Origin of the sequence: Dysgonomonas sp. 37-18 (assembly GCF_001899125.1) — a bacterium.
In the GTDB taxonomy this organism is placed as follows: Bacteria; Bacteroidota; Bacteroidia; order Bacteroidales; family Dysgonomonadaceae; genus Dysgonomonas.
In genome coordinates, this window is the sequence record NZ_MKVC01000037.1 from 1 (window position 1) to 57671 (window position 57671).

Here is a 57671-nt window from a genome sequence, read left to right on the forward strand (position 1 = left end):
CCTTCGGGTAATAATAATTCATAGCCACTTTCCATTAAACAAAGTTAGGAAAAATTATATCTCCACAACTTTTAGGAAAGAGCCAAAGAAACTCAACCGCAAAAGTTGGGCTAAATCGTAAAACTAGATTGGTCTTACTATTTTAAACAAAAACGGTAGGCAATCTAGAGATAAAGAACGACATATGCCTGAGTCCTCTAAATTGAGATGTAAAACCATTAATGCTTCCTATTCTGCAACTCATTGATAAGTTTAATAGTTATATGGGATTACTAAGATAATAAAAAAAATAAAGATCAATTTAAGGGGGGTAGCCTAATCCAATATTAATTACAATTTCTCAAAACAATTACTAACAGTCAGACTTTTAGATAATTATTCGATATAAATAATATTCTATTTACTGATTTAAGGGTGTCTTCTCCTTTGAGAATATTCGCTAAAGAAATACACAGGAAAATTGAGAAAAGATGAATAATTTAGAAGTAGAGCGATGTGGTGAAAAATTAAAAATTAAAAACTTAAATTATATTAATATATTGAAATAAATACTACATTTATGCCCGAATAAAATAACTAACTATTCCTATGAAAAACAATAACACTATATTTTATTTATTGACCTTTCTTGTAGTTTTCTTATATTCTTGCGAATATGATAAAGATATAGTTTATATAAAAGAATTAATACCTCCTAAAGATTCAGTAGAGCTAGATATTGAATTATCACATGTTCTTCCCAATAATACAATCTATATATATGAGTATACCAAGCTGACATACACGATAGATTCCAAAGGTAAAGACATACTTGATTTTAAGATATCTTTTGATGGTTCTGCAGAGATTCATGAAAATAGTATTTACCTGTACCCTTTAGCAGATAACTCGGTAAGAAAATTAACATTTGACGTACAACTTAAAACACATACAGGAAGTATGGCTGATATTTTGGGATATGAGAAATATGTGGGAAGGTATGAATACAATATAAAATTTGTGAAACTTGAAGAGAATTTTAAGACTAATCTACGTGGCAGCAAATCAGAAGAGGGCTACTTACAGTTGAATTGGGATAAACCTGTATTTGACAATGCAGATCTTGTAAAATATGAACTAATTTATACGGACGACATTACAAAACAACAAGTAAAACATGAAATAACAGACCCTAAGCAGACTAGTTTTATTGACAAAAATTATATCTGGGGCTATAAGACCTATGAATTACTGACCTATTATAAAAACAAGGATGTGAATTACGAGTCTCTAAAGTCTGATTACTTTAGTCCGGAATATTATGGATTTAAAAGTAACCCTAAATTCACCTATGAATACCTAGACAGTGAATTCATGAATGTATCGTGGGCAGATACAGGGTACAAGTGCAAATATTTGATTATCGATGCAGATGGGACGAAAACAGAATGTGAACAGAAGCAACGGAAAGTTAAGATGCAGCGTTTTCGATTTCCTTCTGATGGAAATCGCTTCAAGCTTTACATACTACCCTTTGATATGCCATATAGTGAATATGATAAAGGTATATTTATTGATTGCGATTCTTATTGGTATAATATAGGAGAATATTCAGCGATTCCTCATGCTTGGAATATTGCAAAAAATGAATATTATAATCTCAACAATGGAGAGTTAAATGTGTTTTCAATTTCTAATTCCACAAAGAAGAATAATCTTTTCCTTCGTGAGGTGGACGGTGCTGATTTCTTTAATATTTCTGTGTCAGACAAAACCTCGCAAGTTGCAATTTATAAATGGACTCTCCCGATGCCAATAAGCACTTCAGATCTATTTATATATGAGAATAATAACTTCACGAATCCGTTGCGGATAGAAAATGTAACTCGAAACGCTACTCCACTATTTTTATGTGATAACTATACTCTTTTTTATAGTGATCTATTTTGGCTGGGGGATACTAACTACGAAAGATCTTGTATAGTATTGAACAGTAAAACAGGAAATGAAATCTTTAGACAAGTATTACAAAATAGAGAATCTCAGTTTACCGTATCTCCTGACGGAAAATTTTTATGCGATTATTATAAAGCACATCTCATTATCTATGAAATAGAGAACAACAAAGCTGTACAAATATACTCTTATACAAATACCGAATATAGATACTTAACTTGTCAGTTTAACTATTCTAACCCGAAAGAGTTGATCTTAGGAGGAGATATCGAAACTGCAATTTTTGATGTTGAGTCACTTACCAATAAAAATTCAATAAAAGGTAAATTTTTATATCAAGATCCTATTACCGGCAACATCGCTTGTATGGACGAGCATTATAATCAAAATTTTCTTTTAAATATATACGATAAAACATTATCTCAAAAATTAATTAGAGTTCCATTTAACTATTATACATCTGGTAATAATTCATTCTTCAATAACAGGTTATTTTTCAATGATGTGCTGGCATATCGTTTAGATTTACCCTTATAGAAATTCTTAAATTATGAATAAATATAGCACTTTCTTAACTCTATTTGTGATTGTACTCTTTTTTGGCTGTGAATATGACAAGGATGAGATTTATCAGAAGGATATTACTCCGCCAGAAGAGATATCAATAGATATAAATTTGGATGGTTTAGAAAATGGAGAAACTCTATATATTTACCGAAAGACGAAGATCTCATACAATGCTGATTTCAAAAGTAAGGCTTTTCTTAAGTATGAAGTCAAATTAGGAGATAAAAACTTATATTTACCAGAAGATGGAATCCTTTATTTCGATCCATTCGATTACAGAGGAGTAGATGAATTAAGTTTAACGATAGATGTAGAGTTAAAGACAGGGACAAATAGCATAGCAGAGAATCTAGGTTTAGAAAAATATCTAGGGTCATTTAAGTACAAAATCAGATTTATTCATAATGCTGATTTATCCTTAAAGTTTGAAAACAGTATTACTCAAGATGGAAATCTGAAAATCAGTTGGAAACCTCTCGATTTGAAACAACTGAGAGTAAACAAATACGAAGTCTATAGTTACAATGGATATGAACAAAAGTTGTTAACTACTATAACTGACACGGAGAATCCTTTTTTTGTTGACAAATCGCACGTATTAGGCAAACAGGATTATTTGATCTTTACATATTTTGAGGATGATAGAATAGAAAAACTATGGGACTATCATACAGTTCAGATCGAATATCCCTCAGAAAGCTTAGATTCTGAACCAATAGGGCTTGATAAAATGAAAGTGTGGTGGGATAAACATATTTATAATTGTTACTATGCATTGGAGCTAGAAGATGGAACCATAATTGATTGCAAAGGAAACACAGAAGTAGAAATAAGCCACACTTATAAATTTCCTATATACAAAGACATAAAATTACATATCTATCCGGTTGACCACACCGGAAATCTTTCTTCAACACCCTATTCTAGCCAAGTGTTACAATCTAACAGAGTTAAGGATGTTTATGTCTCAGGAGGAATAGCGTATGACATAAAACATAAAGAATTGTATATAAGAGATCAATATAAGCTTTTGGCACTTGATCTGTCAACAATGGATGCGATTCCAAATAGAGTTATTGATAGACCTTATGATTGGGATTGGTGGAGCCAATATATGTATTATTCCGAATTTCATGAAAAATTGTTTTATATTGCAAGTGACTACAAGATTAATATATATGACAGAAATCTTAAGATTCAATCTTATATAAACTGGGAGAAGACAGCATTGAGTAAATTTACAGTTTTGCATGCCAGAAAAGACGGAATATTAGTTTTTGGATATGTTGATCCTAATGGACATTGGACTAATGTATACAATCTTACAAACAACCGATTAATCTATCGTGAAGGTCCGGATGTCCTTCGTAACTATGCGAAAAGATCTATGTCAAAAGATGGCACTTATCTTTGTGTATCAGAAGATAACTACATTCAAATATTCGGTTTTAATAATATAGAAATGTTCAATATAAATTCAATATCTACTTATCCTATAAACTTTCAAGAATGTATTTTTAGTAAAATTGACGATGAGGAGCTTTATGTAATAGAAAAAGAACAATTTTATAGGATGAATGCTTTGACTAAAAACAGAACATCCTATATTGTCGGAAGATTTATAACTGAAGATCCCTTTACCGGGAATATAGCATATATAAAAGATGATAATACATTTGTTATTCTTAATCATGAAATGAATAAAGAAATATACTCGACCCTGGTAAGTAGGACATGGGATTTAGGGTTGTTTAACAATATACTTACGACAGATAAGAGTGGCAAATTCTATTACCTTGATCTAAATCCGTACATCAAATAATATGAAGAATATTAATATAATATCAATATTATTATTGATCTTTTCCGTTTTCACCGGGTGTGAATACGATAAAAATGATATATATATTGTTGATATCCAAAAACCGGTAGAGAAAAGAATAACATTCAATCTTGCAGATCTGCCTTCAGGAACAACGATTTATATTTATCAGAAAACAAATTTAATGTATGACCTGAATCTACCCGAAGGGGATATATTAAAACGAAAATTAACTTTAGGAGGTAGAGAACTTCTATCTACTGATGGTTATATTGTATTAGATCCGAAGGATTATAATAGTAGAACTGTGGAAAAGCTTACTCTTGATGTCGAAGTAAATTCCGGTTCAGAAAGTATTGCAGGAAAACTCGGTCTAGAAAATTATATTGGGATATTTGAATATGAAATTGTTTTTATTCCTGATGCCGTACTAGGTTTACAGAATATTGCTCATCACAAAAATAAAGATGATTATTTCGAACTAACATGGAGTAAGCCTCAATTGGAGCAGTATACGGTAGAGAAATACAGAATAACATATTATCATGACCGTACTGAATATATAGAAGAAATACTAAATCCGGATCAAACAGTTTTTGTTGATACACGGGCGGTATTTGGTTACTTACATTACAGGATAGAAACCTTTTTCAAAGAAAGTTATCGACAACCTTGGGTCGATAATTATACTACTTCTATTGAGTTTCCCAAATATTCCGTTAAGTTTGAATACACGGGCATAAATTCGGGGAGAATATCCTGGCCAAAGAATGAGTATAAGTCTAAATATGCATTTGCCAGAGGATACTATGGTGATATAATTTACGAAGGGACAAATAACTATTTTGAAATTGAAGATTTAGCTGATTTTTCAACAAAACATGGTGTTGGAATTTTTCCTATCAGTTACGCCGGAGAATGGGTGGAGATTTATGTTCTGCCTATGAGTGCTAATACTGTTAATCGAAATATGCCCATACATTATGATGAACTACATAGCCAGAGCTTAATTACAAGGAGCAGCGATTATGAAAATTATATTGCGTTCATAGATACAACCAAAGATATTTTATTTATAAAAAATCAAGATGAATTATGGTCTTATAATAGTAATACTCTTGAGGTGATTGACAATCGATATTTACCAAATACAATGACTACAAACTGGAATGTCCATGGTTTTTGTTCTGAAAAATCGTCTACAATATTTATTCCGAATTATGATTGTATTGACTTGATCAGTTACGACCTAAAAAATCATGAAAAGATACAGTTCGAGTCTACAGAAGCACTGAATTATCAGTATGCTTATCTTGGAACTAATGATATTGTATTTATATATTCGAAAGAATCTCCAAAGCTTTATGCATACGATTTAAATTCAAGAAAATTAATTTCTTCTTTATCTTTAGATAATATGTGGGGTAATGTTGTTGTCTCTCGAGACGGAAAATATGTGTGTTTATACAATGATATTAGAGCTCTAGTTTATAAGTTTTCGGACAATGTCTTTTCTCTACTCTATACAGAAGAGTTTCCTAGTTACGGATTGGGGAGTTACGATTCTAAAAGTATTTGTTTTAATGAAAAAATATCTAATCAGCTGATCGTAACATATTCTCCTGGGACATACAGTAATGAGATGTATACTGTAGATATAGAAAACAACTCGAAATCCGAGAAGAAAAGATATTCTTATAGATGCTCTGACCCTTATACTGGGAATATTGTAGCTACGTATGGTGCAACTTGTACTGTTTTTGACACAACATTAACCAAAGAGCGTTTATCTTTAAAGAATTCAGAAACAGACTACCTTATTAATAACTTATTCCTGAAATCAGGATGGGGAAATCAAAAAAATCTTTATTATCTAGACATAACTAATTATTTGAAAAAATGAAAAAATATATTTTCTTAATTATTACTATACTATGTAGTATATATGCTCAAGCACAGTTTACTGTAAGCTACTCTTTAGGTTACGCCACTCATGATTTGGATGGAATGAAAAGTTTACTGAAGGATATACAACAAACACCTCCCGCATCTACTATCGGAGCAAAAAATGTCGATAATTTTTCCACGAATCAACTTATCCATATTGTAGATATAGGTTACAGACTTGATATGCATGAATTCGGACTAAAAGGAGGTGGATATAGTTCAACTGGAGGAAAATTGTCATTGAAGGATTATTCAGGCGAGTATTCCAATCGTTTTATAGTAAATGGCGTTCGCTTTGGAATATATTATAAAAATTATTTCTATACTTATAGAAATAAGAATGACAAGGCTGTTTTTTCTTTTTTTGGAGAGATTTCTCCAGGACTTTATTTCTCTGAAATTAAAAATAATGGCTTTTTTGTCGTTCAAGATAAAGAGTTAGACTCATTCGATGATAAATATTCCAAGACAAGTTTTGCATTTCTCTTCCAAGCCGGAGCGAAATATTACATAACTAAAAATATTAATTTACATGTTGCCTTAGGTTATGATTTTGTAGGTAAAGCAAAAGTTGACAATTTTAAACCTAAGGAAGCAATGGTCAATTGGAGTGGAATAAGGTTTACAGGTGGTGTTGGCTTCTCTTTTTAATATAGGTTACCATCCGAGATGGTAATATGAAGAATTGGGAATATGCTTGTTGATGCCTGATTATAATCGACTAATTTATGGATTGCCTCGCTCTAAATAGCCCTACAGATTTATAGACAAAAATACATTCTCTATCCTTGTACAGTCATCACAACAAGTTGTGAAGGAATCAGAATAATAGAGAGATACAATCGTAGCCTTAGTCAAAGATTCCTTTTTAGACATCAAGTAAACTAGCTTGTACATCTGAGTTGAAGATATAAGACCCGCTCCAGAGGGATTATAGATAAAAATAAATCCGTCAACGCCGACCAAACAAAAAAGACTTACGAGAAATTGTAAGTCTTTTATGTTTTTATTCCTCGATAGTTTTTAAAGTCAGACTTAAACTTAAAAAAGAATCAACATAAAAACTTGAGGGATTGAAAGAACTATGCATACATTTTGGATAAGCAAATGGAGTATCAAAAGAAAACGTTTCCAAAATGCTTGGACATACAAACATTACCACAACTCGGATTTACACCAAGACATTGAATAAAAAAGATATATGTCGAAAAGAAAAATGATATTCAATAAACAAAGCTCCATTTTTATCCTATTTTACTTTTAAGTAGCGGCAAATAGCAACTTGGTATAAAAAATAGAAGCATATGTATAATAGTTAAAATATCAATTATCATATATACTACTTTAGCGTTCTACCGACAATCTTAACAGTATATTGTATTACATGAATAAGTTTTTATTTGCACTATGTTGAAAGAAGAGATAAGTATTGATGCAAAATATATACAAGAATTACTTTCCTCTAACGAAGGCTTGACAATTGAAGAATTAGAAGAAATAACTGAATACAGAAATGACTATGTATGCCTCGTTCTTGGCTGGCTGTCAAAAGAGAATATCATCAGCTATTGGGAAACAGATGAAGGGTTGGTTATTAAGCTAAACGACAACATATAATTACTGATCTTGAAGCAACACTATCTTTATTCAAGATTAAGGGTTCCCCCTGAATATATTGAAAAGAACGCTTTCTTATAAACCTCACCCAATGAGATTTCGTATCCTCCAATAAATATACTGTGATGGTCAAATGATTCTACATAGTTTATATTTACGATATATGATTTGCTTACACGCAAGAAAATATTCTGTGGCATTTTCTGATGAATATTCTTCAAATTCATTGCCGTAATAAGTTTTTGACTGGTCGTATACATAACAACATAATCTTTCAGACCTTCGATATACCTGATATCAGAAAAATTGATTCGATGAAACCTACGTTCTGACTTGATAATTAAAAAATCGTCTGTTCCTCCTTCTATTATACTTTTCTCAGTATCATCCGACAGTAGTTTCTTATAGGTTTCAGCCTTGTTTATGGCCTTTTCCAACCGCTCTTTAGCAATTGGTTTAAGAAGATAATCGATTGCATTCAGCTCATAGCTATCCAATGCATATTGTGAATATGCCGTTGTAAAAATGATCAAAGCTTTCTTTGGCAATTGAGCCGCAAATTCTAACCCTGTCACCATTGGCATCTCTATATCAAGGAAAATAAGGTCTACGTCATTTTCTTTTAAGAAAGCTAAAGCAATTGGAGCATTAGAGAACTTGCCTAATATTTCAACTTTGGATATTTCTTTTATCTGTGCTTGCAGCTCATCTCTTGCTAGAGGTTCGTCATCTACAATAATACAATTCATAGCGGAATTATCAATTTAACGTTATACTCTTTCTCTGAGACATTAATCTCCAGAGAATGACTGTGACTATATAAAAGCTCCAGACGTCTTTTTATATTTGCTAGCCCCAATCCATTACTTTTCCCTTTCGACGGAATATATTCAGGGTCTATCGAATTAATACAGGTAAAATACAGCTTATCCTTTTCTACTTCTATATTAATCTTAATATAAGATTCATCTCCTGCAATATTTACACTATGCTTTACTGCATTCTCTACAAATGTTGTAAAAAGGTTCGGGGGAATAAATATACTTCTGGAAATAAGAGGATCATCTTTGCTCGGACTAATATCTACTGATAGGTTATCTCTCCTGAGTTTTTCCAAGTCGAGGAAGTTAGTAAGAAAAATAATTTCAGATTTAAGTAGTATTTTTTCTTCATTATTTTCATATAGCTGGTAGCGAAGAAACTCCGACAATTTCATAATGACGATAACAGCTTTCTCCTGATCGGTACGGACTAAAGCTTTGATACCATTGAGCATATTAAAAAGGAAATGAGGATTAATTTGATTTCTTAATCCACTCAGTTCCATTGTCAATGTAATATTATTCAGCTCCGTTATTTTTTCATTATCATGCACCCATCTTTGAAAGAGTTTTATCATTGTGGTCACCAATATAACAGCTCCGATTGTAATCGTACTTTGATACATATTTCCGTTGCCTGAGGTTTTATCATAATACACATTCTGTATTGGTTCGAAAATATGGTTTAAGAAATATCTCATCGTAAAGAGATCAATGACTACAAGTAAAAGCAGTAGAAATATATAAACGACATATTGGTTTTTGAAGAAGAGTCGGGGAACCAGAATATTCATATTGACATAAAATGTTATTATCATAACAATATATACAAAGAACAATCGGATATATCGGAAAACACCCGAATACTCTGAAAACTGGCGGGAACAAAATATAAGAATGAAAACGCCCAATAGGAGTACTATGTGCCGCAGTAATCGATATCGGTCATTAACCATCAATTGAAGAATCTTTGTATTCTTTATTACAATCGGTTCGTATCCCATATATCCTGTCGAAATAAAATTTTAAACAAAGATAAAAGAATTACATCCCGTTTATTAAAATATTATACGAAACAACCTGACAGACATACAAAATACGAATTAGAAAGCAGATTAAAAAGACTTTAGTATAAAATGAAGCGGGTTTGGTATAAAATAAAAAAAAGGTTTCAGCATTATCTATTTCTTTGCCTCGTGATAATATTTAGTAAGCATTATACTCATCTTATTTAATAGTATATTTATGGAAGTGTCTAAAAGAATGGTCTTAGTCCTCGGCATTCTGATTTTCTCTATTCAATCTTTCTCTCAAAACAATGACAGTATACCTCCAATAGCAAAAGAAGGCTTAAATCCATCTCAGAGAGCTGCGGCTATTGCTGCTGCAAAATTCACAATAGCCCGTCCTTTAAACATCGAATTCACCCAATTGATGCCATATAACTTCACCTTGAAGGATGGGAACAATTCATACCCCGATAGCAAGGTCAAAGGGCTATCTCAAGCAAAGATTAATGCCAATATCAACATTATACAGAAAAAGAATTGGCTTTTCGGAACTACTCTCGGATACAATTATATCTCGGTAAAGGCTGATATGACAGAGCCTTTTTCGCAAACGACAAAGAATATAGATAATGATTTTCATTATTTCCATGCAGCAGCTAATATAGCTTACATCTCAACTTTGTTCAAAAAAAGGACAGTTTTTACCTCCAGTATAATTGTTGATGGTAGCGAAAAGCATTTTGAACGGCTAAGAGGGTTACTTACAGGAACAATGATAGTTAAAGCTAATGAACGGACAAAAATGAGTATTGGTTTTGCAATTCCTATCGATCCACTGTCTGAGGTACCTTTCATTCCTACTTTCTCATATGAACATAAACTCAGAAACGGGCTTATAGTGGATATTATCCTTCCCAAAAACGTCTATCTGAGAAAGCATGTCTTTAGTAATGGCAGACTTTCACTAGGTGCAGAAATGGACGGTGCAACCTTTTATCTTTATAATATAGATGGTACAGACCAAAAGTACCAATACAGGCAATTGGATATCAATTCGGGATTAGTTTATGAACACCTTATTGCAAACTCGTTTCTGGTCACAGGCAAAACAGGAGTACGATTCACTCCGTCAGGCAGACTGTTCAGAAAGCAGGATTCATATAGTGATCCCATTCTGAAAATGAGTGCTGATCCGGCATTCTATTTTAATATTGGTATATCATTTAGTCCGTCTTCGCTTATTGGTAAGAAAGAATAATATTCAATCAGTTTAATTTAAATTAGCTGATCAATCCCAATGCTGAAGCATACTTAACAGCTTCCATAGAATTATTTACATCTAACTTTTCCAATATCCTTTGCCTATGTGTATTAACGGTATGGACACTAATAAACAACTGTTCTGAAATTTCCTTGCTAAGCAAGCCTTCTTTTATTAACTGTAAAACAGCGATCTCTCTTGTGGTAAGATCCGATACTTTTGGAGACAATAGGTTTTCAATAGGGAAAAACGTATTTTCTTTTACATTTAAGATATGGCCTCTCACCGTTTTAAAAGAGCTCTGGTCTGGAGATAAATCCAAAACACTTAACGATAACCATGCATTTCCCGACTTATCTTTTTCCAATAAGGTGTATTGTTCCACCACTCTCACATACTGACCAATAGCGTTGCAAATACGAAACTCCGAAATCATTTTATAATCCTGTAAGTTTTCTTTATTCGCATGTAAAAACTTGAGCGCTGCAATACCGTTCCTAATTAAAGAACGTAAATCGTCAGGATGCACACGCTCATCTATACCTTCTTTACAATCGCCAAATATTCCTCCAAAATTGAACGATGTATATACATGCTTCCTCTTATACATATCAAAAACCGTTATCCCGCTATTCGACACTTTAGCCAAATGAGAGAGCATTTGCTTATGATATTCGAGTAGAGAATAGTCAAGATCAGCTTCATTAAAACTCTGCAATGATAAAAGCCGTGCATGTTCCTTCTGTAAATCTTCCATACGGGCAATATAATGATAAATCAGTATTGATCTCCTAAGGGACAGTTTCTTACTTTGTACAAAACAAAAGTAGGTAAAATCATGAACAAAACGTTACTATTTCTTTTATTAAACGTCCTTTCGTTAGGTATATTATATGCACAATCATCTCAGAATATACGAGGTGTGGTATATGACAAAGAATCGAATAACCCTATTGAATATGCAACTGTAGCTGTACTAAATAGCAAAACACCTTTAGGTGTAAGTACAGATAGCTTAGGACAATTTAAAATACAAAATGTTCCGATAGGACGCTATGATATTCAGGTGACATTAATCGGCTATAATCCTATTATAATAAAAGAGCAGCTACTGTCTTCGTCTAAAGAATTGCATCTGGAAATTGCAATGGTTGAAAACTCGAAACAACTTGATGAGATTGTTGTCACTCCTCAGATAAATAAGTCACAACCCTTAAATAATATGGCATTAGGCAGTGCCCGTATGTTGAGTGTAGAAGAAGCGAACCGGTACGCAGGAGGGTTCGATGATCCGGCTAGATTAGCAACATCTTTTGCCGGTGTAACAAGCAGTGTCGGGAATAATGGTATTATTGTCAGAGGAAATGCACCTAAATTTCTACAATGGAGAATGGAAGATGTTGAAATCCCCAATCCGAACCACTTTGCAGAAGTAACGACATTCGGAGGTGGAGGGCTATCGGCATTAAGCAGTTTTGTGCTAGGCAATTCTGATTTTATGACAGGAGCATTCCCGGCCGAATACTCAAATGCTTTATCAGGGGTATTGGATATGAATTTACGGACAGGAAACAACCAGAAACGGGAAAATACAGTGCAACTCGGTTTAGTGGGAATAGATGTTGCTTCCGAAGGCCCATTCAAGAAAGGAAGCAATTCTTCTTATATATTCAATTACCGGTATTCAACACTAGGACTGCTTTCTTCTATGCTACCCGAAGATGCAGAGAACACAAAATATCAGGACTTATCTTTCAAGCTTAACTTCCCAACCAAAAGTACCGGTGTATTTTCCATCTGGGGAGTAGGCTTGATTGATCGCTCGGGGCAAAAGGCAGAAACCGATCCTAGTAAATGGGAATATATGCAGGATAAAGAAGATCAGGATATAAAACAATATATGGGTGCTTTTGGTCTGAATCACAAACTAAGAGTGTGGAACAATGCAACCCTTAAAACATCTTTGGCTACTACAGTCAGTGGACTTGATATGCATACTGAAAGAATGGATGCGAATGTAAAACCTATTCCACAAAACTTAATCAAGTCTACCAATTGGAACTTTGTATTCGCTTCATCGCTAAATAAGAAATATAGTAAGATACATACCAATAAAACAGGAATAAGGGTTACAGGGCTTAAATATAATCTACTCTTAAAAGAAGCGACACATCAACAACCGATAAACACCATAACCGATGAGTCCGGTTTCAGCGCTCTATTATCTGCATATACGAACTCGTCGTTCCAATTTTCAGATAAATGGACGCTTAATCTTGGTATCAATACGCAATTATTCACACTCAATAATAACTATACAATAGAGCCCAGAGCAGCATTATCATGGAAATTTAGACCAAATCAATCTTTAGCTCTTTCATATGGGCTACATAGCAGGCTTGAAATGTTGAATTATTACTTTACCAGATCGAAAGAGGGTGAACTTATTAACAAAAACATGGATTTTACAAAAGCTCATCATATAGTCCTGTCTTATGATCTTAATATTGGAAATGATTATCATCTAAAAATCGAACCTTATTTTCAAAAACTATACAGTGTTCCTATTATAAGTGATAGTACATTTTCGTTTATAAACCTTCAAAATGATTGGTTCATAACCAATAAGCTTTCGAATAAGGGAAAAGGAGTCAATTATGGTATTGATATAACCTTTGAACGGTATATGTCAGATGGTTATTACTATATGTTCACCGGATCTCTCTTTGATTCTCATTACAAAGCAGGAGATAACAAATGGAGAAATACAAGGTATAACCGAAACTTTGTATTCAATGCATTAGCAGGAAAAGAGTGGATGGTAGGACGCAGTAAACAAAATATGTTCAATGCTAATATTCGATTATCTTATCAAGGAGGAGACAGATACTCGCTTATTAATCTGGATGCATCTCAGAAAGAGGAAGATGCTATTTATGATGAAAACAAAGCCTTCTCGAAGCAATTACCCCCGGCATTTCTGTTGCACTTTAATGTAAGCTACAAAATTAACAAGAAGAGTTTATCTCATGAGTTTGCTATTAAAGTGCTAAATGCAACTAGTTACAAAGACTATCAAGGTCATCGCTATAACTTTAAGACGCATTTGGTAGATCCCGAAAGAGAGGCTGTTATTATCCCAAACATTAGTTATAAGATTGAATTTTAGTCTATCCCTTTCATTGAGCATAGTTTGTTTTATTGAGCGATGTAGAATTGTTAAATAAAACAAACTATGTAAATTATACGAGAAAACCCCGACATATCTTCCTCACATATCAGCCTTAACCGGTGCATAGTTCGTGTAAGAGCAACATAAAACGTGCTGCGATCTATTTCGATTTGTTTACAACAGGGGCAATTACTTCGTCAAAGCCTAATCCTTTGACTGTATGTGCCGAAGTGATAAGCCCTGATTAATTAGTCCTCTAAAATTGACTTTCAAAATCAAGTGAAAGAAGGAAAATAAAACCGTAAGCTTTTTTGTTTTTACATATACCTATTTCAATGAGAAACATTGTCTAAAATTATACAAAAGCTTAACTTTACAACAAATTCACAACAACAGTTCTATAAATGTGCTTCACTCTGCATTCACATTATGAATTATCTACCGGAAAAAATCAGAAAAGCCTGTTGTGTATTTACACTCTTAAAAATATATCAGGAGTCGGTTTTATCAGTATCAGTTATCGTATCGTTGATGTATAATTTAAATTCTAACCTTGTTTAGCCATATGAGAAACAGATTGAGTTTTCCCTCTCTATTTCTATTCTTTGTATTAACCTTTTTTCAAACTCTTTCTGCTCAAATGCAAAAGGTGGATAGCCTTGAGAATGTATTGAGACAGTACTCTTCAAATAATCGGGAGAAAGTAGACATAATGAATGAAATAGGTTACATTATATATTCGAAAGATACCCAAAAAGCGATGAAATATGCCTCTGAATCAGCTCGGCTATCAGATCGTCTGAATTACACTAAGGGGAAGGCCGTCAGCCTGTGGGTAACCGGATTGGCTTATATTAAAAGCGACAAACAATCCTCTCTCAATTATTTTCGACAAAGCCTTGTGATGGCAGAAGTCATCAAAGAACAAACGGTAATATGCAATTGTCTGATTGCAATAGGAAACGTATACAAAGAACTTGGTGACATCCCCAAAAGTGATAAATCATACGAGCGTGCTCTTAAAATAGCGAATGAAATAAATGATAAGAGCCTTTTACTGAAATGCCTCGTTAATGCAGCACGAAGCCATAGTACAAAAGGAGAATATATAAAAGCTATCGAAATACTCGAAAAAGCCATTCTCTTGGCCGAAGAACTAAAGAATTATCCCGTTCTGTCAAAAGCATTAAACAATTTAGCGTGGATCTATGGCACTCAAAGTAACTATGCGGTAGCACTCGAATGTCATTTGAAGGCTCTGAAGATCAACGAGCAGCTCCGTGATAAATCAGCAATGGTGGCCAATTTTGTTAATATTGCCGGAATCCAATCCGACCAAAGAGAATATAAAGACGCCCTCAATTATCTTCAAAAAGCATTAAAGATTTCCGAAGAAATAAAAGATAATTTTAAGATATCCTCATGTTTGGCTAACATTGGTCATATATATATGAACATGAACGATCCTCGCGCGTTGGAATACTACGAAAAAGCTTTAAAAATTGGAGGTAATAGTAAGCTAAGCTTGACTATTAACATTTTAGTCAACATGGGTACTATATATAGCCGAGAGAAAGAATTTACTAAAGCACTTGATCATTTCAATGAAGCATTTCACCTTGCCGAAAAAATAGATTTAAAGCGAGCAAAAGCTGAGATATGGGTAAAAATGGGATTGATCTATATTCAAGAAAAACGTTATGCCGAAGCATTAGACTATTCCCAAAAAGGGCTGAAGATAGCCAATGAGTTGAAATTACTGAATCTTCAAAAAGAGATTTATGGACAGCTATCGGAGATTTATGCCGCAACAAATAATTATCAGGCAGCATATCAGAATCATATGCTATATAAATTATACAACGACAGTATATTCAACGAAAATAATATAAAGAAACTTGCAGACCTAGAGAGTGCTTATAAATACGATAAGGCAAAACAAGTCTACGAAATAGAAGCGCAAAATAAAGGATTAAAAATAAAAAGCCAACGGGCTGTCATTCTCTCCTTGATTGTAGCCTTCGTTCTTTTATTGTTACTCGTTATAATGACTACCCGTTCGTATAGGCTGAAAAAGCAGCTTCTTCGGTTAGAGTTGGAAGAGATCAATGCCGAACTGGAGAAAAATCAAAAGGAAATGACCTCAGCAACCCTTAAACTTGTACAAACTGCCGAGCGTGACGTGCGCAGCATAAAGATGCTAGAGAATATTGAGAAGAACACGACCCCTGAAGTAAGAGACGATATAAAATCTTTGATTTTCGATTATAGGTCACAGACATATAACTCCAACTGGGAAGAGTTTGAGATTTTATTTCAAAAGGTGCATCCTTCATTTTATAAAAATCTTAATGACCATTTTCCAATGCTGACTCAGAATGAACGTAAGCTATGCGTATTTCTCAAGCTGAATATGACGAACAAACAAATAGCCCAAATAACATTCCAATCGGAGGAAGCACTCAAAAAAGCACGGCAACGTTTACGAAAGAAACTCGAGATTGAACGAGATACGAACCTAGTATCATTTATTCAAAATATATAGATTAATTGGACGAAGAATAGAATAAAAAAAACGAAAGAGCGGGGTTATCCAAACATTGGGTAACCCTCTTCTTTTATTAAAAACGTATTATTTGATAGAGCATTCACATTCATCCACCTCTCTTTACATCTTTTCATATACAGATATTAATCAGACACATACAGCGATTACACAATAATATTTTTAATTGTCCCCTTTTTGTCCCACTCCCTTTTTTAGATCCACTACATGATTATGCTCTAATTTAGTGCTAGCAATTCTTTGTCCGGGGAACATCCCTATTCTTTATATATACGAAGATAAGTGAATAGTATATCATGATAAAAAAACAAACTCAAAGAGACGATCAACCGGATGATCTAACCTCTTTAATGCCGACAGTAATTTGTAAAAGCTTTACTCTTCGAGGTAATATCAAGCAAACCCGAGCGATTCGTATCGAAGGTACTATAATAGGAAACATTGAGCAAGCTGAAACGGTGGTGATAGGAATGACAGGGACAATAAGAGGGAATGTGAATACAAAAAAACTCATTGTCTTTGGGCATATCGAAGGAGACATATCAGCTTCCGAATCTGTACTAATAAAGTGTTCGGGACAAATAACAGGGAGACTCAATACAGAAAATCTGAGTATGGACGAGGGGGGTATATATGAAGGCGAAATAATAATGAAGCCATCCTCACTATAAGAAATATATAAAACATATAATGCTATTATTCTAATTTTTAATTGTTAAACACTTTTTTGAAAAAACCTATGTATGAAATTCAATCCTTTCCGAGTTTAATTGAGATCAACAACACAGTTTTGTCCCAAACCTCTAAAGATTTGCTTCATGGTCTGAAGATTCAGCACAATGACAAATGGTATATCTGTGGTGATCTAGCCTTGAACGAAGGACAGTTACCTCATAAACTGATAAACTCCTCTCCTGATGATATCGATTATCAGCTTCTTGCCAAAGCATCAATCCTGCTGGCACAGGATAAGATAGAACAACCGCTAACAATTACAACAGGCTTCCCCTACTCAACCTATTATATTTATAGAGATAAAGCCGTTGAATTCTTCAAAAAAACGCACCTACTCGACTATGATGCATCAACCCATAATGCAGGAAACAAAAAGAAAGTAGTGCTGGATGTGCAAAAAGTTGAAGTCATTCCCGAAATTGTCGGATGCACAATTGCAATACGAAAAGGAGAGCCCAATGTTTCGGGTAGTTTTTTTGTATTTAGTTGCGGCTTTGGCACTTTCGAGTCTATCTTAAGCACCGATTCGGGAATCGTAGAACAGGCAATGGTAAGTACACACGGAATCCGCTATGCTGTAAATCTAATGATTAACGAACTGAAGAGTAAATATTATCTCGAATTGAGAAATGTAAATCAGCTGGACGATGCTTTTCAGCGAGGATATATCTTCTTAAATCGTCAGAATGTTGATTTAAGAGAGATCCGTAAAAATGTTATCCAGACCTACTATCAGGAAGTGATATCGCCCAATCTACGGAGCATTATCAATGACTCCAACCTTGTGAAAACAAATCGGATATACTTATGTGGAGGCGCAATGTATTATCAGGAGCTAGTAGACTGTTTTATTGCAGAATTTGGACATTTCACAGAGATAACGGTATTGGATAATCCGGAAACACTCGCAAGCAAAGGATATGCTCTTAACTCTTTACGTGTAAGCGGCAGACCAAAATCGGCACTTGGTATTGATATAGGCAATGCAACAACTGTAGTGACAAATTTCGCAGGTGAATAGTATAAATAGAGAATAAAAGAATGTTTTTCATCAAACGAAAAAAAGCCAAACCTATAGAAAAAGAAACAGCAGAAGAAATAGCTGTATCAAATCAGGACAAAGTTGTTTTAGGTGGATTTTGCTTTACAGGAATGCAAAAAGGAAACTTTTTTGTAAAAGATAGGGCCATAGTAGATCCTACTGCAACTATTGATGGAAGCATAACTGCTACCGATTGTACAATTGGGGGTTTAGTTAAAGGGAATGTGTTTTGCACGAACACCATACAAATTAGTAGTTCGGCTGTTATAGAAGGCTCAATTATGGCAAAAAAGGCTATTATGGAAACAGGATGCAGAATTAATGGGTCGGTATCATTCACTCCAAAAGTAGAAGTTTCAATGTTAGCTATAAAGCTTATAGAAGCTGAAAAAATTATAGGAAACAAAAAGATTTCTAAAACCCGAGAGCTTCTTACTGAAGAGACGAATATACCCCAAAAAAGCTCTCCTATACCTGAAGCAAAGACAGTAGGCAAAGAACAGAAAAAAATAAATGCACAAAAACCTGAATCAGCAATAGCTCAATCCGTAGATAACGGTAATAATTGGTGGTAAGTGAATTTTTAGTAAACATTAGACGAAAAACTTTGTTCCGAAGTGATTTTATATCAAATCATCACTTCCGGAACAGTTTTTTTATTTATAATTAAATATTTATATATCTTTGCCGGATGACTAAGATTTTACATAAATCGGATTTGGTATTGTAAACAATCTGTACTTTCAAAACAGATTGTCCTTTCGTTTACTCTCAAATAAACCTTTTTGAGAGGAATATTCATATTATTATAATTTAATTTTAATCTGCGTACAATAGTGCTATAGCATTGTCATGCTTGCATATGTGCGCTAATACAAATAACGAAATGAATAACGAAAATAAAACAATTCACGATTTCGATTTTAATTTAATCTGCGAATTTTTCTCTAGCATGGAACGACAGGGACCCGGTAGTACCGATGCAACGCTCACTGCCCTTCGCTTTGTTGATAACCTAACCGACAAATCCCTTATTGCCGACATTGGCTGCGGTACAGGAGGGCAGACAATGACACTTGCCAAGCATATTGAGGGAAAGATTACTGCACTGGATTTATTTCCCGACTTTATCAATATTCTGAATCGTAATGCAAAGCAGCTAGGCATGCAAGACAGAGTGAAAGGAATTGTAGGCTCAATGGATAATCTTCCTTTTCAGAATGAGGAGTTAGACCTGATTTGGTCAGAAGGAGCCATTTATAATATTGGCTTTGAACGAGGGTTGAACGAATGGCGTAAATATTTGAAAACAGGTGGATATTTGGCTATCTCCGAGAGTTCATGGTTTACAGACGAACGTCCGGCAGAAATAAATGATTTCTGGATGAATTCATATGCTGAAATAGATACGATACCCAATCAGGTAGCCAAAATACACCGGGCAGGATATCTCCCTGTGGCTACATTTATTTTACCCGAAACGTGTTGGACAAAGTATTACTTTGCTCCTAAAGCTACTGCTGAAGAAGTTTTCCTGAATAAATATGCAGGAAATAAAGCTGCTGAAGACCTGGTTGCATCTCAACGCTACGAAGCGGAATTATACAACAAGTATAAAGAATTCTATGGCTATACATTTTTCATCGCAAAAAAGACAAAGCTATGATTGATCTAAATATTTATGGCTGGAGCGATAAATTAAGCCAACTAAAACAAGAATCAGTCCATAAAGCGTTGCCTCACGGACGGGTATCTATAGTCCACAGGACATGCTATGAGATTATCTGTGAAAATGGAATGTTCCAATGTGAACTGACCGGGAATATGATGTTCGGTAAATCAACTTTCGATTTGCCTTGCGTGGGCGATTGGGTAATTTTTCAACCATTCGATGACCAGAAAGGGATTATAGTTGATATGCTACCACGTGAACGTACTTTGTTTCGAAAGAAAAGTGGAACAGTATCTGACAAACAAGCCATTGCGTCGTACATTGACAAAGCTTTTATTGTACAAAGTTTGGATGATAATTTCAATGTTCGTCGGGCTGAACGTTTTATGGCTCAGATAGTGGAAGGAAACATTAGCCCGGTATTGGTACTCAATAAATCTGATTTGGAGTTTGAGAAAGAGAATATAAGCAACGCAATCAAGCACATTGCCGATCGGATGCCTGTATTGTTTACAAGTATCCACCAACCTCAAACGATTCTTCAGTTACGAGAGTTTATCACAGAAGGGGAAACAGTTGTTTTTGTCGGCTCTTCGGGTGTTGGGAAAAGTTCTCTGGTGAATGCACTTTGCGAAGAATCAATATTGCTAACATCCGATATAAGTTCGTCCACAGGAAAAGGAAAGCACACATCAACACGTCGGGAAATGGTATTGATGAAAGGATCGGGAGTACTAATTGATACTCCGGGTGTTCGAGAATTTGGATTAGCTATTGAAAATCCGGACTCCCTTTCGGGAATGCTTGAAATATCTGACTATGAAGGGTTGTGTCGTTTTAAAGACTGTGAGCATAAAAACGAACCCGGCTGTGCTGTCTTAGAAGCGGTAAGTAATGGAACATTAGACCGTAAAGTTTATGAGAGCTATCTGAAACTAAGGAGAGAAGCTTGGCATTTTTCTACTTCGGAACATGAAAAACGTAAAAGAGATAAATCTTTTTCGAAACTAGTAGACGAAGTCAAGAAGCATAAAGAAAATCTCTAATATTCAATTTAAATAATGCAGGTATTGCAAAATACCTGCATTATTTTATGATTTATTGAACCATTGCAAGACTCTATATCGTATAAATCAAACAATGGAATCATTAAACTATACTCATATTACATTACAACCTCCCATTCCTCAACATCTCCATCTATCGTTTTAAACAAAGGATGTGGATTTAAGTTAGCCAATGTTGGTAATTTATCGAATAACTCGGGGCTTCGTTTTTGAAGTTTTCGCCTCAGATGTTCAAATTCATATTCTAACTGTCCTTGTGTTACAAAGATTGGTCGTATATTTTCAATGAGACGGATCTTTTCCTTACTGTAATTATAGTTTCGTCTTACAGCCTCTTTATATATTTCAGTAAGAAAGGCGTCGATATAAAGATTGGGATCGGGGCTATTCTTAAAACGAATTAACTGAGGATGATTCGTATAACCTTTTGTATTCCCTAAAAGCACATTCTTAGCTAATAAGCCCTCACGCCAGGAGGCATTAAGCCCTGCCGAATCAAGATACATCGGATGTAAAGACCATAATCGCATATATTATTTTTCTAATAGTTTTTCGATCGTGCCTGAGATTTTTGATGGATTGGTTATTGGAGCATAACGATCAACGATATTCCCTTCCCTATCAATCAGGAATTTCGTAAAATTCCATTTTATAGAATCGCCTAAAAATCCTTTACTATTTTCTTTCAGATATTTATACAGAGGATCGGCATTCTCTCCATTTACGTCAATTTTTCCAAAAGTGGTAAATGTCGTTTTATACTTCATCTCACAAAACGAGGTAATCTCCTCATTTGTTCCCGGAGCCTGTTTCCCGAACTGATTGCAGGGAAAGTCCAATATTTCGAATCCCTGATCTTTATACTTAAGATATAAGTCCTGCAAATCTTTATACTGTGGGGTGAAACCACATGCTGTTGCAGTATTAACTATTAGCAGCACCTTCTCTTTATAGTTGGATAAAGGAACATCATTACCTTTACTATCCTTTACGGTAAAATCGTATATACTCATATTTATTGCTTTTACCATATACAACAATCTCGACCGATTTTAGATTAAATTATAACAAGTTTTATTATATAATTACTTTAATAATCTTTCTCTTTCTTTCCACATATACAACAAAGCCGATTTCAAAGCTTGCTTAGAAGACTTCGGACTAAAACCGAGCTCTCTTCGGGATTTAGATATATCAAAATCCTGTACCAACCCATAAAACATATTCACTTCTTTGGTAGTCATGGCAGGAGCTTTCCCAGATATTTTAGCACCAAATCCTAACAGAGCACCGAATAAATAAAGGACAAACCGAGGAACAGGTATCGGCTTTTTAAGCCTCAGTTGCGGAAACAATTCATCAGCCAATTTGATTGACTCAGTAATGGTCATACATTTTTCATTAGCCAAGATATATCGTTCTCCCGACTGCCCCTTCGTTGCAGCCAAAACACAACCTTCTGCCACGTCATTTACATCTATCCAGTTGAGGGTTATCTTGGTTTCGATAGGCAATTTATTGTTCAATATCGCCTTTAATATTTCATTCGAATTACTCAAGCGGTCTGCTATCACGCCCCCTATCATGGCTGAAGGTAATACGGCAACTAATTCTATATCATGCTTCTTTGCTAATTCGAAAGCGAGTTTTTCCGCATCATTTTTTGAGTTATAATACATATCCCTACGGTCGGGATTGTAGCCTGATTCTTCATTGATTGGTATTCCTTTTGTATAATGCAATGCGGCAATGGAACTGACATACACAATTCGCTTTACTCCGGCTTGGACTGCTGCCTCTATCATGACTTTGCAGCCATTCATATTCACATCGTAAATCTCTTTTTGCGGATCTTTTGCCCACAGCTTAAAGACGGCTCCTACCGCATAAAAAGTATCAACGCCACGCAAAGCCTGAAGCATTGAGTTCTTATCAGTTATATCTGCCTGTACCACTTCGCAATCAAGCCCATCGAATGGTTTTGTATTCTTGATATTGCGGACAGATGCTCTTACTTGATATCCTTTGGCAATTAAAAGTCTTACTAAGTTATTTCCTAAATGTCCGTTTGCGCCGGTAACTAAAACGATATTCTTCTGTGTCATTGTTTTATATTTAATAATTATGACACAAAATTCAGAATCGTAAAATCAATTACACTTGACTTTTGTTAGTTAATCAGATTTCGTCTTATACGGCTAAGACTTTCCGGTTTTATCCCAAGGAAGGAGGCGATATATTGCAATGGAACATTCTGAATAATGTTCGGATAAGACTTCATTAGTTTAAGATAACGTTGCTCGGCTGATAAGGTTGCCAAATCTTTAGACCGCTCTTCATTATAGATTACCGACTCCTGCAAAACCTGCATTCCATAATCTTTCCAAAACGTACTTATACTGACCAATTTATCATAATCCGGTTTAGTTATACGAAGTAGTTCGCATTCGGTAACAGTTTCTACATTTACCGAAGCTTTTGTTTGGTTTATAAAATCTGAAAAGGCAGTGAAGAAACCGTGAGGACAATTGAGATGCGTAGTAACTTCATCTCCATTATCGTTATAATAAAACAGGCGCATAAAGCCCGATATGATATAATATAAATGCTGAGGAATTTTTCCTTCTTCTTCCAAAATTCTGTTCTTTGGCATCAATACAGGCTGAAAAAGTGTTTTACACAGTTCTATGTCTTGTGATTGCATTTTATACCTAATTGAAATATCCTTTATCAGTTGTTCATGCATAGTCCAGAATCATTTCAATAATAAAATAATAATTGCAATCAGAGCAGGTAGTGCCTGCTTGAAAAAGATCGATTTTTGAGCAGTGACAGCGCCATAAATGCCTGCAATAGCAACACAACTAAGAAAGAACAATGCTATATTCTGACTCCAATCAGAATCTCCAATCAACAGTGACCAGATAAGCCCGGCGGCAAGAAAACCATTGTATAGACCTTGATTAGCAGCCAATCCTTTTGTTTTCTCGAACAATTCATCGGGAATACTTTTGAAAGTTGTACGACCTTTTGTTGTCCACGCAAACATCTCGATCCAAAGAATATAGATATGTTCAAGAGCGACAAGACCTATTAATATTTTAGATAATATTTCCATCTTTTCTTCTTTAAGAGTATTACCTTACGAAGTAAAGATTTATTTTTCAAGATAGTTATTACAATCTTTGCTTTTTATTATCTACTACTATTTTTTTCTTCTTTGCATATATTACAAAGTAAATTCCGACACGTGTATATATACTGTTTAAAACATTACAGGTTCCTACATAACTGCAGAAACCTGAATGTAAGAGTAAGCAGAAGAAAAATATCTACACTCAATTATTTTATATTAATCAGCATCTATTTTTTAGGCGTAACTTTTACAAACTTTACACCATGATATGGGATATCTGCTTGAAAGTTATTTGTAAAATTACCAAGATCTTTTTGTCTCCAAAGATCTCGAACCGTTACTTCACCCTGAATACCAAGCTTAGAGAAATCTAATTGCATCTTATAAGTCTCATTTTGTATTGCTTCTGCACTATCCTGATCCCACAGGATGAAATACGGATCTACATGAAAAAGACCTACAGCATAAGAGCCATCATATAACTTCTTATACCAGATTTGTCCATTTTCTGTCATAATTTTAACGGCAGGAGCGACAAGAGGATCTTGATCGACAGCAATAACTTCTCTGTTTGTTAAGAGGTTTAATGTAAAGTCATCTATATTCGCCATATCGCAACCTATGAGCAATGGAGCAGAAAGTATACTCCAAAGAGAGAGATGTGAATATTGTTCATCGGCTGTCAGATATGAGTCATGAACCTTTTCTCCCCAACCTTTTCCAAGCTTACCTATTACCAGCATGTCGGGGTCATTGTACTTGCCGGGTGCTGTTGCCGGAGCACAAACATCCTGAAAGAATCCGATCGCTGTAACAACATTCCACTCATCTGTAATATCGCGGGTAGTGCGCCACTGATTGCCACCGGCTTGTTCTCCCCAGTTCCATACATTGGGTGCACCATAACCAACACAGTAAACAATATCTCTATTTACTTTGTCCAAAGCTTTTCTCATCACGATATATGGCTCCTGAATTGATTTTTCTTCAGAATTTTTCTGTATTTCCAAGTAACCGCAATGGTCATATTTTAAATAATCAACGCCCCATTTTTCCCATGTTTTTGCATCGATCTCCTCATGCTGATAGCTTCCTACATGACCACCACAGGTTATATGTCCGGGCGAAGAATAAATACCAAACTTTAATCCTAAGGAATGGATATAATCGGTTAAGGCCTTGAAATTAGGAAATTTCTCATTTGATAGGATTTCTCCTTGCTTTGTCCGCTCTTTGGCTTCCCAGCCATCGTCAATATTAACGTAAGTCCATCCGTGTGCATGTAATTTATCATTCATCATTCGGGCGGCGTCACGTACTTTTTCGTCATCTACCGATAATCCCCAACAGTTCCAGCTATTCCAACCCATAGGTGGGGTTAAAGCTATTTCATCTCCGATTTTAAAAAGAACCTCTTTTTCATCGCGCCCTTTATCATTGGTAGCTTTTAGCAATACTTTATATTCTCCTTTTGTTGTTGCTTTACCTGTAATAAATCCTGTTGTCTGGTCTAACTTCAAACCATCAGGTAGCCCTGACGCTTCAAACTTCATCGGACGCTGACCTGTAGCCATTATTGTCCATAAGAATGGATTACCGGGACGAGCTCCATAAACCAGCGGATTGTTTATGATTGGATGTTCGGGGGATTGAGGTGTTAAAATATATTTCTCTTTCGCAATAGCTTTAGGCCATGCAGGAATAGGTTTTACTTCGCCTCGTGTAGTCACTTTCACATTGATCCAATCTGCATGATCGTACATGATGCCATCTCCACATTCTTCGACAAGTAGCAATACCTTATCTATTCCAGACAAGTCAACATTAAATTCTTGAATAGGATCACCTTTCTTCACAACACCGCTTTTCCAAAGCTCTTTACGATCTCCTATAATCTTGAACTGAAATTTTCCCGCATAAAGATTATTATCATCAGCTCCTGCCAACCCGGATATGGATAATGCTTTACCATCCAAATCGAAAAGCATACGTCCGATTGAATGTGCGCCGATACCCCGTTCGTAAACCACTCCGTTTACGGTTAGAGGAGTCCATACTACAGATTTATTAATTTGAGGGGTTCCCCAGTCTTGCACATAACACGAGCTAGAGCCTAGTTCATCTATCCATACTTCTTTTATGGGAGCATTGTTACAAGATTGTATACTCAGAAAAACTGCCATTATTGCAGCCAAAAGTGTGAAGTTCCTTTTTTTTCTCATTTTTATGTTTTTCTAATATTATAAGTTATTCATAGATGTAGGCAGTATCTTTTTTTGCCTGAAAACATCAGAGGCGATGACGATCTCATCACCGCCTCTGAGCAAACCAAATTTATCTACCTGCAATAAACTTTAACCACAACTAAAAATCTTCAATAATTTGTAGTTAATCACCTTTTTTGCATACCCGTATGTTATCAAAAGCAAAGTTACGCGCTATACTTTGATCTATTTCAATTCTCATATTGAAGGAATGGTAGTACATATTTTCCGGATAAGTTCCTGAATAGTTTCGTTTGAAAGGTAACGTTATCGTCTCCCAGCGGTTGAAATTCTGGAATACAAAATCAGAAGGAGTCCATTCCATTGGAGCCGCATCCCAGAAAAGGTAATTGAAGAACTTAATCTTGCCATCAACAAACTGGTTGGCGGTATAGAACTCACATTTTATAACATACTGATCCGAATGATCTAACATGTCGTCTGTTAGCGGCGTATTTCCTATCTCTATTATATACCACCAGCTACTCCAAGCCGACTTCTCATTTATATGTAAGTAATTACCACTCAATCGGTTTTTATCTTTCGGATCGGTAACTACATTAGTCATACTGCTTGGCACACGATTATCAAAGTCTACAATCATACATTCGTTATCATAGTATCGTCCCGGACAAGTAGACTCTATCTCATATTTTAAAGACTTCACCTTTACTTTGATATTTTTATCCACATCAAGGGGAACTCGTGCAGTCAGATAGTTATTCGCCGATTTGATCACATTGGATGTTTTACCGTTGAAATCAACAACAGCACTTACTGAGTCAATTTCATAAAGATTAAAGAAGTCCCCATAAATCATAATTGTATCACCCGGCTGTGTATATTCATTAAACATACGAACAAGCTTAAGATCGGGTGCAATAGTTTTTAGAGGATAATCTTGGCGACCCAATTTATTATAAATATAAACTTTATCTGTAGGCTCAAGAGATAGTTTAACCGGAACCTGCATATACAATACATCCTTCTCTGTATATACTTCTACCATGTCAACTTTAGATTCATTCACGTAAATAGAATCTATATTATGAATGTCCAATCCCGTTCCATGAATAGCGATAAAATCTCCTAGTTTGGCTTCGGTAATGGGGGTGTTCAGATCATTTATTGTTGTTATGCCTGATATTTGAATGGCAGTAGCATTATTTTCATCTTCCGAACATGCTGTAAAGAACAATCCGAGAAGTAAAGCTGCACTCAAGCATAAGCTTTTGATATTAAATATTTTTTTCATTGATCAACTTATTAATAATTAATAAATCAGAATTACCATCCAGGATTATTCCTGTCGATATAAGGATTGGTATTCACAACATCCAAAGGAAGTGGCAATAGAAGATGCTTCTCTTCACGACGTTTAATAACATCATTTTCGTCTGTTACACCAATAGCATTCATCACTTGCAAATAGATACCCCATCTCAATAAGTCGAATCGACGAATACCTTCAGCAGCAAACTCTTTGGATCGTTCTTCCAAGATGTAGGAACGGAAAGATTCTTTTGTAAATGGAACTTTTGCATTACGGGCTGCAGCGGTTGTACTATTGTTCCTTGCATTGAGCAATCCTACTTTTTCAAAAGCATCAGCAGTAGGTCCATTCAATTCATTATCAGCTTCAGCATATATCAACAATGTTTCAGGATAACGCATGTAAGGCCAATTCCAATCGGAGCGTGTACCATCGAGAGGAGTAGTAATTGCGGCAAACTTCAAAAGTTTAGATCCATAAGTTACAGCAGAATTAGCGACAACATCACTAGGATCATAGCCTCTTTCTCCTTTGCGCACATATACACTATCACGTTCAGGATAAAACTGATAAGTCATTTTGCCGGTCTGTTTATTATAAGTGGTAGGAATGCGGTGCATTACACCCCAAGTGATACGCTCATCGTCCCAATCATCAAATAATTGCAACCAGTGGTCTCGCTGAATATAGTAACCACTTGACCATTCACCATTATATTCAGGTTTAGGATAACCCAAATAGTCAGATGTTACATAGTTATAGAATAATGTTCCGTCTGAAGATACAGTCTGTAAACAGAATTGGAATTCTGGTCCATTTTTATATCCTGCACTCCATAGTGTTTCTTGATTTGGAGCCAGACTAAATTCTTTTTCAGCAATAACCTCTCCGGCTTTTTCCTTAGCCAAGCGATAATATTCCTGAGAATCGAACTCTTCATAACCAGCGACCAAATTCTTTTGATGTGTAATAGGAACAGGCATTAAGCGAGATGTTGTTCCATCAGGATTGGTTTTCTTTCCGGGACCACCTTTCACTGTTATCTGACCACTCTTCATAGAAGCAGAAGCAATAGTAGCATATACCTTAGCCAATAAAGCCTTAGCGCTACCCCGGCAAACATGCCCTTGTTTGTATTCGGAGTCTGTACGTGGCATCAAAAGCTGTTCGGCTTCCAATAGTGTTTCTATAATATGCTCATATACTTCTTTTACCGATGAGCGAGGCAGCTCTATAGCATTACCTTCTGATATCGATATTTTATACAACGGAATTGGTCCATAAAACTGTACCAGATTGAATTGTGCCCATGCTTTAAGGAAACGAAGTTCGCCCATAGCATTTTTGCGCGTTTTCTCGGGTACGGAAGTCATTTTGCTAACCAAAGAGTAATGGTAGTTAGCTCTATGGATAGTCTGAGAATAATATTTATAGAAATTATTATTTGATCCCTCATCATAGAAGTTTCCGGCTCCGATAGAACCAAAAGCCCATGTAGGTCCTGATTGGTAATCAGTATCAAAATTCACAATGTTATGATAGTTTCCCCACTCGAAAGGAAAATGTAGAGTATTATATGCTCCAGCAACTAATTCTTCATATTTTCCCGCAGCAACCAGTTTATCGTTAGAAGAGAATGTATACACTTCTTCATCCAAATCGCAAGAGGTCATCAGAAACAAACTTGTCACACAGATGCCCAATATTTTAGTAAGTTTCATATTCATGATTTTTTTAATTTAAAAAGCTAATTGAACACCCAAATTAAATGTACGGGCACTTGGATATGAAGACATATCTACACCCCTGCGTGTAGGATCACTACCAAATGCATTTACATCCGGATCATACCAGTCATATCCCGAAATAGTAAACAGATTGGATACACTAGCCACTACATTGAGAGATTCTATATATTTTACAGGAGATGGCCATCTGTAACCTAAACTAATATTCTTACAGCGGAGGTATGAACCATCTACAACATAACGGTCTGAGGCTTTCATAGAGCGAGTATATGTTCCGTCAGCCCGAGGCCATAGCGCATTATCTCTATTATCTGGAGTCCAACGGTTGTCCCAAACAAATTTCGGCATGTTACCTGAACCTGCCACATCAAAGCTTCTCAGGTTAGTATTCAGAATATCATTTCCCTGTGTTCCTTGCAGTAAGAAACTGAAAGTCCAATTCTTATAAGTCAATGTACTTGTCAATCCGTATTGGAAATCAGGATTCGTATTTCCGATAATCGTTTTATCGCGTTCGTCAATCATCGGATCATCATCCATATTCTTATACTTAATCTGTCCTACCATACTCTTTATCTTAGAGTCTGATTGTGTTTTATAATAAGGATCGGCACGAACTTCTGCTTCGTTGTTATAAAATCCATCTTCAACATAACCGTAGATAATACCAATAGGCTGACCGTTTCTTCTCAGGAACATACTTTCCATGCCCCATACTACATCTGAGAACTGATCGGCATTTAATCCTCCAATTACATTCTTATTAAATGAGATATTAGCATCCAAAGTCCACATCCAATCGGATGTTTTCACAGGCATAAAGTTTCCACTAAGCTCGAGTCCTTTGTTTACCACGTTACCATAGTTACATGCTAATTCACTAAATCCAGAACTAGCATCTATATATCTGTATTGAAGCAAATCGGTAGTTTTCTTATAGTAATAATCTGCTGTTAGATTAACCCGGCTGTTAAAGAAAGATACATCTAGTCCCAAGTCATATTGATTTGTAGTTTCCCATTTGAGATCTACAGCAGCAGGTCCTCCCCAACGGTCTTCTGCCATACCCGATGTTTGGGTACCATCAAAAGGATAGTTCTGGATAGTAAAGCGAGAACGTGTGGCGTATGCACTGATCCCCTGATTACCTGTTTGTCCTGCACTTAAACGAAGCTTTAGATTATCAAAGAAATTTAGATTCTTAATAAATGCTTCTTCTCCCAAACGCCAAGCAATAGCTCCGGAATAGAAGTTAGACCAACGGTTTTGTAGAGCAAAACGGCTCGATCCATCACGACGGTATGATGCTGTAAACAAATATTTATCTCTCAGGTTATAATTACCACGAACCAAATAAGACATCAATTGAGATTTCCATCTGCCACTGCTTATTTCACGGTCTTTAATACCTGCATTGATATTATTATCTTCGGTATCATCCGTTGGATAATTTTTACTACTCATCGATTTACTTTTACCCATCGATTTTTCATAAGTCATACCCACCACAGCATTAACAGCATGTATGCCAAATGTCTTATTGAATGTTAGCAAAGACTCGGTTGTAAGACCTTCATAAGCACTATCATCTTTTCGTCCATAACCATTTGTTGGAGCTTGGCCAGATCCTGTCCATCTGTTATAATACTGATTACGTTCATAAGAGTTGTAACCATAGCCTACATTCTGACGGAATTTCAACCAATCAGCAAAAGTTACTTCTGCAAAGCCTGATGTATATACAGATAAAGATGTCAGAATGTTTTTTTCTGTGTGAGCTGTTAGGTAAGGATTAGCCAAACCGCTTGAAAAATCTTCTGAGAAACCAGAGTCAGCTTCGGGGTCAAAAACGGGACGAGTAGGATTAAATCCAATAGCGGATTCAATTACTCCATAATTTTCACTGTTGGTACGAGCCAAACGGTTGTCTGATTTAGAAAAAGTTATATTATTACCAATCTCGATCCAGTTATTTACTTTGCGTGTATTATTGGCACGTACATTGTAACGTTTGTAATAAGAGTTTACAATGATCCCTTGTTGATCCAGCATCCCCCCTGAATACATAAAAGAACCATTTTTATCACCACCTGAAACACTTAAATTATACTCCTGACTAGTGGCTGTGTGAAATATTTGATCTTGCCAATTTGTACCATAAAACAATTTTCCATCCTGATTTCGATCATATCCATTCCTAAAATCATCAGGACTTGGTAGATACTCTCTCTTTATTACAATTTCTTGACCTGTAATCGGGTCTTTGCCTTTGGTTTCTGACCAACGCCCTGGAATTGGATAAGGAAGATTAGCTGCATCAACATAGCTTTTGCCATCATACAGATAGCCATTGATAACCAACTCATTTCTGTATTCGGCATATTCGGCAGCACTTAGTACCGGAATTTTTTTAACGGCAGACGCTACATTAAAATTAGAGCTGAATACTACTTTTGTTTTTCCACCCGAACCGGACTTAGTAGTAATGATAACAACACCATTTGCAGCACGAGATCCGTAAATAGCGGTCGCTGATGCATCTTTCAATACCTCGATAGATTCAATATCATGAGGACTGATCATACTTAGCGGGTTATTTTTTTGTTTTGTTCCATAATCGGTTTCAGGAGCTTCGCCTGTAGTAAAAGGTATACCATCTACAATATAGAGAGGTTCGGTACTTGTAGTAAATGAGTTAGCTCCACGAATCTGGATACTAATCCCTGAGCCGGGAGCTCCATCGGCTTGCGATACAGAAACTCCGGCCATTTTACCTTGCAAACCCTGATTGATACTCACTGGATTTGTTCTAAGTAGTTCATCGCTTTTCAATGAAGAAACGGATCCGGTAAGGTCTCTTTTCTTTACTGCACCATAACCGATAACCACAGTTTCTTCGAGCATTTGGCTATCTTCTGTCAATACAACATTAATGGTATTTTTACCTTTTATAGCTACTTCTTGCGTTTGATAGCCTATAAAGGAGAAGATAAGCGTTCCATTCTTGGGAGCATCAATCGAGTAATGTCCATCAATCTCTGTGATTGTCCCCACATTTGCATTTTTTACACGGACCGTAGCACCAATAACAGGACTCCCTGATTCATCAGTAACCACACCTGTAATTTTTACTGATTGAAGAGCTTCTAATGTAGTAGCCTCCAAACTGTCCGGAACAAATATCAGTGCTATAATAAGCACCCATATGATTCCAGATATAGAACCGAATAGTCTTTTCATAGATTTAATTTTATAAAATGAGGTTTTTCACTGTATTAAAAGAATTCTCATAAAGTCTCGAATTTACCTTATAGATTACTAGTAAATTTTACACTATTAGCCTGATTCTATTTAATAGTTTAATAGTTCAATGATTTTTCGTTTAGTGTTTGTACGGGTGGCTTCTTCCCCATACAGTGGTTTTTTCTGAGACATTCATACTTTATCTGATTTTCGGATTAATAAATAATTCATCAACATATACTTTCTGAGGGGCGTCGAAAGCGACTTTGATGTATCGTGCATTTTCATTCAATTCGTCGAATAGTACTCCATCAATCCATGCATCATGCTTGTTGTTTGGGAAGTATGGTGCATCTTTAATAGATGCGAGTTCATATTTTACTCCATCATTGGATGTGAAGACGTAAACTTTATATGGTGTTCCTATTTCCTCCTGATTGTAGTTGAGGCTGCGCATCAAAACCTTTTCAACCTTAGTTTTGTTCTGCAAATCAACGACTATTTCGTGATGTCCTTTTTCAAATTTTACCCAACGGCTATCTAAACTATTCTCTTCTGCAACTTGTCCGTCAAAGAGATTTTTCAATCTTGTATCATTTATCATTTGAGGAGCGGCTGAATTTTCCAACTTCTCTTGCAAAGTGGCTTCAAATAGCTTCCAATATGTATTACCGTTTTTCCATGCCATATAATTATTATATAGTTCGTTAGACCAAACAGGCTGACCTAACTGAAACGGTGATTTTGGGTCTTCGATAATACCTCCAAACATGAATGAAATAATCTTATCGACATGGGCGGAAGATGCTGCAACTTGCTGCGACAGTAAACGGGAATAAGCTGCGGGAATCAAGGCTGAATTACGGTCATTGGTTTTTTCCTCCCATGTAAAAGTTTCACAATTAGCCCAAAGTTCTATATTCAATCTATTGTGAATATCACGCATTCTTTGCCAGTTCTTTTTCAATCGAGGAAGTGTAAACTTGTCTCGTACGCAACCCACTTCATCCTGATAGGCAATGATATCCACTTTGAGTTTTGCCAATTGCTTCTCATAATCGGGATTATCGAATTCGGATAGTCCTATTCCATAGGGAGAAATCAATGTTTTCTTTCCGGGTGTCAATGCGTTTGCTTTTTCTGTCAATGTATTCACAGACTGTACAGCATGTTCGGCAAATATCGGACACAAGCAATCTTCTACAGGCAAATACCAACCGTAAAAAGCTTTATGATTTTTGTATAGAGTTGCCAGTTCTTCCATTATCTGAAGCTGACGTTTTTTAATCTCTGGGTCAAGCAAATTGTCATCCTGATCTTTTGCCCATCCTGTGCTCATAAATACTTTCATGTTATGCTTTGCAGCTTCATCAAGAATCGCCTCTACGGGACTCTTTACGTTCTTATCGTATAACCAGGGCATCAGTTTCGATGGATAATAAGCTTTACCTTCATTGGCTACCTCCATAAAGACTAAATACTCGATACCCATAGCCGACAATTCTCGTACTTTAGCTTCCCATAACTTAGGGCTGGTATTATCAAAATTTTGAGGATTTGTATATTTGTTCCTAACATCCTTATATGCTAAATTTATCCACGTACCGGTAATAGGTTGTACACCTAGAGCCGCTTTATTATTTTTCTCACTTTTTTGTTTATTGGGCACACCATTATCTGCATGTAATGTGTTACCCGGCAGTATCGCAAGTATTGCCAGTAATGCAATTACAACTTTACAAAAATTTTGCCTCATAATAGTTTATATTATATTAATAAAAAGTTTAGTTACTTCCAGATAAAATTATCAGCACCAAACCGGAAATAAAAAGAATCAACATCACTGAGAGTAATAGGTTGATAGACTTTGGTGCTCCTTTAAATTCCTTCCACACAAATAGTCCCCACAAGGCAGCGACCATTGTTGCTCCTTGTCCCAGTGCGTAAGATATGGCTGGTCCCGCTTTTCCTGCAGCAATATAACTGCACGCAGTACCCAAAGCCCAAATACCTCCGCCAAGAAGACCTATCAGATGGGTTTTCATATTGCCTTTGAAGTATTGGCTAAATGATATAGGCTCGCCAACAAATGGCTTTTTCATTACAAGGGTATTGAATAGGAAATTGCTGACAAATATTCCTATTGCAAACACAAACAGAGCTGAGTAAGGAGTGAGCATACCACTGGTTGGAGCCTCCAAATTTTCAAGATCCATAGACGCTGCAACAAAACGGTAGAAGAACGACATCAGTATACCGGCGCAGATAGCAATCACGATTCCTTTTTTTCGAACGCCCTGATCTGATGAAGCCTTGGCAACCTTACTCGATGCAAATCCATTAAAGATGATAGCCAAAACGATCAGAAATACTCCTAAAAATAAAACAACAGGATCTCCCTTTGGTGTACTGAAATAATTGACAAATACCCCTAATACCAAAGCCAAGCCTACGCCTACCGGAAATGCAACAGACATACCGGCGAGCGATACAGACGATGACAACAGTATATTAGAAGCATTGAATATAACACCCCCAAGCAATGCACTCCAGAGATAGTTGGGGCTGGCCTGAAGCAGATCTTCTACAAATCCTCTTCCATTTTCACCGAAACTACCTAATGTCAGTCCCCATACCAAAGAGAATAGAAGTATACCGACAACATAATCCCAATAAAACAGCTCGTAACGCCATGTTTTAGCCGCAAGTTTTTGTGTATTACCCCAAGAACCCCAACAAAACATTGTCACCCAACATAAGGCTACAGCTAATCCATAATTTTCAACAATATACATAACTGCTTATTTATAGGTTAATTGATTCGATTGATCTGAATAGATAACAGCCTCTCCGAAATAGACCTGTGCATCATTGCGTGGATTAAGCCACTTGTAGCTTACATTATGTGCACTCTTTGGTAATTGATATCTGTGAAATAGATCTACTCTGCGGTTATCTATAGAAGTCGCTTTTGCGACCGGAAGATTTGCTGTTTCAATCAGATTTCCATCTATATACATTTCCACTTTGGCCACATACGATTCGTCTGTGCATTTTACATAACCTTTTTGGACAAAACCGATCCCGTTAAAAGTAAAATCAAGCCTATCTTTTAATGTTGCGTTAATTTCCATTTTTTCAACAGGGTAATGACCTTCGAAAGATTTTTCATATTTTACAGCGACAGGTTTCTGAGTTTTAATCGTGATTTGATTATTTTCTACTTTACCACCTTCTTTTTCGATTACCTGCAAAGCGTGTTTTAAACCTAAGTCATACAATTTGTTCAATGAGACATCGGTATATGCAAACGGTCTGTCTTCAACCTCATATAGGCTTTCTTTCCAAGATTCAGGAATATTGGAATATCCCAAGATTGTACCTAAAATTCCTGCTGCCGTTGCTGCATTACAGTCTGAGTCTTGCCCACACCGAGCTGCGATATCCATAGTAGAAAAGAAATCTCTCTTACCATACAACAAACCGATTAAGACATAAGCACTGTTGATTTTTGCATCAATATTGAAGGGCAAGAATACTCCATCGGGACAACCGACTTCCGAAGACCATTTTTTTTGGCATTCAAACCATGTTTGTTTCCAATCGTTCGGATATTGTTTGTGCCAGTTTATAATGTCTTTCATACAGAGATAAAAGTCGCTCTTTTCGGGAATCGTTTTTAAAGCCTCAGTCACAATAAACTCCACATCGTCTGAAACAAAAGACATAGAATACAAAGCCCCGGTATATACTCCTCCATACCATCCATCTCCGTAAGTAAAAATATGTCCAACCTTATCAGATATCTCTGATGCCGCATTGGGCATTCCGGGAGTCATCAAGCCGGCAAAATCTGCTTCAATTTGATAATCAATATCATCTGCATGTGGGTTGTTCAACCAATGTCCCGACAGTGGAGGCATAATACCTTGTTTGATATTATATCGGGCCACCTGATTGGCATGCCAAAGAGGGAACTCTGTATTGGCAAAACTAACAGCAAATGAATCGGCAGGTGCTTGTAAACCTAAACGTTCAAATACATTAACGAAAATAATATCTACATATAAGTCATCATAGAGTCCCGGAAAAGTATCAAAATAATGCTTTACCCTGTCCTTTGACCATTTTATCGGAGTATAATCCTGAATTATAGTGCCGTTGTGGATAAATTCCACAGGCCCTCCGTACGTGCAACCAATCGTTTTAGCTGCCCAACCTCCTTTTATTTTGTCAGCCAGCACCTCTTTGGTCATAGATACCTCCGATGGCACTGATGTCTGAGTAACAGCAGAGCTACACGCTGTTGCCAACCCAATAACAAAATAAATGCAGATGAAAAGAATTGTGTTTTTCATAATTTCAATCTTCTTTGTTTAAGAAATTAATATTTAATTATTTTGCTTTATTTTTTCAGATTCGTCTTCCATAATATTGTAAGTCGAAACTTCGTATACATTGTTTACATTCCCCTCCTTATCTATGAAAGACAAAGGAGTTCGGGTTTGATATATCTGAAGTTTCTTTATCAACACACCATCTCTATAAATATTAAACCCGTCTATAGACTTAAATTCTGTTGGAATCCATTTGATTTCAATCCCGTTCGACACTTTCTGAACGCTCACATTAGATACACTTTGAGGTTTATTTATTTTAGGCAATTTACCGTCTTTGCAATATTGCAAATATGCCTGATGGTATTCCGGGTTTACTACATAAGGACTATTATAGTGACTGTATGCAAAGCAGATAATATTGCTTACATATCCATTTACAATATCTAGTTGCTTCTTTACACGTGTTAATGGCGCACTTGTCCAATAACGCTGATCGAACGTTTCTATATTTCCCCAAAACTTCAAACCCGGTTTGCTATTGACTGCTTCCCTCAAGTTTTGGAACCATTCTGATAAATTATCAAGATTGAGGCCACCTGCTCCAACACAGTCTTGAGGGGAGAAAATATCTCCGATTCGAAAATGCGTTTGTTCGAATACATTTTTCCACATTTTCGAATATTCCTTAGCATCTCCGCCTACCTTATGATTCATAAAGGGAGATAGCATAAAAGGCATATCAGGAGTAATTTTAGTAAGGTAATCTAAGTTTGTATTTAATGCTTGTGCCAAAATAGCTTGACGCTCTGATGTCATACAATTTAAATTATCAACCTCCCAAACCCAATACCAACCGTACATGGCATCGTTATATTTTTCTTTATATAAGGCAACCAATTCTTCAGCCACTTTATTTCCTATCTCCATCTGTCCAATCAACCAACTCGCATCATAATCTACTTTCCACCATCTGTCATTAAAGTTCAACCCTACAAACACTCGTATTCCATTTTTTTGAGCACTACGAAGGCAATTCTCTAATGTTTTATTTTGGTTTTTTTTCGCTGTTAGAGTAGAAGGATAAGTGGAAGAAACCTTACCTTGTTCATTCGTAAGAAGTGCGGGCGCATAAATAAGATATTTCATTCCGCCTTCTTTAAGCATCTGCATCTCCTTGTCCCAACGGCTATCATCCCAATTGAGAACAAGCGATTCTTGTATAAAAGAACCATTAAAATGAGGAATACCAGAACCTTCATTCTTTTGCTCGAATGTATAGTGGGTGTAAGTACCTTTAAGGTCTCTTATGTAAGAGTCGTATCTGGCTTCGTTTTCAAACAGATTAATAACACGCACTCCTCTACTAAGGGTTTCGGTGTAAGCCGCAGGATAACCTGTTTTACGTCCAAAAGCTAATGCTATATTTCCATTTAAGTCAACCATATAATCATTGTTATGGTCGTGTCCTACAAAGACTCCAATCACATCTTTCTTTTCGATAAAAGAGGAAAACAACCCGGAGTTTACATTTGATGCGGCTACACCTTCTTGCTTTTCACCAAATTCGCGATATGACCATCTTGCAGTTTCATGCTCTGTCAATGGTATATGAAAAAAGGCTAGCGAAGGAAGCTTGTGATTATTACGTTTCGTAAACTCATCGCTTGTTTTTCGATACCAATCTATCTGATCGTGCTTAATCCAATCATAGTATCCGAACGACCTATCACTTGATAAGTTATGAGAGTCTAACAGGTAGAGTACCCATTTTTCAGACCGTCCGTCAGAAGACACAATAGGAAGCGCACAGTTACCGGAGCCTGAAAGCTTTCCCCCTTCTGCATCATAAGTCAGGTTGTAAGGAACAGTGCGTAGGTAATTGAGAATTTCAGATTTAGTCATATCTGTTTCATCATCATGATTTCCGAAGGTTACGGCAAAAAAGGTCTTCTCTTTAGTAAAGAGATCTGCTAACTTCGACCAAGCCTTTAATGCACTTGAAGATACAACAATGTCCCCGGTGAGAATAACAAGATCCGGATGCTCTAAGCGGATAACTTCACGAATCAAATTACAAGTACTGTCATTTTTCTGTTTATAAGATTCACTTTCTACCCAGTGTAGATCTGTTAGTTGTACAATTTTAAACTTACCGTTGTTAAATTTTAAATTTGTAACCTGTCCGAAACCTGAAAAGCATATTAGCCAGCTAAATATAAAAAGTATATATTTTTTCATTTTTTTCTGTCTGTTCTAAAAGGAGCCAAAGGCAACCCGTTAATATCAAATAAATTAGGGATAGCATCATTCGTAAAGCAGTAGCGCACAGCTATGGGTTCTTTTGTTTTAGAAGAGGATACACTTATCTCGCCATTCTTATCTATCTTCGCATCAGCAGGATATATATTTCCTTCTTTATCCACAACTTCGAAATTCTGTATAACTTTATCTTTACAAGTAAGTTTTCCGATGGCAGTTGTGGTCACAATAATCTTATTTTTTTCTATACGTATCGAGTCTAGTTGAGGTGAATAAGGTTGTATGTCTTTTTTATGATAAGTTTGATGCAGCACCATATTAGCCAAACGCACACCCACCTGTTTTTTCAAACTCGGATGTATATCTGATATATCATTTACGAGATCACTAACAACAATCATTCCCGTATTTTTTAGTGTAGCTGCAACATCGGATTGTTGCTCCCGCAGATAAGCCGCATTCTTGTCTGCATAACCATTCCATGGAGCTATTTGCACAAAATAGAATGGAAGGTAACGATGAAATTCGTTTCGCCAGCCTCTTATCATACCATCAAGCAAAGTACCGTAGCTTGCAGCACGTTCGTTATTTCCTTCACCTTGATACCAGATGACTCCGGCAATGGTATAATTTTTAACCGGATTAATCATTGCATTATAAATAGAAGAATTTGCCGTAGGAGTCCAACTCTCAGGATGTTGCTTTGGTGATAGAGCGTATAACTCTTTCTCATGGTTGAAACTGGATTGATCGATCCATGGCTCTATTGAAGTGCCCCCCCAGTATGAGCCGATGAGTCCTATCGGAATATTTAGATGTTCGTTAAGGTGTTGTCCAAAAAAGAAAGCAACCGCACTAAAGTCTTTATAGGTATCAGGGGAGCAAACGACCCATTTTCCTTCAATCCGTTCAACCGGATATTTGGATGTTGCTTTAGATACTTTAAAAAAACGCAGATTTTTATTTTCTATCGCTTTTGTAATATCTCCCGCATCTAATACAGGATAACTCATCAAGTACTCCATATTAGACTGCCCGGAGCATAGCCAAGTTTCACCCATTAAGATATCATTAATCTCCCTCTCCAATTTGTTTTCCCAACCATAGAAACGAATACTATGTGGGCCTGTGAGGTCCGGAGTCTGTATATAAACTTCCCATGCACAATATTCGTTCGACTTTACATGTATAGTGTCTTGTGGTGCCCAGCTACATACAATTTTCAAATCCCATGCACCAGGACACCATCCCCAGAGTTTTACCTCCGAGTTGCGTTGCATTACAGCATGATCACTAATGATAGAGGGCAATATAAATTCGGGGGTTTGTCCCCAAAGAATAGTGAAAAACTGAATTGAGACTATAATTGCAAATATTCGTTTCATATATTTCACCGTTTGAAGTTTTGTTTTTTATACCAGCTCATATACTGGTTATACAATCTTACTGTTTCGTCGCGCAAACCGGCATGAGCCAGAGAGCCCGGTTTGTTCATTATACCCAGATACTGATAAACCAGAATTTTCTCTACAAAAGGAGAAATTGCCTCCATTTGATGAATAATCCGGGTTTCGAAATCGGCAGCAATTAAACTTCCATGGGTTGTTTGCTCAAAGTAAAAGAGTTCCATGTCTGCCCATATTTTTGAGCGTCCTGCTTTTTGATGAGCTTTACTCAAATTTTCAAAGAAACGTGCAGAGTCACTTAACTTTGTAGCACCTACCCCTACACCATCCTGATAGGCTACTATTTCTATATTAAGGTCTTCCAGTTGCTTAACAAAGGTGTCGTCACATTTCTGAGCTTTAATATTATAAGGAGCAATTAGATTAACACAATTGGCATTCATCGATTTTGCAATCTGGGCACATTCATTCACATAAGGAATAACATATTCTCCGAAATATGGCTCCAACCAAGACTCGTTAGGGAAATACCAGCCATAGAAACTCTTATGGTGACCATATTTAGCAAATATTTCCTCCATGCATTTTGCTCGTTTTTTACCCAGTTCTTTATCTGTCATCATCTTGACCGCATCAAGATCTATAGACCAGAAATCGTTGCTGACAAAAAACTTGATGCCAAACTCATCAGCTGCCGCCAAAACGGTTTCGATAGGATCATCACAGCCCATTTTAAATTTGGGAGCTAACTCGCTATCATAAAAAGCTAATCCATGAGCAGCAACATTCATCATAACGAGATATTCCATGCCGGCTTCACTAATCTCTCGGATTTTTTCGCGCCACTGAGAAGCGGTAAAGTTCCTTAAATCATTATCCCAGTATACACCTTCTTTTCCTCCGGGATGCTGAAATTCGAACCAAGATCCGGCTATCGGTTTTATCTGTGATACCCCGGCAGATTCTATAGAAGTTCTTCCTAAACTTATATTAGGAAGTAGCATTCCGGCAGCTCCTGCACCTAAAGTTGTTAAGAAATTGCGTCGATCCATCGTGTTAATATCTATAGTTATACTAATTCGCTTCGGTGAGGGATAGACGACTGTGCGCCCATTCTCGTTACAGCTATTGAAGAGGCTTGCGAAGCCATCTTTACAGCTTGTTTAAGTTCCATGTTTTCTGCTATGCCTACACACAATGCTCCATTAAAAGTATCTCCGGCAGCCGTGCTATCTACAGCTTTCACTTTAAAAGAATCTACACTGTAAGAGTTGTTCCCTTCTCTTACAAAACATCCTTTTGAGCCTAAGGTTATAATTACATTTTTCACCCCCTTCTTGCTTAGTTTTTCTGCAGCCAGAGCAATATCCGAATCATTATTAATTTTTATACCTGTAAGCATTTCTGCTTCGATTCGATTGGGTGTAATCATATATAAGTAATTATATAAAGACTCGGGTAAGTGCTGAGCCGGAGCAGGATTAAGTATGACTTTCATCCCTTTTTCAAAAGCTTTTTTTGCTGCATACTCTACTGTGGCTATAGGACTTTCTAATTGCATAAGAAGAATACCTCCTTCACTCATTTCACCTTCGATCTTGTCGATATCTGATTCGTCTAATAGTAAGTTGGCTCCGGAAGCAACAACAATCGTGTTTTCGGCTTTTTCGTCCACATTTATTAAGGCAACACCCGAAGGATGCATCTTATCTCGAGTAATATATTCTGTACAAATTCCTTCTTTTGCTAAGACCTCTATCGTTTGATCTCCAAAAAGGTCATTACCCAATCGGGCTACGAATATAAGATTACCTCCCATCCTTTTTACAGCAACAGCTTGATTAGCCCCCTTGCCTCCTTGAGTCATTAGGAAATTTCCGCCGAGTACGGTCTCCCCTGGGCCGGGAAGATGGGAGGATTTTACTACCATGTCTGTGTTAGAACTGCCAACGACTATTATCTTTTTCATTATGCTACTAATGTTTATTTTTGATTCAGAATACTTTCTAAAACGGTCCAACATTGGTACAAGCCGCGCGGAACATGAAAACATCCTTTCCATTTTCCGCCCTTCAGAGGAAGCAATACTTCTCCTTGTCTGTTCAGGTATCCAAACCATTCGGGATGTTCCTGATCTTTAAAGTGCTCCCATGTATAGCTATGTACTTTTTCAAACCATTCGAGACATTTAATGTCACCTGTCAGCTGATATCCTTTAAGTAAAGAGATAAGAGATTCGATATGTACCCACCAGAGTTTCTGATCCCATTCTAATTGCTGAGGCGGATAACCCAAACGATCCATATAATAAAAAACACCTCCATATTTTTTATCCCAACCATATTCGAGCATTGTTAGTGTTGTATTCTTCGCTTTCTCTATTAGTTCGGGTCTATTCAAACGCTTACCCAAATCCATTATAAACCACATAGCCTCTATAGCATGTCCCGGATTCATCAATCTTCCTTCGAAGGAATCGGACAATTCCCCGTTATCGAATACGTTCTCTACAATGATTCCACCGAGTTCAGGACGATAGAACACATCCATCACTTCGTGGATACAACTATCTATCACTTTATTGAGATATTCTTCGGTGAGTAGATGCTCGATCTCCAAAGCCAGATTACACAGAATCATTGGTAACGCAAAGTTTTTGAGGTTGCGAGTTCCGGGATAAAGCTTATTCCATTTGCCTTTCGGATTATCTACTTTGGAAAGAATTACCTCAAATGTTTTGCGGGCTATATCTGCATATTCTTCATTGCCTGTAGCAAGGTTGAGCTGACCAAAAGCCATTGTGGCAAAGGTATACGAGAATATATTATAAGGTTCAACCAAAGGGTTGCCTTCACGATCGAGAGAAAAATACCAATTGAAATTTCCGTCATGACCATATTTTTTAAGAAATTCGCCCCCTTGAATAGCACATTCCAACCACTCTTCGCGTTTTTCCACTTTGTTGTAAAGCATTGAGAACATCCAAACTTCACGGCCTTGCAACCAGATAAATTTGTCTGTATCAAAAACATTACCTTCGCGGTCAAGACATGTAAAATATCCACCAAACTCTTTGTCTTGAGAGTGTTTTATCCAAAAGGGAAGAACATTTTCTAACAACTCTTCTTTATAAAGATCTGCTAATTTCTTAAAATTCATAATTTTATACATATTTATATCTTCAACATCAATGTTATAGGCAACTAGTTTATTTGAGCTTTTCATATTTTAGCTGTTATAATTAGATTTATTTGTTAGTGCTTGTCAGTAGAAACTTTTTGTTTATATATATTTCCAAAACGGTCTGTTACTTTTATCTCAATGATTGCATTCTTATCTATAGGTGTTGCCCTAAACAAATGGTCCGTTTTGATCGGTGTTATCCAATCATATTCTACGCGTTCTCTATCCGAGCAAATAATTTTAGCTTCAGGGTCATATCCTTCGAAGTGATTCATTGTTCCCATATATTTGCCATTCTCGTACCACTCTACCTTCCATAACTCATCCCAGTTCCAAACATTTGCAATAATATCTTCAGGATAATCTTCAGAAGAAGCAATTGGATATCCTTTAAACTGATATGCATCAGGGTATCCCATACTTTTATATTTCCATGTAACTCTATTTCCTTCTACTTCATAAACGCCACAACCGCTAGGGGTACCGTCTGTACATATATCTGCTTTCCAGAAAGTCCCGCATACAGCAGCTGTGTTATGTTCCATTAGCCTGCTATTGAATACAATATTGCCATTATAGTGAGTATGCCCTGAGAATATATGAGCATCATAACCTTCTAAGAGATCATAAAGGCTGGAAGCATTACTGGTTTCATCGGGCAATAAAGCATTGAATTTTATATCTTTTGTTGAGCTGGAAGGAATATGCATAGCCACGAATACAAGATGATCTTTGGGAACATAGGATAAGTCTCTTTCTATCCATTGCAAGGTGCGTTCATCTATATATCCTATATAACGGTAATGCCTGTTAATGTAAAAACAGTTGTTGAGAACGATGTAATGTGCCTTTCCTCTATTGAATGAATAATATATCGGGCCAAAGAAATTTTCAAAAGTTTTGTATGAGTGCTCATGAGAGCGTACACCATATTCCATATCATGGTTACCAAGACTCCTATAAAATGGAAGCCCTAAAGCATCCGAAGCCTGAATATATGAAGGGTATAATGATGGTGTATTACCTACTATATCTCCACAGTCTAAAACAAAAACGTCACTGCCTTTCTTTTTCTGATCAATATATTGATGAAGATCTTTTAAGTATCTTACATATCCTTCTATATCCTTTTCTTTAGATACCTGAACATCTGCCTGAACGATGAAAGTATGCTTATTATCGTCCAGAGAATTCTTTATCAAATCAAAATCATACGCTTTATCTGAACTTTCTATATTTTGAAAAAAGCAAGGGATGCTTCCTTTCGCTTGTGGCAGATAGCCGGATGGAGTTGATATATATACAAACTTAGCATTGGCGTTTTGCGGTAAGGAATAATTGCCTTCCATATCAGTCAGTGCAAAATCATAGCCATTAGAGACAACTACATTCGCAAGCTTTTCTCCCTGACATTTTATTTGCCCCCTTATTATATCTTGCGATTGCAAGGACATATTAAACCCCAGCAAATATAAAATACCGATAAATGATTGTTTGAGTAGAAATTTCATCATGTTCCTTTTTAAATACTTTCTTCAATACCTATTTATAAAATATTAATTTCAATATCTATAGAAGCTTATCTTTTTACTATATCCGAGTGTATGTTTTTACTATTATATCTATATTATAATAAAAGAAGGGATTTGTTTACAATATAGACTCTTCAGTTAACCATATTTTATTAATACAACGAGACAAATATACATATATTTATTAAATACACAATATATAATTAAATATTTTATTATTAAGTTTATTTTAAGATTTAGAATTTAGGAAGCAAATTACCCTTTCAGAGCTATTTTTATAGCTCCAATATTGAATTTATATATGATTAGAATTCACAAAAAATCAACCAAAGAATGAAAGACAGGACAGAAATGCAAGTCCAAACGGCTTATTTTTTTTAAAGAAAATAAATACAAAAACCGAAATGCTTTTAAAACCACATCTGTGGTTTTAAAAGCATTTCGGTTTCTTGTTACTTCACAGAGCATCTCTGCTCCGCTAAGATATAGGGTATTTCAGCTATAATATCAATTAATATATCTCAAACAACCTTGTACGCGCCAACAGACACGCCCCTACAACGCCGGCTTTATCTTTTAGCTTCGAGATACTAATTGTTGAATCTTTATTTACAAGATTTAAAGAGTATTTTCGTATTGCAGTTTTGATAGGTTGCATTATATAATCCTCCGTCATAGATACAGTTCCGCCTATTATAACCATCTCAGGATTAAACACATTAATTAATCCGGCGATTTGTTCTCCCAATTTTCGCCCTATCTCCTCTACAAGATCTATACAGAGAACATCCTCTTTGTTTACAGCAGCTATGATTTCATCCAGCGTAACATTATCTCCTTTCAATATCTTCTCCGACAGCAAAGAAGAACCCCCTTCTTGAGCCAGTTCGAATAAACGACGATGCATGGCATGCCCCGAAGCTTCTGTCTCAAGACACCCTTTTTTACCACAATGACAGATAATTTCATTGTCATATATTTTCATATGGCCAAACTCTCCGGCAAATCCGGATTTCCCTGTATATACCTTACCATCAATGATAATACCGATAGCAAGTCCCCAACTAACATTTACAAAAATGATGTTTTTCTCACTATTCACACAACCCGCAAGATATTCTCCATAAGTCATGGCTCGTGTGTCGTTATCTATGGTCACTTTATATCCGTTTAATTTTTCGGATATAATATCGGCCAAAGGCCTTTCCTCAAAATAAAATATACTATAACTATAACCGGATTCAGGATTAACACGACCGGATATATTCACATTGATATTCAATATCTTATTCTTATCAACAGTCTGCTTATCTATAAAATCAAGAATTATATTACAAAGCTTATTTAAAGCTTCCGGAGTATTTTGCATCTGATACGACACACCCATCGTTAGATCTATCATATCCCCCTTGAAGTTTATAATACCTATATTTACAGCAGATTGCTTTATATCAACCCCGATAAAATATCCCGATTCAGGATTAAGTCCATACAGATTAGGATACCTGCCACCTGCTGTTTCTAACTTCCCATAGTCGTTTATATACCCGTCATCGTACATCTCACCTATAAGCTTAGTTACAGTAGGAATACTTAAATCCAGTTCTTTTGACAGCTCAGTTATTGTAGAACTCCCATTCTGAATATAGTAGTTTATTATATTCTTCTTAATCAGAGCACTTTTTGTTCCTCTTTCAATCTCCTGAAGCAGCTGTATATTCATATCTTTTTGATAATTATGTATTTTTCTTGCAAAGAAATATCTAAGCACAAAGCAAATATACTAAAAAAAATTATTAACCATTTATTTCCCTCTCTTCCCCTTATATATTAAATGATTTTTACCTAACTATTATTAATCGTGATTTTTCAATAAAGCAAACACCTTTTCCAGACTTGTAAGCGAGAGATGTCAATCAAACAAATATAATAAACATAAAAATAAAACGCCATATATATAATTAATATTTTTATTAAATAAGATTGATATAAAAAAATATTTACTACATTTGTTTTTGAAAAGCTAAGAACACATTTCTTTCTCTATTTTAAATACCAGAAAAGGATTATTAGACGTGATGATCCTTAAAATCATCTCGAAGTACTTATATTTATTTTATAAACATCAAGTCTTCCCGAATAATAAAATACAATATATTTAACCAAATGTAATATAATGGAAGCAGATAATCGCAGAGATTTTTTAAAAAAGGTTGCACTGGGCGGGGTATCGGCCATGGCAATTCCGGCAATTACCTCGTGTAGAGGTTCAACTTCTACAGATAGTAAAATATTAGAAGCTGATACTTCTATTCAAAGTAACCTGATCGTACCCAAAGAAAACGGGATTCGAATAACAGGAACTTTTCTGGATGAAATATCCCACGATATACCTCATCAAAATTGGGGAGAGAAAGAATGGGATCTCGATTTTCGACACATGAAAAACATTGGAATCGACACCGTCATACTGATTCGTTCGGGATACCGCAAATTTATCACATATCCTTCGAAATATTTATTGAAAAAAGGATGCTACATGCCATCAGTCGATTTGATAGACATGTATTTGCGATTAGCTGACAAATACGGTATGAAATTTTATTTTGGTCTTTACGACTCGGGAGAGTATTGGGATACAGGCGACCTCTCATCCGAAATAGAACATAATAAATATGTAATAGATGAAGTTTGGGAAAGCTATGGAGAAAAATATAAAAGTTTCGGTGGTTGGTATATCAGTGGTGAAATAAGCAGGAAAACGAAGGGAGCTATTGATGCCTTCTCCGCAATGGGGAAGCAGTGCAAAAATGTATCGAATGGTTTACCCACGTTTATTTCCCCATGGATAGATGGCAAAAAAGCTGTTATGTCTGCGTCAGGACAGTTAACGAAGGCCGAATCGGTTTCGGTACAAGAACATGAAAAAGAATGGGGAGAAATCTTTGACGAGATAAAAGGCTCTGTTGATGCATGCGCCTTTCAAGATGGGCATATTGACTATGACGAGTTAGACGCATTCTTTGAGGTGAATAAGAAATTGGCAGATAAATACGGATTGAAGTGTTGGACAAATGCAGAAACCTTTGACAGGGATATGCCTATCAAATTTTTACCGATCAAGTTTGATAAACTTAGGATGAAACTTGAAGCTGCCAAGCGCGCCAATTATGACAAAGCCATTACTTTCGAGTTTTCTCATTTTATGAGTCCACAGTCTGCATATCTTCAGGCAGGACATTTGTATAACAGGTATAAAGAATATTTTGATATAAAATAATAACAAAAATTAGTTTTATGAATTCTAGTATAAATATAAGGTACATCAGCTTCTTATCTGTTGTTGCAGCATTAGGAGGTTTCCTTTTTGGGTACGACACTGCTGTAATATCAGGAACAATAGCGCAGGTGTCTGCACAATTTTCGTTAGATTCTCTCTCTCAAGGCTGGTATGTCGGCTGTGCTCTTGTGGGCTCTATACTCGGAGTGATGAGCGCAGGGGTTCTCAGTGATAATTTTGGTCGTAAAAGGACACTATTGGTAGCAGCTATTCTCTTCACTATATCAGCTTTTGGATGTGCCATCTCATCCGATTTCGATCATTTGGTAATAGCTCGCATTATTGGAGGCATAGGTATCGGTGTGGTATCGATTATTTCTCCGCTTTATATCTCAGAAATCTCAGTTGCCGAATACAGAGGGCGATTAGTTTCATTGTATCAGTTAGCAGTAACAGTAGGTTTTTTAGGAGCATATCTGGTAAACTACGGGCTACTTAATTATTCGGTAAACGGAGCAGAACAACTCACCAACCCAACATTATATCATATATTTCATAGCGAAGTATGGCGTGGTATGCTGGGTATGGCAGCTATACCTGCAATATTATTCTTTATTGTGATTTTCTTCATTCCTGAAAGTCCAAGATGGCTGATATTAAAAAATCAAGAAACAAAGGCTAAGTCTATTTTGGCACACATCTATGGTTCTACAGAGTCGGCAATACATGAAATGAACGAAACAAAAAGAGTAGTAGGTAGCGAAACGAAAGCAAATTGGCGATTACTTCTCAAACCCGGCATAATGAAGGCTGTGCTTATAGGTGTGGCGATAGCCATGTTAGGACAGTTTATGGGAGTGAATGCCGTTCTTTATTATGGCCCTTCCATTTTTGAGAGTAGCGGTTTATCAGGTGATGACTCATTGTTTTATCAGGTGATTGTAGGATTAGTAAACATGCTAACAACAATTCTGGCAATATTCATTATCGACAAAGTAGGGCGAAAGAAACTAGTTTACTATGGAGTATCGGGCATGATCGTTTCCCTTCTTCTTATTGCGTTTTATTTCATCAAAGGAAATGATTTGGGTATATCAAACATATTCTTGTTAATCTTCTTCCTTGCATACATCTTTTTCTGTGCGGTATCTATTTGTGCTGTTATTTGGGTGTTATTATCCGAAATGTATCCTATCAAAGTACGTGGTCTGGCTATGTCAATCGCGGGATTCTCTTTATGGATAGGCACATATCTGATTGGGCAATTAACTCCTTGGTTCTTAGACAATCTGCACCCCGAAGGCACATTTATACTTTTTGCAGTGATGTGTGTTCCTTACATTCTGATTGTATGGAAGCTAGTGCCTGAAACAACAGGGAAAACATTGGAAGAAATAGAAAAATATTGGGAGAACTGATATCTTAAAAAACTATTCAGAATAGAAATACAATATTCTCATTGTTTCTAAAAACAAAACACTCGTAGCGCATAAATCACTACGAGTGTTTTTTAGTTACAACTAAAACTACCAAAAAATCCTTTATAAAGCCTGAGCCCTAGCCCACTCAGATGTGCCGTTCTCATTAATAGCCTCTATCGCAAAATAGTAAGGCTTTGTTTTATCCATACCCGGATAATAGTATTCATTTACATTATATACCATTACACAGTTATAGAGTTTATCTGGCTCTTGCCCGATGTATATATTATAAGCATAAGCTCCGTCTACAGGTTTCCACTTCAGCCACCCGTTACGTTTGTCTGTCATATCTGACCGTAAAACAATGAAGTCTCCCACTGCTTTGGGCTTATCACCTTTTCCTAGTCCAAAAGCTCTGAATCCTGATATTGCAAACTTGCCGGTCGGCATATGTATATTTTCAAGCTTCAGATAACGAGCCTCAACAGGTTTTGCCAACTCCACATAATCGTGAGGCACATCTTTCTGATTTTTACTTTTATCAATCAGCACGCTCCACTTCTTCCCATCCAAAGAATAATAAACTATATACTGGTGATATGTTCCTGTTTGCTTGCCCATAAGCTCTACATCCTGATCGGCATAATTAATCTGTATGGCGTGTACAGTAGAAATTTGCCCCAGATCAGAGATCAGCCATTCTCCTTTGTTCGCTGTCTGAGCACTCCAATATGTTTTCACATTTTCGTCCACTATGTTATTTGCATAAAAAGCCCCAAGGGTAGATGATACTTGCACCGGCTTATTATAGTTCAACAACATCCAACCGGTAAATCGGCTCTGCAAATGATCTGCTTCACCATTTGGTAAATAGTGAGGATAATCTCCAAATGCAGTATTACAATACATGACATCATCTTTATCGAATCCGGCAGGCCAGATACCGATGCGACGCTCAAAATTATTTTTCACATTGATCACCATTGTGGAGGTATGCCAGTAGTTTTTCCAATTGTCCTGAAATGTAGCTCCATGTCCCGCACCTCTTATAAAACCTCCGGCCTTCATACTTAGCGGGAGAGATACATGCTCAAAGTAGCCTAGAGGACTGTCACTGACTGCTACACCGTCTCCATAGTGACTAAATTCAGTACCCGGACCACCCCATTGCAGGTAATATTTTCCATTATGCTTTGTCATCCATGCACCTTCCATAAAAGGCTTTAGGAAAGTATTATCCATATGTTCTCCAAACCGATGCCAACCGATGCGCTCATCATCAAGCAGCAAGAGTTCTTTGCGTGTTCCTATGGGTTGAAAATTGCTGCGATTGAGTTCTATGCCATACAATGGATATACATTGCTACTGCCATTATACATATAAAGACGCTCGTCATCGTCAACAAAGAAAGCCGGATCCCAACCTCCAATATCGAATCGTTCTACGGCTTTACTCCACTCATTACCCTTGGGGTTGGTACTCACCCAAATAGGAAAAAGGCGAGAATAAGTAGAACCGAACACACAGAGCGAGTCGCCTTGTACCCATGCTGCTGGGGCACAAAGATCGTCCCACTTGTTTGGCGTATTGTCAATAGCCTCTTGTGTAAGAAAATGACGTGACACAAAATGCCAGTCAGACATATCGCTACTCCACCAATACCCTGTTTGATTGGTAGAAAACAGATAGTAATCTCCTTTATAATTCACAATTGCAGGATCTGCTGTGGCACGATGCTTTCCCCATGTCAGAAAGTTGGGAATAGGGCCATATCCATAATCAATATTGATAGGATTACAATATGTTTTTTGCTGTGCCGACAGCCAGAAAGTCGCTGTAATAAAAAACAATAATATACTTAATCTTTTCATAACTTAAAATAACACATTACTTCAAATGAGGGGATTCATATCCCAATTTCTTCAGTCCGTTTTGAACATCAGGATGACTCATAAACAGATTCCACAATAATCCTGTTCGGTAATTTTCGAGCATTACCACAGTTGTACCCTGATCTATTGCCAAATACTTCTGAGGATACCAGTTGTCAGTTTCACTAAAGGCATCATAAAAACCGTAAGGCCCCATCAATTTATCTCTCATACTATACAGTTTCCTCATCACCTTCATCGACTCTTCGGGAGTATAAACAATAGAAGATAGTGCGGCAGTAGGCGTTATCACGCCAAGATCTCCTCTTTCGGTTGGCTCATGAGCCGCATATCCTTTTACCGAATAGCTGGCAGTCAGCCCCCAACAGTCATCACCATAACCTTTATATCCTTTCGGGTTTCGGATGCAATACGCCCTGTTTATCAGCGTATAATTTTTCATTTCTTCAAAATAATCTGCATACTTATCCTTTAGTCCCCTTGGGTCTAAGCCTAAGAAAGAATAATGTGCCCAGAACAAAGGCCCTACCTCTGTACCCTGATAACGCATATTCAACTTGTAACCTTCTACCTCATGCGGGCCGATAATCTTTCCATTCTCTCCCCATCCTTGCTCATACACACTTGCAGGAACACCATGAGTAGGAGATGAAGCGGCAAGAATAAATGTTATAAGACATTCATTATAACCATGTATAGAGAAATTCATTTCCCAAGAATGTTCAGGACTCCAGTGCCAGTACAATTGGTTTGTACCATTGCGATGCCAATTCCAGTCTACAGCCTTCCAAAGTTTATCGATACGTGCTGCAAGAGCTTTTTCTTCATCCGTTCCGTTTATATAATATTGGTGCACAGCAAGAAGTCCTTGAAAAAGGAATGATGTTTCTACCAAATCTCCACCATTGTCTTTATCACTGAAACCTACTACTTTACCTGTTTCTCCATTCCACCAGTGAGGAAACACACCATGAAAAGAGTCTGCTTTTTCGAGAAAATCAACTATTTTATTAAATCTCTCTAAGCCTTGTGCTCTGGTGATATATCCTCGCTCTATGCCGGAGATGATAGCCATTATCCCAAAACCACTCCCTCCTGATGTCACGGTATTTTTGTCATATTTGCCATAGTCACCATCTACATGGAAACGTTCACGAGCCATACCACTTGTAGGCTCTGCCCCATCCCAGAAATATTGGAATGTCTTCCGCTGTACCGTATCTATTAATGCTTCATCAGATATTGCAGAAGCTTCCTCTGCTACATTTTTATCTTTATTATTAGCACAGTTTAATAGACAGAGAGCAAGTCCGGAGACAAAAATAGCCTGTATTATTTTCATAAGATTCATTATTTCAACGTAAATCTTGCATTTTTCACATCACGGCTATTGCCCCCGATCATTACATCAAAGTCTCCGGGTTCGAAAACAAAGTTAAGATCATAGTCATAGAACTTCAACATTTCGGGTGTTATCTTAAAGTTGACAGTCTTAGATTCTCCCGCTTTGATGAAAACTTTCTCAAAACCTTTCAGTTCTTTTACCGGACGGGTTACGCTTCCTACAACATCGCGAATATATAGTTGCACAACTTCCGCTCCGTCTACTTTACTCTTATTCGTTACTGTCACACTTGCTGTTAATTCTCCATTTGCATCTATCTGTGTGGAACTAAGTTTCACATCACTATAGTCGAATTTACTGTAGCTAAGTCCAAACCCGAACGGATACAAAGGATCGTTTGATACGTCAAGATAATTGCTCCGAAATTTTTCGAACCATTTACCGTCGGCTAATGGGCGCCCTGTATTTTTATGATTGTAATACAATGGTATTTGTCCTACATTCTGAGGGAATGTGGTAGTAAGCTTTCCACTCGGATTTACATCTCCAAACAGCACATCTCCAATTGCATAAGCTGCTTCGGTTCCGCCAAACCACACGTTGAGTATTGCAGGAACATTTTCATTCTCCCATGTAAGAGTCAACGGACGGCCTGTAAACAATACTAAAACGACAGGTTTTCCTGTTTTCAATAATTCCTTTAACAAGCGTTGTTGAATATCAGGAATACCAATTTCGGAACGACTGCTCGACTCGCCGCTATATTCTGACGATTCGCCCAATGTAGCTATAATTACATCCGCGTTCTTTGCAATTTGTAATGCTTCATTTCTTAATTCTTCTTCTGTACGTCCATCACGCTGCAAGTCTCTTCCAAAAAGAGTTGCTCTTTGCTCCAACGCCGGGTCGGTAGTTAAATTACTACCCTTTGCATATACTACATTCGCTTTGTTGCCAACCACCGATTTTAGTCCGTCAACTACTGTTGTCGCTTTATTGAAATCTGCCGCTACACTCCATGTTCCGGGCATATTTTCACGGGTATTTCCTAATGGTCCAACAACGGCAATCGTACCTTTTTTACTCAAAGGCAACACATTGTCATTTTTGAGCAAAACAAAGCTTTCTGCTGCTATCTTACGGGCAAGAGCACGATGTTCGGGTGTATATACTTCTTTCTTTACCCTGCTCACATCGCAATATTTATAAGGGTCGGTAAATAATCCTAACTTATATTTTGCTTCAAGGATAAGACGACATGCCCTATTTACATTTGCTTCGGTTATCTTCCCTTCATCTAACGACTTCTTCAAAGTTGTAAGAAAACCTTCACCAACCATATCCATATCGATACCAGCACGAAGTGCACGAGCCGATACGGTTTGCAAATCGCCGATACCATGATCTACCATTTCGTTGATCCCTGTAAAGTCTGTTACCACAAACCCATTGAATCCCCATTGTTTGCGCAACACATCTGTCATTAGCCACTTGTTGCCTGTAGCCGGAACTCCGTCTACCTCGTTGAATGATGCCATTACGCTACCTACTCCCGCATCTACTGCTGCCTGATATGGATAGAAATATTCATTGTACATGCGTTGACGACTCATGTCTACCGTATTATAATCACGTCCGGCTTCTCCTGCTCCATACAAAGCATAATGCTTTACACACGACATAATCTGATTGTTAGTCGTAAACGTTTTGTCTCCTACTCCCTGATACCCTCTTACCATAGCTTTGGCTATTTGCCCTCCTAAGTAAGGGTCTTCGCCATTGCCTTCGGATACACGCCCCCAGCGAGGGTCTCTCGATATATCCACCATCGGGCTGAATGTCCAGCAGATACCATCGGCACTGGCCTCGATCGCTGCTATGCGTGCTGATTTTTCAACAGCATCTATGTCCCAAGAACAAGACAGTCCCAATGGAATTGGAAATACCGTTTCGTATCCGTGAATAACATCCATCCCAAAAATAAGAGGAATCCCTAAACGGCTTTCTTCGACGGCAACCCGTTGCACATCTTTTATTTTTTCAACACCTTTTATATTGAAAAGGCCTCCAACAAGTCCTTTTTTAATCTTGCCTGCAATATCGCTATTCTTTGCCTGTCCTGTTACAATATCTCCCGAACCGGGCAAGTTGAGCTGACCTATTTTCTCTTCAATAGTCATTTTGCTCATCAGATCATCTATAAAGCGATCCATCTTTGTGTTTTGGTTCTGCTGTGCATTAGCGATCAAGGTACACCCAAGCAAAACAGTTGTAATAAGTTTCTTCATGTTTCTATTTTAATGTAAATTCTGTTTTTAATTTCGTATCCGAACTTCCGCCCACAAAAAGATGGAAGTCCCCCGGCTCGTAGACATATTCAAGCTGTGAGTTATAGAATCTCAAATCATTCACCGACAAGGTAAAGTCTATTACTTCCGACTCGCCGGCTTTCAAGAATACTTTTCTGAATCCTTTCAGTTCTTTCACAGGGCGCGTAACACTTCCTACCAGATCACGCGTGTAAAGCTGTACAACTTCCTCTCCGTCATATCCGCCCGAGTTGGTAAGTTTTACACTTACTTTAAGCGGACTGTCTTTTGTTATCTCTTTTGACGATAACGTTAAGTCTGAATAGGCAAATGTTGTATAGCTCAGTCCATATCCAAATGGATAAAGAGGTTCGTTAGAGACATCCCAATAACGAGATCCATACGCAAACTGAGGGACATTGGGATCATAAGGACGACCCGTATTTTTATGATTATAGAATAAAGGAATTTGTCCTACATTTTGAGGGAATGTCATTGTTAGTTTTCCTGACGGATTATATTTTCCTGTGAGCACATCAGCAATAGCTGCGCCACCCATTGTACCGGGAAACCAAGCCTCCAAGATTGCATCCAGATTATCCTTTTCCCAATTTATAGTCAACGGTCGTCCATTCATCAATACAAGAACCACAGGCTTTCCGGTCTTTTTTATCGCTTTGAGTAAATCCAATTGAACACCGGGAAGTGATAAGTTTGTGCGGGAATTATTTTCTCCCGACATATTATGAAACTCGCCCATCACCATCACCACAACATCAGAAGCGGAAGCTACTCTAACAGCTTCGGCAAACCCTTTCGTATCATCACTCTGTATATCGCAGCCTTTGGCATAAGAGATTTTGTCTTTACCGATGGCTTCAACCAAACCATCATACACACTTACGGGAATCGTATCACGATTTCCCATTGCAGACCAACAACCCAATATTTCATACTTATCTTTCGCCAAAGGGCCAATCAGTGCTATTCTCTTATTTTCTTTCAATGGTAAAATCTGCTTGTCATTCTTTAAGAGAACTATCGATTTGCGTGCCATGTCCCGGGCAGCCTCTTTATTTGCAGGCGTGAGAATATCGGTTTTCTCTCTGTTGGCGTCACAATATCTATACGGATCTTCAAACAGTCCTAACTTATATTTTATTTTCAGAATTGCCCGAGCCGCCTCGGTTACATCTCTCTCCGAAACTTTTCCTTCATCTATAAGAGTTTTCAGATGATTCATATACACACCTCCCTGCATGTCCATATCTACACCCGCATTCATCGCTATTTCAGCAGAATACTTCTCATCTTTAGCATATCCGTGCGGTATCATTTCATTGATAGAGGTATAGTCTGTAACTACAAATCCATTGAAATTCCATTTATCACGAAGAATGTCCTTCAGCAAGTATTTATTCCCTGTGGCTGGTATTCCGTTCAAATCATTAAACGATGTCATTATCGTACCACATCCTGCATCGAGCGCAGCCTTGAATGGAGGAAGATATGTATTCCACAGTTCATTGAGAGACATATCTACTGTATTGTAATCTCTCCCTGCCATAGTCGCCCCATAAGCGGCATAATGTTTCACACAGGCAACTACAGTATTTACAGCGGATAGATTATCTCCTTGAAACCCTTTCACACGTGCAGCAGCGATTAATGAGCCTAAGTAAACATCCTCACCCGCTCCTTCGGCTACACGTCCCCAACGAGGATCACGAGAGATATCGACCATCGGAGCGTATATCCAGTTTATACCTTCGGCTGTAGCCTCGGAAGCGGCGATTCTAGCAGAA

General features: G+C 36.7%; 41 protein-coding genes (1 of these 41 running past the window's edge). 15 read left to right on the plus strand and 26 right to left on the minus strand.

From position 1 onward, the window contains the following. Positions 1-588 precede the first annotated feature (588 nt). The 5 genes from BGO84_RS13950 (at position 589) to BGO84_RS13970 (ending at position 7888) form a co-directional block, all read left to right on the plus strand. Entirely contained in the window at positions 589-2472 is a 1884-nt protein-coding gene (locus BGO84_RS13950; RefSeq protein WP_291030072.1) for a fibronectin type III domain-containing protein, read from the plus strand. A 13-nt stretch (positions 2473-2485) separates the two neighbouring features. Then, a complete protein-coding gene (locus BGO84_RS13955; protein WP_291030074.1) occupies positions 2486-4324 on the plus strand; it encodes a hypothetical protein in 1839 nt (612 codons plus the stop codon). A 1-nt stretch (position 4325) separates the two neighbouring features. Next, positions 4326-6227 (plus strand): hypothetical protein, encoded by a 1902-nt coding sequence (locus BGO84_RS13960; protein WP_291030076.1) that lies wholly within the window; start codon positions 4326-4328, stop codon positions 6225-6227. Beyond that, positions 6224-6922, plus strand: coding sequence for an opacity family porin (locus tag BGO84_RS13965; protein ID WP_291030078.1), 699 nt, complete (start codon positions 6224-6226; stop codon positions 6920-6922). The genes BGO84_RS13960 and BGO84_RS13965 overlap by 4 nt, the downstream gene beginning before the upstream one ends. 756 nt (positions 6923-7678) lie before the next feature. After that, positions 7679-7888 (plus strand): winged helix-turn-helix domain-containing protein, encoded by a 210-nt coding sequence (locus tag BGO84_RS13970; RefSeq protein WP_291030080.1) that lies wholly within the window; start codon positions 7679-7681, stop codon positions 7886-7888. A gap of 26 nt (positions 7889-7914) precedes the next feature. Here BGO84_RS13970 and BGO84_RS13975 read toward each other — a convergent pair whose 3' ends face one another. Both BGO84_RS13975 and BGO84_RS13980 read right to left on the minus strand, forming a co-directional pair. Further along, entirely contained in the window at positions 7915-8637 is a 723-nt protein-coding gene (locus tag BGO84_RS13975; protein WP_291030082.1) for a LytTR family DNA-binding domain-containing protein, read from the minus strand. Next, positions 8634-9410: a histidine kinase gene (locus BGO84_RS13980; RefSeq protein WP_291030084.1), complete on the minus strand. Its 777-nt coding sequence runs from the start codon at positions 9408-9410 to the stop codon at positions 8634-8636. The genes BGO84_RS13975 and BGO84_RS13980 overlap by 4 nt, the downstream gene beginning before the upstream one ends. 544 nt (positions 9411-9954) lie before the next feature. Here BGO84_RS13980 and BGO84_RS13985 point away from each other — a divergent pair. Continuing rightward, positions 9955-10977: a hypothetical protein gene (locus BGO84_RS13985; RefSeq protein WP_291030086.1), complete on the plus strand. Its 1023-nt coding sequence runs from the start codon at positions 9955-9957 to the stop codon at positions 10975-10977. Positions 10978-10999: 22 nt separating this feature from the next. On the opposite strand, the gene BGO84_RS13990 is transcribed toward BGO84_RS13985, so the two are convergent. Next, positions 11000-11737, minus strand: coding sequence for a helix-turn-helix transcriptional regulator (locus tag BGO84_RS13990; protein WP_291030088.1), 738 nt, complete (start codon positions 11735-11737; stop codon positions 11000-11002). A gap of 81 nt (positions 11738-11818) precedes the next feature. Here BGO84_RS13990 and BGO84_RS13995 point away from each other — a divergent pair, with 81 nt between their 5' ends. The 7 genes from BGO84_RS13995 (at position 11819) to rsgA (ending at position 21213) form a co-directional block, all read left to right on the plus strand. Further along, on the plus strand, positions 11819-14149 hold the full coding sequence (locus tag BGO84_RS13995; RefSeq protein ID WP_291030090.1) for a TonB-dependent receptor: 2331 nt from the start codon (positions 11819-11821) through the stop codon (positions 14147-14149). A gap of 643 nt (positions 14150-14792) precedes the next feature. Continuing rightward, positions 14793-16697, plus strand: a complete 1905-nt coding sequence (locus tag BGO84_RS14000; RefSeq protein ID WP_291030092.1) for a tetratricopeptide repeat protein — start codon at positions 14793-14795, stop codon at positions 16695-16697. Positions 16698-17014: 317 nt separating this feature from the next. Further along, the gene (locus tag BGO84_RS14005; RefSeq protein ID WP_291030094.1) at positions 17015-17389 is read left to right on the plus strand and encodes a polymer-forming cytoskeletal protein; all 375 of its coding nucleotides are present in this window, start codon (positions 17015-17017) and stop codon (positions 17387-17389) included. Positions 17390-17457: 68 nt separating this feature from the next. Next, entirely contained in the window at positions 17458-18474 is a 1017-nt protein-coding gene (locus BGO84_RS14010) for a ParM/StbA family protein (protein ID WP_291030096.1), read from the plus strand. A 20-nt stretch (positions 18475-18494) separates the two neighbouring features. Then, complete coding sequence (locus BGO84_RS14015; protein WP_291030098.1) at positions 18495-19070, plus strand: polymer-forming cytoskeletal protein; 576 nt, start codon at positions 18495-18497, stop codon at positions 19068-19070. 311 nt (positions 19071-19381) lie between these two features. Next, a complete protein-coding gene (locus tag BGO84_RS14020) occupies positions 19382-20161 on the plus strand; it encodes a class I SAM-dependent methyltransferase (RefSeq protein WP_291030100.1) in 780 nt (259 codons plus the stop codon). Then, positions 20158-21213: a ribosome small subunit-dependent GTPase A gene (gene rsgA / locus BGO84_RS14025; RefSeq protein ID WP_291030102.1), complete on the plus strand. Its 1056-nt coding sequence runs from the start codon at positions 20158-20160 to the stop codon at positions 21211-21213. The genes BGO84_RS14020 and rsgA overlap by 4 nt, the downstream gene beginning before the upstream one ends. 119 nt (positions 21214-21332) lie before the next feature. On the opposite strand, the gene BGO84_RS14030 is transcribed toward rsgA, so the two are convergent. The 19 genes from BGO84_RS14030 to BGO84_RS14120 form a co-directional block, all read right to left on the minus strand. After that, on the minus strand, positions 21333-21764 hold the full coding sequence (locus BGO84_RS14030; protein WP_291030104.1) for a pyrimidine dimer DNA glycosylase/endonuclease V: 432 nt from the start codon (positions 21762-21764) through the stop codon (positions 21333-21335). A gap of 3 nt (positions 21765-21767) precedes the next feature. Further along, a complete protein-coding gene (locus tag BGO84_RS14035; RefSeq protein ID WP_291030106.1) occupies positions 21768-22247 on the minus strand; it encodes a glutathione peroxidase in 480 nt (159 codons plus the stop codon). 72 nt (positions 22248-22319) lie between these two features. Further along, on the minus strand, positions 22320-23339 hold the full coding sequence (locus BGO84_RS14040) for an NAD-dependent epimerase/dehydratase family protein (RefSeq protein WP_291030108.1): 1020 nt from the start codon (positions 23337-23339) through the stop codon (positions 22320-22322). A gap of 65 nt (positions 23340-23404) precedes the next feature. Continuing rightward, positions 23405-23938 carry a Crp/Fnr family transcriptional regulator gene (locus BGO84_RS14045; protein ID WP_291030110.1) on the minus strand — a complete coding sequence of 178 codons (534 nt, stop codon included), beginning with the start codon at positions 23936-23938 and terminating at the stop codon, positions 23405-23407. Between the two features lie 51 nt (positions 23939-23989). Then, positions 23990-24352, minus strand: a complete 363-nt coding sequence (locus BGO84_RS14050) for a DUF1304 domain-containing protein (RefSeq protein WP_291030112.1) — start codon at positions 24350-24352, stop codon at positions 23990-23992. A 245-nt stretch (positions 24353-24597) separates the two neighbouring features. Further along, positions 24598-26592, minus strand: a complete 1995-nt coding sequence (locus BGO84_RS14055) for an NPCBM/NEW2 domain-containing protein (protein ID WP_291030114.1) — start codon at positions 26590-26592, stop codon at positions 24598-24600. Between the two features lie 166 nt (positions 26593-26758). Further along, complete coding sequence (locus tag BGO84_RS14060; RefSeq protein WP_291030116.1) at positions 26759-27889, minus strand: glycan-binding surface protein; 1131 nt, start codon at positions 27887-27889, stop codon at positions 26759-26761. A gap of 32 nt (positions 27890-27921) precedes the next feature. Continuing rightward, positions 27922-29628, minus strand: coding sequence for a RagB/SusD family nutrient uptake outer membrane protein (locus BGO84_RS14065; RefSeq protein ID WP_135104540.1), 1707 nt, complete (start codon positions 29626-29628; stop codon positions 27922-27924). A gap of 18 nt (positions 29629-29646) precedes the next feature. Further along, positions 29647-32895 (minus strand): TonB-dependent receptor, encoded by a 3249-nt coding sequence (locus BGO84_RS14070; RefSeq protein WP_135104539.1) that lies wholly within the window; start codon positions 32893-32895, stop codon positions 29647-29649. 202 nt (positions 32896-33097) lie between these two features. Then, positions 33098-34654 carry a DUF4434 domain-containing protein gene (locus BGO84_RS14075; RefSeq protein WP_291030118.1) on the minus strand — a complete coding sequence of 519 codons (1557 nt, stop codon included), beginning with the start codon at positions 34652-34654 and terminating at the stop codon, positions 33098-33100. A gap of 28 nt (positions 34655-34682) precedes the next feature. Beyond that, positions 34683-35693: a GRP family sugar transporter gene (locus BGO84_RS14080; protein ID WP_291030120.1), complete on the minus strand. Its 1011-nt coding sequence runs from the start codon at positions 35691-35693 to the stop codon at positions 34683-34685. 6 nt (positions 35694-35699) lie between these two features. Continuing rightward, positions 35700-37256, minus strand: coding sequence for an ADP-ribosylglycohydrolase family protein (locus BGO84_RS14085; RefSeq protein WP_291030122.1), 1557 nt, complete (start codon positions 37254-37256; stop codon positions 35700-35702). Between the two features lie 33 nt (positions 37257-37289). Continuing rightward, positions 37290-39476, minus strand: a complete 2187-nt coding sequence (locus BGO84_RS14090) for a DUF4434 domain-containing protein (protein WP_291030124.1) — start codon at positions 39474-39476, stop codon at positions 37290-37292. Further along, positions 39473-40882: a sialate O-acetylesterase gene (locus tag BGO84_RS14095; protein WP_291030126.1), complete on the minus strand. Its 1410-nt coding sequence runs from the start codon at positions 40880-40882 to the stop codon at positions 39473-39475. Before BGO84_RS14095 ends, BGO84_RS14090 begins: the two co-directional genes overlap by 4 nt. A 5-nt stretch (positions 40883-40887) precedes the next feature. Next, complete coding sequence (locus BGO84_RS14100) at positions 40888-41955, minus strand: DUF4434 domain-containing protein (RefSeq protein ID WP_291030128.1); 1068 nt, start codon at positions 41953-41955, stop codon at positions 40888-40890. Positions 41956-41972: 17 nt separating this feature from the next. Next, positions 41973-42872, minus strand: a complete 900-nt coding sequence (gene rbsK / locus BGO84_RS14105; protein ID WP_291030130.1) for a ribokinase — start codon at positions 42870-42872, stop codon at positions 41973-41975. Positions 42873-42886: 14 nt separating this feature from the next. Next, positions 42887-44062 (minus strand): AGE family epimerase/isomerase, encoded by a 1176-nt coding sequence (locus BGO84_RS14110; RefSeq protein ID WP_291030132.1) that lies wholly within the window; start codon positions 44060-44062, stop codon positions 42887-42889. Positions 44063-44157: 95 nt separating this feature from the next. Further along, complete coding sequence (locus BGO84_RS14115) at positions 44158-45597, minus strand: calcineurin-like phosphoesterase family protein (RefSeq protein ID WP_291030150.1); 1440 nt, start codon at positions 45595-45597, stop codon at positions 44158-44160. Between the two features lie 532 nt (positions 45598-46129). Further along, positions 46130-47341 (minus strand): ROK family transcriptional regulator, encoded by a 1212-nt coding sequence (locus BGO84_RS14120; RefSeq protein WP_135104529.1) that lies wholly within the window; start codon positions 47339-47341, stop codon positions 46130-46132. Between the two features lie 453 nt (positions 47342-47794). Here BGO84_RS14120 and BGO84_RS14125 point away from each other — a divergent pair, with 453 nt between their 5' ends. Together BGO84_RS14125 and BGO84_RS14130 are read left to right on the plus strand one after the other, a co-directional pair. Continuing rightward, positions 47795-48898, plus strand: a complete 1104-nt coding sequence (locus tag BGO84_RS14125) for a DUF4434 domain-containing protein (protein WP_291030134.1) — start codon at positions 47795-47797, stop codon at positions 48896-48898. A gap of 17 nt (positions 48899-48915) precedes the next feature. Beyond that, entirely contained in the window at positions 48916-50316 is a 1401-nt protein-coding gene (locus tag BGO84_RS14130; protein WP_291030136.1) for a sugar porter family MFS transporter, read from the plus strand. Between the two features lie 123 nt (positions 50317-50439). On the opposite strand, the gene BGO84_RS14135 is transcribed toward BGO84_RS14130, so the two are convergent. The 4 genes in view from BGO84_RS14135 to bglX (BGO84_RS14150) are tightly spaced (at most 16 nt apart) and all read right to left on the minus strand, a layout consistent with a single transcriptional unit that may run on beyond the window. Then, positions 50440-52191 carry a family 43 glycosylhydrolase gene (locus BGO84_RS14135; RefSeq protein ID WP_291030138.1) on the minus strand — a complete coding sequence of 584 codons (1752 nt, stop codon included), beginning with the start codon at positions 52189-52191 and terminating at the stop codon, positions 50440-50442. A gap of 16 nt (positions 52192-52207) precedes the next feature. Then, positions 52208-53563 (minus strand): glucoamylase family protein, encoded by a 1356-nt coding sequence (locus BGO84_RS14140; protein ID WP_291030140.1) that lies wholly within the window; start codon positions 53561-53563, stop codon positions 52208-52210. Next, positions 53563-55845: a beta-glucosidase BglX gene (bglX, locus tag BGO84_RS14145; RefSeq protein ID WP_291030142.1), complete on the minus strand. Its 2283-nt coding sequence runs from the start codon at positions 55843-55845 to the stop codon at positions 53563-53565. Before bglX (BGO84_RS14145) ends, BGO84_RS14140 begins: the two co-directional genes overlap by 1 nt. A 4-nt stretch (positions 55846-55849) precedes the next feature. Continuing rightward, positions 55850-57671, minus strand: partial view of a beta-glucosidase BglX gene (bglX, locus tag BGO84_RS14150; protein WP_291030144.1) — the 3' portion only. Its footprint extends 416 nt past the window's final position; only the last 1822 of its 2238 coding nucleotides appear in the window; its start codon lies off the right edge, out of view; the stop codon is at positions 55850-55852.

Excerpts from the sequence above, each read along its gene's own strand:
- BGO84_RS14135 (WP_291030138.1), bottom strand. The coding sequence starts at position 52,191 with ATGAAAAGATTAAGTATATTATTGTTTTTTATTACAGCGACTTTCTGG.
- BGO84_RS14050 (WP_291030112.1), bottom strand. The coding sequence starts at position 24,352 with ATGGAAATATTATCTAAAATATTAATAGGTCTTGTCGCTCTTGAACAT.
- BGO84_RS14140 (WP_291030140.1), bottom strand. The coding sequence starts at position 53,563 with ATGAATCTTATGAAAATAATACAGGCTATTTTTGTCTCCGGACTTGCT.
- BGO84_RS13985 (WP_291030086.1), top strand. The coding sequence starts at position 9,955 with ATGGAAGTGTCTAAAAGAATGGTCTTAGTCCTCGGCATTCTGATTTTC.
- BGO84_RS13995 (WP_291030090.1), top strand. The coding sequence starts at position 11,819 with ATGAACAAAACGTTACTATTTCTTTTATTAAACGTCCTTTCGTTAGGT.
- BGO84_RS14030 (WP_291030104.1), bottom strand. The coding sequence starts at position 21,764 with ATGCGATTATGGTCTTTACATCCGATGTATCTTGATTCGGCAGGGCTT.
- BGO84_RS14005 (WP_291030094.1), top strand. The coding sequence starts at position 17,015 with ATGATAAAAAAACAAACTCAAAGAGACGATCAACCGGATGATCTAACC.
- rbsK (WP_291030130.1), bottom strand. The coding sequence starts at position 42,872 with ATGAAAAAGATAATAGTCGTTGGCAGTTCTAACACAGACATGGTAGTA.
- BGO84_RS14130 (WP_291030136.1), top strand. The coding sequence starts at position 48,916 with ATGAATTCTAGTATAAATATAAGGTACATCAGCTTCTTATCTGTTGTT.
- BGO84_RS14070 (WP_135104539.1), bottom strand. The coding sequence starts at position 32,895 with ATGAAAAGACTATTCGGTTCTATATCTGGAATCATATGGGTGCTTATT.
- BGO84_RS14045 (WP_291030110.1), bottom strand. The coding sequence starts at position 23,938 with ATGCAATCACAAGACATAGAACTGTGTAAAACACTTTTTCAGCCTGTA.
- BGO84_RS14020 (WP_291030100.1), top strand. The coding sequence starts at position 19,382 with ATGAATAACGAAAATAAAACAATTCACGATTTCGATTTTAATTTAATC.
- BGO84_RS13990 (WP_291030088.1), bottom strand. The coding sequence starts at position 11,737 with ATGGAAGATTTACAGAAGGAACATGCACGGCTTTTATCATTGCAGAGT.
- BGO84_RS14095 (WP_291030126.1), bottom strand. The coding sequence starts at position 40,882 with ATGAAACGAATATTTGCAATTATAGTCTCAATTCAGTTTTTCACTATT.
- BGO84_RS14125 (WP_291030134.1), top strand. The coding sequence starts at position 47,795 with ATGGAAGCAGATAATCGCAGAGATTTTTTAAAAAAGGTTGCACTGGGC.
- BGO84_RS14115 (WP_291030150.1), bottom strand. The coding sequence starts at position 45,597 with ATGAAATTTCTACTCAAACAATCATTTATCGGTATTTTATATTTGCTG.
- BGO84_RS14010 (WP_291030096.1), top strand. The coding sequence starts at position 17,458 with ATGTATGAAATTCAATCCTTTCCGAGTTTAATTGAGATCAACAACACA.
- BGO84_RS14015 (WP_291030098.1), top strand. The coding sequence starts at position 18,495 with ATGTTTTTCATCAAACGAAAAAAAGCCAAACCTATAGAAAAAGAAACA.
- BGO84_RS14060 (WP_291030116.1), bottom strand. The coding sequence starts at position 27,889 with ATGAAAAAAATATTTAATATCAAAAGCTTATGCTTGAGTGCAGCTTTA.
- rsgA (WP_291030102.1), top strand. The coding sequence starts at position 20,158 with ATGATTGATCTAAATATTTATGGCTGGAGCGATAAATTAAGCCAACTA.
- BGO84_RS14080 (WP_291030120.1), bottom strand. The coding sequence starts at position 35,693 with ATGTATATTGTTGAAAATTATGGATTAGCTGTAGCCTTATGTTGGGTG.
- BGO84_RS13955 (WP_291030074.1), top strand. The coding sequence starts at position 2,486 with ATGAATAAATATAGCACTTTCTTAACTCTATTTGTGATTGTACTCTTT.
- bglX (WP_291030142.1), bottom strand. The coding sequence starts at position 55,845 with ATGAAGAAACTTATTACAACTGTTTTGCTTGGGTGTACCTTGATCGCT.
- BGO84_RS14110 (WP_291030132.1), bottom strand. The coding sequence starts at position 44,062 with ATGAATTTTAAGAAATTAGCAGATCTTTATAAAGAAGAGTTGTTAGAA.
- BGO84_RS13970 (WP_291030080.1), top strand. The coding sequence starts at position 7,679 with ATGTTGAAAGAAGAGATAAGTATTGATGCAAAATATATACAAGAATTA.
- BGO84_RS14090 (WP_291030124.1), bottom strand. The coding sequence starts at position 39,476 with ATGAAAAAATATATACTTTTTATATTTAGCTGGCTAATATGCTTTTCA.
- BGO84_RS13975 (WP_291030082.1), bottom strand. The coding sequence starts at position 8,637 with ATGAATTGTATTATTGTAGATGACGAACCTCTAGCAAGAGATGAGCTG.
- BGO84_RS14000 (WP_291030092.1), top strand. The coding sequence starts at position 14,793 with ATGCAAAAGGTGGATAGCCTTGAGAATGTATTGAGACAGTACTCTTCA.
- BGO84_RS13980 (WP_291030084.1), bottom strand. The coding sequence starts at position 9,410 with ATGAGATATTTCTTAAACCATATTTTCGAACCAATACAGAATGTGTAT.
- BGO84_RS14085 (WP_291030122.1), bottom strand. The coding sequence starts at position 37,256 with ATGAAAAACACAATTCTTTTCATCTGCATTTATTTTGTTATTGGGTTG.
- BGO84_RS14100 (WP_291030128.1), bottom strand. The coding sequence starts at position 41,955 with ATGGATCGACGCAATTTCTTAACAACTTTAGGTGCAGGAGCTGCCGGA.
- BGO84_RS14065 (WP_135104540.1), bottom strand. The coding sequence starts at position 29,628 with ATGAAACTTACTAAAATATTGGGCATCTGTGTGACAAGTTTGTTTCTG.
- BGO84_RS14120 (WP_135104529.1), bottom strand. The coding sequence starts at position 47,341 with ATGAATATACAGCTGCTTCAGGAGATTGAAAGAGGAACAAAAAGTGCT.
- BGO84_RS13960 (WP_291030076.1), top strand. The coding sequence starts at position 4,326 with ATGAAGAATATTAATATAATATCAATATTATTATTGATCTTTTCCGTT.
- BGO84_RS14040 (WP_291030108.1), bottom strand. The coding sequence starts at position 23,339 with ATGACACAGAAGAATATCGTTTTAGTTACCGGCGCAAACGGACATTTA.
- BGO84_RS14055 (WP_291030114.1), bottom strand. The coding sequence starts at position 26,592 with ATGAGAAAAAAAAGGAACTTCACACTTTTGGCTGCAATAATGGCAGTT.
- BGO84_RS13950 (WP_291030072.1), top strand. The coding sequence starts at position 589 with ATGAAAAACAATAACACTATATTTTATTTATTGACCTTTCTTGTAGTT.
- BGO84_RS14075 (WP_291030118.1), bottom strand. The coding sequence starts at position 34,654 with ATGAGGCAAAATTTTTGTAAAGTTGTAATTGCATTACTGGCAATACTT.
- BGO84_RS14035 (WP_291030106.1), bottom strand. The coding sequence starts at position 22,247 with ATGAGTATATACGATTTTACCGTAAAGGATAGTAAAGGTAATGATGTT.
- BGO84_RS13965 (WP_291030078.1), top strand. The coding sequence starts at position 6,224 with ATGAAAAAATATATTTTCTTAATTATTACTATACTATGTAGTATATAT.